General features: G+C 57.7%; 54 protein-coding genes and 1 pseudogene (1 of these 55 only partly in view). 32 read left to right on the forward strand and 23 right to left on the reverse strand.

Going from position 1 to position 57,671, the window contains the following annotated elements:
- The 4 genes from V6Z53_RS17795 to V6Z53_RS17810 all read right to left on the reverse strand — a co-directional run.
- Positions 1-1,144, reverse strand: partial view of an acyl-CoA dehydrogenase family protein gene (locus tag V6Z53_RS17795; protein ID WP_338580916.1) — the 5' portion only. It extends 53 nt beyond the left edge of the window; the window shows 1,144 of its 1,197 coding nt (coding positions 1-1,144); its start codon is at positions 1,142-1,144; its stop codon lies beyond the left edge, outside the window.
- Positions 1,145-1,217: 73 nt separating this feature from the next.
- Entirely contained in the window at positions 1,218-2,006 is a 789-nt protein-coding gene (locus V6Z53_RS17800) for an enoyl-CoA hydratase-related protein (RefSeq protein WP_338580917.1), read from the reverse strand.
- A 34-nt stretch (positions 2,007-2,040) separates the two neighbouring features.
- A complete protein-coding gene (locus V6Z53_RS17805) occupies positions 2,041-2,796 on the reverse strand; it encodes an SDR family NAD(P)-dependent oxidoreductase (protein WP_338580918.1) in 756 nt (251 codons plus the stop codon).
- 52 nt (positions 2,797-2,848) lie between these two features.
- Entirely contained in the window at positions 2,849-3,604 is a 756-nt protein-coding gene (locus V6Z53_RS17810) for an SDR family NAD(P)-dependent oxidoreductase (RefSeq protein ID WP_338580919.1), read from the reverse strand.
- 282 nt (positions 3,605-3,886) lie between these two features.
- On the opposite strand from V6Z53_RS17810, the gene V6Z53_RS17815 reads away from it, so the two are divergent.
- The 8 genes from V6Z53_RS17815 (at position 3,887) to V6Z53_RS17850 (ending at position 11,903) form a co-directional block, all read left to right on the forward strand.
- The gene (locus tag V6Z53_RS17815) at positions 3,887-5,074 is read left to right on the forward strand and encodes a lipid-transfer protein (protein ID WP_338580920.1); all 1,188 of its coding nucleotides are present in this window, start codon (positions 3,887-3,889) and stop codon (positions 5,072-5,074) included.
- A 58-nt stretch (positions 5,075-5,132) separates the two neighbouring features.
- Positions 5,133-5,570: a MaoC family dehydratase N-terminal domain-containing protein gene (locus V6Z53_RS17820; protein WP_338580921.1), complete on the forward strand. Its 438-nt coding sequence runs from the start codon at positions 5,133-5,135 to the stop codon at positions 5,568-5,570.
- Between the two features lie 11 nt (positions 5,571-5,581).
- A complete protein-coding gene (locus V6Z53_RS17825; protein ID WP_338580922.1) occupies positions 5,582-5,998 on the forward strand; it encodes a MaoC family dehydratase in 417 nt (138 codons plus the stop codon).
- Between the two features lie 32 nt (positions 5,999-6,030).
- Complete coding sequence (locus tag V6Z53_RS17830) at positions 6,031-6,861, forward strand: SDR family oxidoreductase (protein ID WP_338580923.1); 831 nt, start codon at positions 6,031-6,033, stop codon at positions 6,859-6,861.
- Positions 6,862-6,945: 84 nt separating this feature from the next.
- Entirely contained in the window at positions 6,946-8,091 is a 1,146-nt protein-coding gene (locus tag V6Z53_RS17835; protein ID WP_338580924.1) for an acyl-CoA dehydrogenase family protein, read from the forward strand.
- Positions 8,092-8,182: 91 nt separating this feature from the next.
- Entirely contained in the window at positions 8,183-8,776 is a 594-nt protein-coding gene (locus V6Z53_RS17840) for a DUF2889 domain-containing protein (RefSeq protein WP_338580925.1), read from the forward strand.
- 40 nt (positions 8,777-8,816) lie between these two features.
- On the forward strand, positions 8,817-10,385 hold the full coding sequence (locus V6Z53_RS17845) for a long-chain fatty acid--CoA ligase (protein ID WP_338580926.1): 1,569 nt from the start codon (positions 8,817-8,819) through the stop codon (positions 10,383-10,385).
- A 141-nt stretch (positions 10,386-10,526) separates the two neighbouring features.
- Positions 10,527-11,903, forward strand: coding sequence for a DUF1254 domain-containing protein (locus tag V6Z53_RS17850; protein ID WP_338580927.1), 1,377 nt, complete (start codon positions 10,527-10,529; stop codon positions 11,901-11,903).
- 62 nt (positions 11,904-11,965) lie between these two features.
- On the opposite strand, the gene V6Z53_RS17855 is transcribed toward V6Z53_RS17850, so the two are convergent.
- Positions 11,966-13,054, reverse strand: a complete 1,089-nt coding sequence (locus V6Z53_RS17855) for an acyl-CoA dehydrogenase family protein (protein ID WP_338580928.1) — start codon at positions 13,052-13,054, stop codon at positions 11,966-11,968.
- A 125-nt stretch (positions 13,055-13,179) separates the two neighbouring features.
- Here V6Z53_RS17855 and V6Z53_RS17860 point away from each other — a divergent pair, with 125 nt between their 5' ends.
- The gene (locus V6Z53_RS17860) at positions 13,180-15,861 is read left to right on the forward strand and encodes a LuxR C-terminal-related transcriptional regulator (protein WP_338580929.1); all 2,682 of its coding nucleotides are present in this window, start codon (positions 13,180-13,182) and stop codon (positions 15,859-15,861) included.
- A 114-nt stretch (positions 15,862-15,975) separates the two neighbouring features.
- Complete coding sequence (locus V6Z53_RS17865) at positions 15,976-16,836, forward strand: MBL fold metallo-hydrolase (protein WP_338586513.1); 861 nt, start codon at positions 15,976-15,978, stop codon at positions 16,834-16,836.
- 413 nt (positions 16,837-17,249) lie between these two features.
- Here the strand turns inward: V6Z53_RS17865 and V6Z53_RS17870 are convergent, their stop codons facing one another.
- On the reverse strand, positions 17,250-18,119 hold the full coding sequence (locus tag V6Z53_RS17870; RefSeq protein WP_338580930.1) for an SDR family oxidoreductase: 870 nt from the start codon (positions 18,117-18,119) through the stop codon (positions 17,250-17,252).
- A 113-nt stretch (positions 18,120-18,232) separates the two neighbouring features.
- On the opposite strand from V6Z53_RS17870, the gene V6Z53_RS17875 reads away from it, so the two are divergent.
- The gene (locus tag V6Z53_RS17875) at positions 18,233-19,153 is read left to right on the forward strand and encodes a LysR family transcriptional regulator (protein ID WP_338580931.1); all 921 of its coding nucleotides are present in this window, start codon (positions 18,233-18,235) and stop codon (positions 19,151-19,153) included.
- Positions 19,154-19,201: 48 nt separating this feature from the next.
- Here the strand turns inward: V6Z53_RS17875 and V6Z53_RS17880 are convergent.
- A pseudogene (locus V6Z53_RS17880) lies at positions 19,202-19,414 on the reverse strand (LuxR C-terminal-related transcriptional regulator); the annotation flags it as partial.
- A 101-nt stretch (positions 19,415-19,515) separates the two neighbouring features.
- The gene (locus V6Z53_RS17885) at positions 19,516-20,412 is read right to left on the reverse strand and encodes an AraC family transcriptional regulator (RefSeq protein WP_338580932.1); all 897 of its coding nucleotides are present in this window, start codon (positions 20,410-20,412) and stop codon (positions 19,516-19,518) included.
- 263 nt (positions 20,413-20,675) lie between these two features.
- Here V6Z53_RS17885 and rclC point away from each other — a divergent pair, with 263 nt between their 5' ends.
- The 9 genes from rclC (at position 20,676) to V6Z53_RS17930 (ending at position 30,327) form a co-directional block, all read left to right on the forward strand.
- Positions 20,676-21,185 carry a reactive chlorine resistance membrane protein RclC gene (rclC, locus tag V6Z53_RS17890; protein ID WP_338580933.1) on the forward strand — a complete coding sequence of 170 codons (510 nt, stop codon included), beginning with the start codon at positions 20,676-20,678 and terminating at the stop codon, positions 21,183-21,185.
- Positions 21,186-21,615: 430 nt separating this feature from the next.
- Positions 21,616-22,977, forward strand: coding sequence for a glutathione-disulfide reductase (gene gorA, locus V6Z53_RS17895; RefSeq protein WP_338580934.1), 1,362 nt, complete (start codon positions 21,616-21,618; stop codon positions 22,975-22,977).
- 93 nt (positions 22,978-23,070) lie between these two features.
- Positions 23,071-23,955 (forward strand): transcriptional regulator CynR, encoded by an 885-nt coding sequence (gene cynR, locus V6Z53_RS17900; protein ID WP_338580935.1) that lies wholly within the window; start codon positions 23,071-23,073, stop codon positions 23,953-23,955.
- A gap of 140 nt (positions 23,956-24,095) precedes the next feature.
- On the forward strand, positions 24,096-24,725 hold the full coding sequence (locus V6Z53_RS17905) for a glutathione S-transferase (protein ID WP_338580936.1): 630 nt from the start codon (positions 24,096-24,098) through the stop codon (positions 24,723-24,725).
- Positions 24,726-24,930: 205 nt separating this feature from the next.
- Positions 24,931-25,851 carry a LysR substrate-binding domain-containing protein gene (locus V6Z53_RS17910; RefSeq protein WP_338580937.1) on the forward strand — a complete coding sequence of 307 codons (921 nt, stop codon included), beginning with the start codon at positions 24,931-24,933 and terminating at the stop codon, positions 25,849-25,851.
- On the forward strand, positions 25,851-26,762 hold the full coding sequence (locus V6Z53_RS17915) for a LysR family transcriptional regulator (RefSeq protein ID WP_338580938.1): 912 nt from the start codon (positions 25,851-25,853) through the stop codon (positions 26,760-26,762). Before V6Z53_RS17910 ends, V6Z53_RS17915 begins: the two co-directional genes overlap by 1 nt.
- A gap of 173 nt (positions 26,763-26,935) precedes the next feature.
- Positions 26,936-27,544, forward strand: a complete 609-nt coding sequence (locus V6Z53_RS17920; RefSeq protein WP_338580939.1) for a DJ-1/PfpI family protein — start codon at positions 26,936-26,938, stop codon at positions 27,542-27,544.
- A gap of 44 nt (positions 27,545-27,588) precedes the next feature.
- On the forward strand, positions 27,589-28,134 hold the full coding sequence (locus tag V6Z53_RS17925) for a cysteine hydrolase family protein (protein WP_338580940.1): 546 nt from the start codon (positions 27,589-27,591) through the stop codon (positions 28,132-28,134).
- A gap of 120 nt (positions 28,135-28,254) precedes the next feature.
- A complete protein-coding gene (locus V6Z53_RS17930) occupies positions 28,255-30,327 on the forward strand; it encodes a pyridoxamine 5'-phosphate oxidase family protein (RefSeq protein ID WP_338580942.1) in 2,073 nt (690 codons plus the stop codon).
- Positions 30,328-30,464: 137 nt separating this feature from the next.
- Here the strand turns inward: V6Z53_RS17930 and V6Z53_RS17935 are convergent, their stop codons facing one another.
- The 3 genes from V6Z53_RS17935 to cynS all read right to left on the reverse strand — a co-directional run bounded on the left by V6Z53_RS17935 (position 30,465) and on the right by cynS (position 31,986).
- A complete protein-coding gene (locus V6Z53_RS17935; protein ID WP_110750121.1) occupies positions 30,465-31,127 on the reverse strand; it encodes a carbonic anhydrase in 663 nt (220 codons plus the stop codon).
- Positions 31,128-31,165: 38 nt separating this feature from the next.
- Positions 31,166-31,414, reverse strand: a complete 249-nt coding sequence (locus V6Z53_RS17940; protein WP_338580944.1) for a DUF2790 domain-containing protein — start codon at positions 31,412-31,414, stop codon at positions 31,166-31,168.
- A 104-nt stretch (positions 31,415-31,518) separates the two neighbouring features.
- Positions 31,519-31,986, reverse strand: coding sequence for a cyanase (gene cynS, locus V6Z53_RS17945; RefSeq protein WP_338580945.1), 468 nt, complete (start codon positions 31,984-31,986; stop codon positions 31,519-31,521).
- Between the two features lie 137 nt (positions 31,987-32,123).
- Between cynS and V6Z53_RS17950 the strand changes: the two genes are divergently transcribed.
- Positions 32,124-32,369: a hypothetical protein gene (locus V6Z53_RS17950; RefSeq protein WP_338580946.1), complete on the forward strand. Its 246-nt coding sequence runs from the start codon at positions 32,124-32,126 to the stop codon at positions 32,367-32,369.
- A 15-nt stretch (positions 32,370-32,384) separates the two neighbouring features.
- Here the strand turns inward: V6Z53_RS17950 and V6Z53_RS17955 are convergent, their stop codons facing one another.
- The 5 genes from V6Z53_RS17955 to V6Z53_RS17975 all read right to left on the reverse strand — a co-directional run bounded on the left by V6Z53_RS17955 (position 32,385) and on the right by V6Z53_RS17975 (position 37,384).
- A complete protein-coding gene (locus tag V6Z53_RS17955) occupies positions 32,385-33,332 on the reverse strand; it encodes a LysR family transcriptional regulator (RefSeq protein ID WP_338580947.1) in 948 nt (315 codons plus the stop codon).
- 363 nt (positions 33,333-33,695) lie between these two features.
- A complete protein-coding gene (locus V6Z53_RS17960; RefSeq protein ID WP_338580948.1) occupies positions 33,696-34,088 on the reverse strand; it encodes a response regulator in 393 nt (130 codons plus the stop codon).
- 114 nt (positions 34,089-34,202) lie between these two features.
- Positions 34,203-34,823 (reverse strand): response regulator transcription factor, encoded by a 621-nt coding sequence (locus V6Z53_RS17965; RefSeq protein ID WP_338586514.1) that lies wholly within the window; start codon positions 34,821-34,823, stop codon positions 34,203-34,205.
- Between the two features lie 17 nt (positions 34,824-34,840).
- The gene (locus V6Z53_RS17970; protein WP_338580950.1) at positions 34,841-36,676 is read right to left on the reverse strand and encodes an ATP-binding protein; all 1,836 of its coding nucleotides are present in this window, start codon (positions 36,674-36,676) and stop codon (positions 34,841-34,843) included.
- Between the two features lie 108 nt (positions 36,677-36,784).
- Positions 36,785-37,384 carry a lecithin retinol acyltransferase family protein gene (locus tag V6Z53_RS17975; protein WP_338580951.1) on the reverse strand — a complete coding sequence of 200 codons (600 nt, stop codon included), beginning with the start codon at positions 37,382-37,384 and terminating at the stop codon, positions 36,785-36,787.
- 420 nt (positions 37,385-37,804) lie between these two features.
- Here V6Z53_RS17975 and V6Z53_RS17980 point away from each other — a divergent pair, with 420 nt between their 5' ends.
- Positions 37,805-39,856, forward strand: a complete 2,052-nt coding sequence (locus tag V6Z53_RS17980) for a pyridoxamine 5'-phosphate oxidase family protein (protein ID WP_338580952.1) — start codon at positions 37,805-37,807, stop codon at positions 39,854-39,856.
- Between the two features lie 224 nt (positions 39,857-40,080).
- On the opposite strand, the gene ycaC is transcribed toward V6Z53_RS17980, so the two are convergent.
- The 5 genes from ycaC to V6Z53_RS18005 all read right to left on the reverse strand — a co-directional run bounded on the left by ycaC (position 40,081) and on the right by V6Z53_RS18005 (position 45,144).
- Positions 40,081-40,713 carry an isochorismate family cysteine hydrolase YcaC gene (ycaC, locus tag V6Z53_RS17985; protein ID WP_338580953.1) on the reverse strand — a complete coding sequence of 211 codons (633 nt, stop codon included), beginning with the start codon at positions 40,711-40,713 and terminating at the stop codon, positions 40,081-40,083.
- 312 nt (positions 40,714-41,025) lie between these two features.
- Positions 41,026-41,535: a cupin domain-containing protein gene (locus V6Z53_RS17990; protein ID WP_338580954.1), complete on the reverse strand. Its 510-nt coding sequence runs from the start codon at positions 41,533-41,535 to the stop codon at positions 41,026-41,028.
- A 192-nt stretch (positions 41,536-41,727) separates the two neighbouring features.
- A complete protein-coding gene (locus V6Z53_RS17995; protein ID WP_338580955.1) occupies positions 41,728-42,165 on the reverse strand; it encodes a VOC family protein in 438 nt (145 codons plus the stop codon).
- A 27-nt stretch (positions 42,166-42,192) separates the two neighbouring features.
- Entirely contained in the window at positions 42,193-43,653 is a 1,461-nt protein-coding gene (locus tag V6Z53_RS18000) for an MFS transporter (RefSeq protein ID WP_338580956.1), read from the reverse strand.
- Positions 43,654-43,737: 84 nt separating this feature from the next.
- Positions 43,738-45,144: a PLP-dependent aminotransferase family protein gene (locus V6Z53_RS18005; RefSeq protein ID WP_338580957.1), complete on the reverse strand. Its 1,407-nt coding sequence runs from the start codon at positions 45,142-45,144 to the stop codon at positions 43,738-43,740.
- A 114-nt stretch (positions 45,145-45,258) separates the two neighbouring features.
- On the opposite strand from V6Z53_RS18005, the gene V6Z53_RS18010 reads away from it, so the two are divergent.
- Positions 45,259-45,876, forward strand: a complete 618-nt coding sequence (locus tag V6Z53_RS18010) for a nitroreductase family protein (protein ID WP_338580958.1) — start codon at positions 45,259-45,261, stop codon at positions 45,874-45,876.
- Between the two features lie 34 nt (positions 45,877-45,910).
- Positions 45,911-46,456, forward strand: coding sequence for a peroxidase-related enzyme (locus V6Z53_RS18015; RefSeq protein WP_338580959.1), 546 nt, complete (start codon positions 45,911-45,913; stop codon positions 46,454-46,456).
- Between the two features lie 187 nt (positions 46,457-46,643).
- On the opposite strand, the gene V6Z53_RS18020 is transcribed toward V6Z53_RS18015, so the two are convergent.
- Entirely contained in the window at positions 46,644-47,459 is an 816-nt protein-coding gene (locus tag V6Z53_RS18020; RefSeq protein WP_338580960.1) for a transporter, read from the reverse strand.
- Between the two features lie 115 nt (positions 47,460-47,574).
- Positions 47,575-48,603, reverse strand: coding sequence for a GlxA family transcriptional regulator (locus V6Z53_RS18025; RefSeq protein WP_338580961.1), 1,029 nt, complete (start codon positions 48,601-48,603; stop codon positions 47,575-47,577).
- A gap of 116 nt (positions 48,604-48,719) precedes the next feature.
- On the opposite strand from V6Z53_RS18025, the gene V6Z53_RS18030 reads away from it, so the two are divergent.
- The 8 genes from V6Z53_RS18030 (at position 48,720) to V6Z53_RS18065 (ending at position 57,511) form a co-directional block, all read left to right on the forward strand.
- Positions 48,720-49,769, forward strand: coding sequence for an ABC transporter substrate-binding protein (locus V6Z53_RS18030; protein WP_338580962.1), 1,050 nt, complete (start codon positions 48,720-48,722; stop codon positions 49,767-49,769).
- A 15-nt stretch (positions 49,770-49,784) separates the two neighbouring features.
- The gene (locus V6Z53_RS18035) at positions 49,785-50,852 is read left to right on the forward strand and encodes an ABC transporter ATP-binding protein (protein ID WP_338580963.1); all 1,068 of its coding nucleotides are present in this window, start codon (positions 49,785-49,787) and stop codon (positions 50,850-50,852) included.
- A complete protein-coding gene (locus V6Z53_RS18040) occupies positions 50,849-51,691 on the forward strand; it encodes an ABC transporter permease (RefSeq protein ID WP_338580964.1) in 843 nt (280 codons plus the stop codon). Before V6Z53_RS18035 ends, V6Z53_RS18040 begins: the two co-directional genes overlap by 4 nt.
- Complete coding sequence (locus tag V6Z53_RS18045; protein ID WP_338580965.1) at positions 51,688-52,476, forward strand: ABC transporter permease; 789 nt, start codon at positions 51,688-51,690, stop codon at positions 52,474-52,476. The genes V6Z53_RS18040 and V6Z53_RS18045 overlap by 4 nt, the downstream gene beginning before the upstream one ends.
- A gap of 36 nt (positions 52,477-52,512) precedes the next feature.
- On the forward strand, positions 52,513-53,526 hold the full coding sequence (locus tag V6Z53_RS18050) for a proline racemase family protein (protein WP_338580966.1): 1,014 nt from the start codon (positions 52,513-52,515) through the stop codon (positions 53,524-53,526).
- 223 nt (positions 53,527-53,749) lie between these two features.
- Positions 53,750-55,174, forward strand: coding sequence for an FAD-linked oxidase C-terminal domain-containing protein (locus V6Z53_RS18055; protein WP_338580967.1), 1,425 nt, complete (start codon positions 53,750-53,752; stop codon positions 55,172-55,174).
- 22 nt (positions 55,175-55,196) lie between these two features.
- Positions 55,197-56,144 carry a LysR family transcriptional regulator gene (locus V6Z53_RS18060; protein WP_338580968.1) on the forward strand — a complete coding sequence of 316 codons (948 nt, stop codon included), beginning with the start codon at positions 55,197-55,199 and terminating at the stop codon, positions 56,142-56,144.
- Between the two features lie 47 nt (positions 56,145-56,191).
- Positions 56,192-57,511 carry an MFS transporter gene (locus V6Z53_RS18065; protein ID WP_338580970.1) on the forward strand — a complete coding sequence of 440 codons (1,320 nt, stop codon included), beginning with the start codon at positions 56,192-56,194 and terminating at the stop codon, positions 57,509-57,511.
- The last annotated feature ends 160 nt before the right edge of the window (positions 57,512-57,671 follow it).

The following is a 57,671-nucleotide window of genomic DNA, read 5'->3' on the forward strand; positions in this document are numbered from 1 at the left end:
CACCGAAAATCGACAGCTTGCGCAGGTTGAAATACTGACCCGACACCGTGGAGCTGTATTCGGTGTGGAGCAGATTGTCGGTAGTCACTTGTTCTTGTTCCGCATCCAGGAACGGCAGCGCGTAAGGGCCTACAGCCTTGCGCATCAGGTGGCTCAAGGACTGGCGAATTTCGGAGCCCTTGACCTTGAGAAACGAACTGGCTGCGCCGATACCGCCACCGTCACGGGCGGCGGCGAGCATGCGTAGCGTGCTCATTTCGGCGGCCACCAGTTGCATTTCCACTTCGGCAATTTGCGCACGGAACAGCGGGTCGTCGATTAACGCCCGGCGATTTCGCTGTTCTCGACCAGCAATGTGTTTGAGTTGGCGCAGTTGCGCCTTCGAGGTGCCGATGCCGGCGACGGTGGTACGTTCGTGAGTCAGCAGATACTTGGCGTAGGTCCAACCCTGGTTTTCTTCACCCACCAGGTTGGCCACCGGCACCCGCACGTCGTCGAAGAACACCTCGTTGACCTCATGGTCGCCGTCGAGGGTGATGATCGGCCGCACACTGATCCCCGGACTATTCATGTCAATCAGCAGGAAAGAGATGCCACGTTGTGCCTGGGCTTCGCTGTCGGTGCGCACCAGACAGAAGATCCAGTCGGCGAACTGCGCCTGGGTTGTCCATGTTTTCTGGCCGGTGACGATGTAGTGATCGCCGTCACGCACGGCACGGGTCTTCAGCGAGGCCAGGTCGGAACCTGCACCGGGTTCGGAGTAACCCTGGCACCACCAGTCGGTGCCATCGAGGATACGGGGCAAATAGTGGGCTTTTTGCTCTTCGGTGCCGAACTTGATGATGACTGGGCCCACCATCACCACCCCAAACGGTAGTACCGGCGGCGCACCGAACGCGGCGCACTCGTCTTCAAAAATGTGCTTCTGCACTTCGCTCCAGCCCGTGCCACCCAGCTCCACTGGCCACAGGGACGCATACCAGCCTCGCTCGTTAAGCGCAGCCATCCAGCTCACGTAATCGTGTTTGGTCAAGCGTTTGCCCAACCGTCCCTTGGCAGCGAGCTCCGGGGACAGCTTGTCATGCAGAAAAGCTCGCACTTCCTCACGGAAGGCCAGTTCGGCCGGCGTGTAATGGATGTCCATTGAAAGGTTCTCTAATGAGGAGAGGGTAGACGGCGCGCGGGGCAGATCTAATAGGCCTGCGCACCGGCTCGCATCAGGCGCCGCGGTAGACCGGGGAACGCTTCTCTTCGAAGGCCTTGATCGCCTCCTTGTGGTCGGCGCTGAAAAAGTTTTCCTTCTCCAGGGCCAGCGAGGTATCGAGGACCAGGTTCACGGTGTCGCGCAGGATCTTGTTGACGACGGCTTTGGTGGCCTGGATCGCCAGGCGCGGACCGTCAGCCATGCGTCGGGCCATCGCGGTGGCGCTGGCCAACGCTTCGCCATTGGCCACGACCTGATTGACCAAGCCAATGCGCTCGGCTTCGGTAGCGCTGAGTGTGTCGCCGGTAAACAGGTATTGTTTGGCACGGGTCGGGCCGACCAGCAGGGGCCAAATGGCACCACCGCCGTCACCGGCAGCAATGCCTACGCGTACATGAGGGTCGGAAATTTTCGCTGACTCGGCAACGAAAATCATGTCGCAGAACAATGCCAGGGTCGCTCCCAGACCGGCCGCGTGACCATTGACCGCCGCGATGATCGGCTGTGGCAGTTCAAGCATGTCGATGATGATCTTGCGTGCTTCACGGAACAGCTGATCGATGCCTTGCTGATTGATGTCGCGCATCCAGGCGAGGTCGCCGCCACCGCAAAAACCGCGACCTTCACCGGTCAGGACCACGGCATGCACACTGCGGTCGGCGGCGATGTCGGCGAACACCCGGGAAAGCTCTTCGTGCAGCGCACCGTTCACCGCGTTGAAGGCTTCAGGGCGATTCAAACGTACGGTCAAGACGCCGTTGTCTTTTTCGAAGGTAATGAAGTTGTACTGTTCGTAGTTCATAGGAGCTCCACTAAAAAATGTGCAACGGTCAGGCTTAAGCCGTGTAACCGCCGTCGACGACGAATTGTCCGCCGGTGGCATAGGAAGATCGGTCCGAGGCCAGCCAAAGCACCATTTGTGCTTGCTCGGACGGCTCGCCCAGACGGCGTTGGGGAATGGTCTTGAGCATCGCCGCCAGCGCATCGGGATCGAATTCGCTGCCGACACCGACGATCATCGGTGTCTCTACGAAACCGGGGCACAGCGCGTTGATCCGCACGCCGTACTTGCCGTATTCCAGGGCGGCGCTGCGGGTCAGGCCGATCACGCCATGCTTGGACGCCGAGTAGGCAGATGCGCCAGCGGTGCCTTGCAGACCCATGATCGAGGCGGTGTTGATGATCGAACCGCCGCGCGCTTTCATGGCGCGCAGTTCATGCACCATGCAGTTGAAAACCCCGGTCAGGTTCACATCCAGCACGTTGCGCCAGTGCTCCAGGCTTTGGTTTTCGATCAGCCCGGTGGAACCGCTGATGCCGGCATTGTTGAAGGCGATGTCGAGCTGGCCGTATCGGCCCAGCGTTACCTCGACCAGCGCGGCGCAATCTTCCTCGTGGCGCACATCGACCCGCTGGAAGAAGGCATCACCGTCGGCCTGGCGAATCTCGTCGACCACGGCTTGTCCTGCCGCGTCGTTCATGTCCGCCACCACGACCCGGGCACCCTCGCGGGCGAACAACAGGGCTGTGGCGCGGCCAATACCGGAAGAGCCGCCGGTGACGATAGCCACCTTGTTTTGCAGAAGCTTCATATCAATGACTTCCATTGCATGTGTGAAAAGGGAGGCAAGCGGGCATCACGGCTCAAGCCGATACACCGCCATCAACCACGAACTGCCCACCGGTGGCGTAGCACGACCGATCCGAGGCCAGCCATAGCGCCATCTCGGCCATTTCCTCCGGCGTGCCTTGGCGGCGCAAGGCAGAGCTTTTGACGCCCGCGTTGATCATTTTTTCGTTGAAACCGCTGTCCGGGCCGGCGGTCATGGGCGTCTCGATCAATCCGGGGCACAGGGCGTTGATGCGCACGCCGTACTTGCCGTATTCCAGAGCTGCGCTGCGGGTCAGGCCGATCACGCCATGCTTGGAGGCGCAATACGCCGCAGCCCCATAAGTGCCACTGATACCGGCGACCGAGGCGGTATTGATGATGGAACCGCCGCGGGCTTTCATCGCGCGCAGCTCGTGAACCATGCAGTTGAAGACGCCCGTCAGATTGACATCGAGCATGCGTTGCCAGAGCGCCAGGCCCTGATCCTCAGTCAAGGTCGGTGCGGCAAAGACGCCGGCGTTGTTGAGGGCGATGTCGAGTTGGCCATATCGCTGCAACGTCGAATCGACCAGCGCCGCACAATTTTCCTCACTGCGTACATCGAGCATTTGAAAGAACGCTTGCGCGCCTTCCTGCTCAATCAACCGCACCACCTCCAGGCCCGCGGATTCATTCATGTCCGCCACGACCACTTTGGCGCCCTGACGGGCGAAGAGCAGGGCAGTGGCCCGCCCGATGCCGGACGCTGCCCCGGTCACGATCGCGACTTTGCCTTGTAGAACCGTCATGAAAACTCCTCTGTGCGTTTTCCGTGCATGGCCAGAGAAGCTAAGGCAGCGGCGAATGATCGGACCCACTCTCGAAGAGTGGCGGGCAGGGAGGGGGCAAAACACCTAACAGTCAGGCAAGACACTGAACCAGTGGCGAGGGACCCACCCACCCCACCCACTCTTCGAGGGCGGGTCGTATCGCAAGCACGCTACGTATCTTGAAGGTGTGAGCCGGCCCAGCCGTCGCTTTGATCTCGTGAACCGGGTGTCACGAGGCATAACCACACAATGGAGAAGACGATGTCGCAGAAAGTGTATGTAGCCGGCGTAGGTATGATTCCGTTTCTGAAACCAGGTGCCAGCGGCTCCTACATCGAAATGGGCGCCGAGGCGACCCGCCTGGCCCTCAAGGATTCTGGTCTGGATTACCGGCTGGTGCAGCAAGCCTATGTCGGGTACGTCTACGGCGATTCCACCTCGGGTCAGTCGGCCCTCTATGAAGTGGGGATGACCGGTATCCCGGTGGTCAACGTCAACAACAACTGCTCGACCGGCTCCAGCGCTCTATACCTTGCACGTCAGGCCGTGGAAAGCGGTGCGGTGGAATGCGCTCTGGCCCTCGGCTTCGAGCAAATGCAACCCGGGGCGCTGAAAAACCAGTGGGAAGATCGCCCGGCCGCCATGGGCAAAAGCTCGGCAGTGGCGGACCTGCTGACCGCCGATGCCGAAGGCGTACCCATGGCGCTGAAGATGTTCGGTGGCGCCGGTCGTGAGCACATGCACAAATACGGCACACAAATGAGCACCTTCGCGGCCATCCGCACCAAGGCCAGCCGTCACGCGGCCAACAACCCGCTTGCGCTGTTCCGCAAGGTCGTGACTACCGAAGACGTGATGAACGATCAGGTCGTATGGCCCGGCGTGATGACCCGCCTGATGGCTTGCCCGCCAACCTGTGGAGCCGCGGCGGCAATCATCTGCACCGAGGCTTTCGCCCGCAAACACGGCCTGCGCACAGACGTGGTGATCCTCGCCCAGTCGATGACCACGGACATGCCAATCGCCTACGAGCCGCCATCGATGATCCAAATGGTCGGTTTCGACATGGCTCAGCGCGCCGCTCATGAAGTGTATGAGAAGGCTGGTGTAGGACCGCAGGACATCCGCGTCGCCGAAATGCACGACTGCTTCGCCCACAACGAACTGCTGACCTATGAATCGCTGGGTTTTTGCCCGGTCGGTGGCGCCGAGCGCTTCGTGCTTGATGGCGACAACACCTACGGCGGCCAGGTGGTCACCAACCCGTCCGGCGGTCTGCTCTCCAAGGGCCACCCGCTGGGGGCAACCGGCCTGGCGCAATGCTACGAACTGACCCATCAATTGCGTGGCACGGCTCAGGACCGCCAAGTCCAGGGTGTGCGTCATGCGTTGCAGCACAACCTCGGTCTCGGCGGCGCTTGCGTGGTCACGCTTTACGGCCGCGGCTGATCCACTGGACCCGCATCCAAGGGCGCGGGTCTGAGAACCCTGATAGGAGAGTTGTGAAATGGCAGACAAGAGTCTGATCGGCCGTTCGCTTGGCGTCACCAGCGCCGAAGTGGAAAAAGGCCGCCTGCGTTTCTTCGCAAAGGCGATTGGTGAAACCGACCCGGTATACACCGACGAAGCTGCGGCTCAGGCCGCTGGCTATAAATCCCTGCCGGTACCACCAACGTTCCTCCTGTGCCTGCAAGGCGAGGGGCGCGACCTGGTGGAAATGTTGGACATCTACGGCTTTGACCTGGGGCGCATCCTGCACGCCGAGCAATCGTTCGTGTACCACGCCAGCGCCGTTGCCGGTGACACGCTGACTTTCGATTCCCGCGTAGTCGATGTCTACGAAAAGAAGGGTGGCGCCCTGCAATTCGTGGTCAACGAAACCCGCGTGACCAATCAGGACGGCGTCCATATCGCCGATGTCCGCGGCACCCTCGTTCAACGTTGAGGAACCTACACATGAATATTCAATACAGCGATATCCAGGTGGGCGATGAACTGCCGGCGTTGAACCTGCCAGCCATCAACCGCACCACCCTGGCCCTTTATTGCGGCGCGTCGGGTGATCACAACCCGATCCATATCGACATCGACTTCGCCCGCAAGGCGCGCATGCCCGACGTGTTTGCCCACGGCATGTTGTCCGCCGCCTACCTGGGACGACTGCTGACCCAGTGGGTACCGCAGCAACAGGTGCGTTCGTTGTCGATGCGTTTTACCGGCATCACCCAGCTCGGCCACACGCCGGCCTGCACCGGCAAAGTCACCGAAAAGTTTGAAGAAAACGGCGAAAAACGTGTGCGCCTGACGATCCACTGCGCCAACCAGTACGGCGAGGACAAGCTCGTCGGCGAAGCCGTCGTAGCCTTGGCCTGAATCCTCCAACTCCCTATCCCTGGAAAACAATAATGAAAAAGCTCGAAGGCAAAGTTGCTCTGATCACCGGTTCCGGTCGTGGCATTGGTCGCAGTGTCGCTCTGCAACTGGCCGCCTATGGCGCCAAAGTCGTGGTCAATGACCTGGACGCCGCGCCCGCCGAAGAAGTGGTCGCTGAGATCCGCGCCGCCGGCGGCGAAGCCGTGGCCTGTGTCGGAAGTGTCACTGCCGCCGATTTCGCTGAGCGCTTTGTGCAGACCGCCGTTCAAAGTTTTGGCGGCATCGACATCATCGTTAACAACGCCGGCTACACCTGGGACAACGTGATCCAGAAGATGACCGATGAGCAGTGGTACGCGATTCTCGACTGCCACCTGACCGCACCATTTCGAATCCTGCGCGCCGCCCAACCAGTCATCAGCGCCCAGGCCAAGAAAGAAGTCGCCGAAGGTCGGGAGGTGTTCCGCAAGGTGGTCAACATTTCTTCCGTCGCCGCCGGTGGCAACGCCGGTCAGGCCAACTATTCCTCGGCCAAGGCCGGCATCCTCGGCATGACCAAGACCCTGGCACGCGAGTGGGGTCGCATGAAGGTGTGCGTCAATGCCGTGGCGTTCGGTTTCATCGACACGCGTCTGACCCAGGCACTGGCCGGCAACGAAAGCAAGACGGTCAACATCGAGGGCCGCGAGATCAAGGTCGGCGTACAACAGGCCATGGTCGACGGCGCCAGCCAGATGATCCCGCTGGGCCGTCCGGGCACGCCGGAAGAAGCCGCAGGTTCGGTGGTGATGCTGTGCCTGCCGGAAGCCAACTACGTATCCGGCCAAACCCTGGTCTGCGGCGGCGGTCATGGTGCCGTTTAAACGCTGACGTGAAATCCCGTCGCCTCGCCATTCAGCGCGGGGCGTTCGGGCCAGGACAACAATAAGAATTTTGAGGTATTCGCCATGCTGGATAACTACCGTTCCCCTTGGCTAGACGAAGACGTCGCGCCATTTGCCGACAGCGTTCGCCGTTTTGTCACCACCCAATTGGCACCCATGGAAGAAAAGTGGCGCGAGCAGCACCAGGCTGACCGCGCTTCATGGCTGGCGACGGGCGAAATGGGCATGATCCTGCCCGATATCGACGTTGAGTACGGCGGCTCGGGTGGTACACCGGCGCACCTGGCAGTGGTGGTCAGTGAACTGTTCTATGCCGGTGTATCCGGCATGGGCGTTGGCATCAACCACATCGTCGGGCACTACATCCTCGACGACGGCACCGAAGCGCAAAAGCAGCACTGGCTGCCAAAGATTGCCTCAGGTGAAGTGATCTGCTCCGTCGCCATGACCGAGCCAGGTACTGGTTCCGATTTGCAGGCTGTCCGTACCCGCGCGGTCAAGCAGGGCGACAAGTACGTGATCAACGGTGCCAAGACGTTCATCACCAACGGCCAGACCAGCGACATGGTGGCGGTTGTCGCCAAGACCGACATGTCCGCCGGCTCCAAGGGCATTTCGATTTTCCTGGTTGATACCAAACTTCCGGGCTTCCGTCGCGGCAAGTGCCTGGACAAGATCGGCCTGCAATCGTCGGATACTTCCGAGATGTTCTTTGACGATGTCGAAGTCCCGGCTGACTGCCTGCTGGGCGGTATCGAAGGGAAAGGCCTGTACACCCTGATGAAGCAACTGCCGTTCGAACGAGCACAGATCGCTATTGGCGCCGCCGCCACCATGGAACGCGCCCTCAAGCTGACCCTTGAGTACACCAAAGAGCGCCAGGTGTTCGGCAAGCCGGTACTGGATTTTCAGAACACCCGTTTCAGCCTGGCTGACGTCAAGGCCACCGTATTCGCTTCGCGCACGTTCTGTGATCACATCATCGCGCAATGGGTCAACGGCAAACTCGACTCGACACTGGCCTCAATGGGCAAGTTCTGGCTGACCGAGCGTCAGAGCGAAGTGCTCGATACCTGCCTGCAATTTTTCGGTGGCTACGGCTACATGAACGAATACCCGATTGCCCGGATGTGGGCAGATGCGCGCGTTGCCCGTATCTACGGCGGCGCCAACGAGATCCAGCGCGAGCTGGTGGGCCGTTCGCTTTAACGGGCTCTCTGTAGGAGCCGGCGCAAGCTGCTCCTACAAGCTGCTCCTATAGGGTATGCGGCCAGCCCCCATGTCTGTCGAGAAAAGCCTGATGAAGCAAATAGCATCGAACGAGTCGGCCCGAAAAGCGCTGCACACGCGACAAGTGATCTGTACCGGCTACCTGCGCAGCGATGGCTTGATCGATCTGGAAGGCCGCCTGCTGGACACCAAGCACCACGATCACGACGCTTACTACAAACTGATTCCAGCCGGCGCCCCAGTGCACCGGATGCACATTGTCTTGACCACCGATCTGCAATTCGTGATTCACAACGTTGAAGCGATCATGGACGACATCCCCACACCGTTCTGTCCTGAAATCGTTGCGGCCTACAAGAGCCTGATCGGCCTGAAGGTCGGCCCAGGCTTCAAGAAGCAGATGATTCAGCGCGTCGGTGGCGTCCAGGGGTGTACCCATCTCACCGAATTGCTCGGCCCGATGGCGACCACGTTATACCAAAGCACCGTGGACCTGCTGCGCGAAGCCGAGCGCGAGCGCGCCGCTCGTGACCCGGATTACGTCGCCCCCAAGCCCTGGTTCATTGGCACCTGCCATGCCCATAGCACCGACAGGGAAGAGGTGCGTAATCGCTGGCCCGACGCTGAGCCGGTACCGATACACCTGATTGCCGCTAACCGATAACCAAGCCATTGCCCAGAACAATAAGAAATGGGAGTTTCCGATGTACATCACTCAAGGTTTGCACCGTCACCTTCAACGCTGTCCGAACGCTACTGCCATTCGTTATCAGGGGCGGGGTATCACCTACGCCGAGTTTGGCGATCGCGTTGCGCGCCTGGCCGGTGCGCTCAAGGGCCTGGGCGTAACCAGCGGGGATCGCGTGGCGATGCTGTCGCTCAATTCCCTGCGCTACATCGAGTACTACCAGGCGGTGCCCTGGGCCGATGCGGTGCTCAACCCGGTCAATACCCGTTGGAGTGTGACGGAAATCATCTACTCGCTTGACGATTCGGGTACGACGGTGCTGATCGTCGACGACAACTTTCTGGCCCATGCGAGCAAGATCATCGAAACAGCAAAAACCCTACGGGTGGTGATCTATGCGGGTGACGGTGAAACACCGACCGGCATGCTTAATTACGAAGCGTTGATTGCCGAGTACGCGCCAGTCGAGGACGCACGTCGCGGCGGCGATGAGCTGCTGGGTATCTTTTATACCGGTGGCACCACCGGTTTTCCGAAAGGTGTGATGCTCAGCCACACGAACGTCTGCGTTTCATCGATGGCCATCGTTATGTCTGGCTCCTGCCGTCCACACGAACGTTTCCTGCATGCGATGCCGATGTTCCATCTGGCTGACTTTGCGGCCATGACCGCACTGTTCATCAGCGGCGGTACCCACGTCGTCCTGCCTTCTTTCCTGCCACAGACCGTGCTGGAAACCATTGCCACCGAGCGAGTCAGCGAAATCCTGCTGGCACCGACCATGATCCAGATGCTGCTGGACTGGCGGACCAACATTCCGGACACCACGAGCCTTGACCTGTCGTCACTGCAAACCCTGGGCTACGGCGCATCACCCATCACACCAGTTTTGCTGGATCGTGCCCGTGATACGTTCCCCAGCGCCGGATTCCGCCAGGGTTACGGCATGACAGAACTGGCGCCCATCGCCACCTTGCTGTTACCCGAGTATCACAGCGCAGAACACCACCAAAGCGGCAAAATGCACTCGGCCGGGCAGCCGGCGGCGTGCGTGGAAGTGCGCATCGTCGATACCGAAGACCGGGAAGTGCCGCGTGGCACCGTCGGGGAGATAGCCGTACGCGGGGCGAACGTCATGCTCGGTTACTGGAACAAACCTGAAGCCACCGCTGAAGTATTGCGCAATGGCTGGATGCACACCGGTGACGGCGGCTACATGGATGACGATGGATTCGTCCATGTGTGCGACCGCCTCAAGGACATGATCGTCAGCGGCGGCGAAAACATCTATTCCGCCGAAGTGGAGACCGCCATCGCCAGTCACCCGGCCGTGGCCCAAGTCGCGGTGATAGGCATTCCCTGCGACAAGTGGGGCGAGACAGTCCACGCGGTAATCATCCGCAAATCCGGCACTACCGTCACCGACGAGCAAGTGGTTAGTCACTGCCGTGATCGCATTGCCGGCTACAAGTGCCCGCGCAGCGTGGAGTTTCGCGACAGCTTGCCGGTCTCCAGCATCGGCAAGGTGCTCAAGACCGACCTGCGCGCGCCGTTCTGGGAAGGCCGCAAACGCGGCGTGGCTTGAGGCACGGCGAAACAATAAGAACAACACGTTGAGGACTGACAAATCATGCAATCTCACTGCGCAAAGACGGGGTCGCGTGGCCGTAAGACGCTGCTCGCCGCCTGCTTGATCTGCCTTGGATTAGGGCTGGGACTGACTGGCGTGCCGCTGCCGTCATTCAGCCAGACCCAGTCACTTTCAAGCCCTGAAAACCTGCACAACCGCATGCTCGAACGTCGCGCTGTTGAAGCGGCGGTCTGGGGCATGCCACTGGTCAACTTCGATGCCATGCGCCAAGCCTATTTCCGCGATGCCGGCGCGCGCTACAACGATGTCATGTACTGGTCGCGACCTTCGGACTGGAAGAACCAGACCACCACACCCAACCATTCCACCATTTACGTAATGACCTTCGTCAACCTGAAGGACGGCCCTGTGGTGCTGGATATTCCGGCAACCACCACGGCTGGCCTCTATGGCGCGGTACTCGATGCGTGGACCATTCCATTGCTCAATGTTGGCAGTCGCGGCCAGGATCAGGGCAAAGGCGGGCGCTACCTGATGCTGCCACCGGGTTATAAAGGTGAAGTGCCGGCCGGTTTCATTCCTATCCAAAGCAGCACCTACAACAACTACACCTTGTTGAGGGTCATCACTCAAACCACCAGCACTCAGGACTTGGCGAATGGCGTCGACTACCTGAAAACCTTGAAAGTTTACCCACTTGAGCAGGCGCAGACACCGGCCTCCAACCGCTACATAGACGTGGCCGACAAAGTCTTTGAAGCCATCGCCCGCTATGACGCCAGCTTCTACGACTCATTGGCGCGGATGGTCAGCGAAGAACCGGTGCAGGATCGTGACATGAGCATGATGGGGCAATTGAATGCGCTGGGCATTGGTAAAGGTCTGGACTTCAAGGCCGACGCCCAGCGTCAGAAACTTCTCGACGCGGCCATCGGTGAAGCACACGCTTACATGATGGACGGCTACGCCCGATCGGGTATCGAGGTTTGGGAAGGACGACGTAAATGGCGCTCACTGGCCGGGCCAAAGCAGGCGATTGGCACCAAACTGACGTTCATCGAGCCGGGGCAGGGTGTCTATCTGGACGAGCGGGCTTTTGCCTGGTTTGCCATGTTCGGCCCCATCGTGCCGCCGGGGCCACAGGTGTACATGAAAAGCTACGAAACCGGCAAAGGCGAGCCCCTTGATGGCAGCCAGAGCTACCGCTTGACCATCCCGGCCAACGCGCCGGCACGGGATTTCTGGGCGCTCGATGTGTACGACGCGCGTACTGCCGGGTTCATCCGCGAGGCGAGGGTAGTCGGGCTTGACTCCTACAACCAGCAGATGAAGAAGAACCCCGATGGCAGCGTCGATCTGTACTTCGGGCCGAAACCGCCGACCGGGCATGAAGCCAACTGGATCAGCACTCAGGCTGGCCAGCCGTTCTTCACCATGTTCCGGATCTATGGACCGCAACAGCCGATGGTCGACCGCAGTTGGGTGTTGAGTGACATCGAAAAACTCGATTGAGAAACCCTGATGGAACCGCGCGGTTCAGGTGCAGGCCTGGCCGCGCGTTGCCATATTCAGAGTCAGGGCAACTCGCCGATCAGGCCTTCGGCGATTCGTTGCGCATCCTCGGCAATACTCTCGCTGAGAAGAGCCAGCGGTCCGCCGTTGTGTGGCCAATTCGGGTTGTTGTTCTGAGGGACGTTGCTGCTGTCGATCCGGCTGATACGCCGTTCGATACGTTGCGCGATCTCGGCCGTCAACAACCGTGCGCGGCTGGCGATATTGCCATCCAGGCGATCGGCATCGAGTTGCGCAAAACCCAACCCGCACATCAGTCGGGCAGCATCCAGTTGGGTGGCGAGTTCGGCGAACTGCATGGCCACGAGGTGCTGGGCGGCAATCGGGCGACCGAACTGCGTGTTGTGGCTGGCCCGGGACATCGATGCATCGAGCAACGCCTGACCACGGGCCAATTGGATCACCGCTTCATGCAATTTGAATGTATCCAGCACATGGCGTGTCATCAGCGAGGCAGGGGCTGCATCGCCGAGCCAGCGCTGTGTCGGGAGTCGGGCCTGAGTGATCTGCAGGCACATGTGCTTCTCACCTTCAACATCGTGGTAATGACGGATCTCGAAGCGGTCTTCCGAGCGATCCAGCAATATCCATGAGGAAGACTTCGAGTGTTCGCGAACCGCACAAATGAGCAAGTCGGTCTGCAGGCTTGCGCTGACGTTGTCGCATCTGCCGTCAATGAGCCACTCGTCGCCTTTGCGTCGACCGTGCAGTGCACTGGTCGGGCCGTTCCGGGTGATTCCGACAAGTCTGCGGCCAGCGATCAACTCGGGGAGATAGCGCTCAGCCAGCGCCGGATGCTGCATCACCAGCGTCGTTGCGAGCGTATTGAGCAATACCTGACAGGCAAGTTCGACACTGCCTGCTGCCAACTCTTCGAACAGTCTGCCCTGGGTCACCCAGTCGACGCCGTGACCTCCGAGGGACCTGGTCACCACCATGCCAGGCAAGCCGAACTCGGCGACCGCCTGAGTGAGTTCCAGCAGCTGATCGCGCGGTGCTGCGGCGTGGCGCAATAGACTGGCGACGGGTGCAATTTCACGCTGCACAAAGGTGCGCATGCTGTCGATTGAAAGCCTTTGGGCATCTGTCATCGGTGGACATACCATCTCAAGTTCACTCATAGTCCGGATGCTTCCAAGTTAATGCATTGCCGATGATTTCCGCCCACCCCGCTGGAGTGGTGTCACCTTCATCGCCCTCGCTCGAGTTTTGCCTGATGAAACCCAACACCCTGCTTGTCAGCACCAAATTCGCTCCGCCGCGCCTCTCCAGCCAAGCTGTATTGCGTGAGGAACTGATGGCGCGTCTGAACGATGCGCGCCATAAAAAACTAATGGTCATCACCGGCAGCGCCGGGTTTGGAAAGACCACGTTGATGGCGCAATGGCGAATGGAATTGGTCAAGGAGGGGGCACGCGTTGCCTGGCTTTCGCTGATTTCCGAGGATGCATCGAGGACGACGTTCTGCGCCGGGTTGATCGGTACCCTGCAAAAAATCGGACTGGTTCTGGAGGACGACCTGTGGCTGATAAGCGACGCGGGTAAGACTGGTTGGCAGCAGGCGATGTGCGCAGCCCTGGTCAATACGCTCGACCGGGATGGGGCCGAGCAATACCTGATGATCGACGATTTTCACCACATCACCGATCCCGCGATCCTGGCGCTGATACAGGCGCTGGTCGACGCGGCCCCAGGGAATTTGCACATTGTCTTGGCATCACGGGTGGCGACGCCGCTATTGCTCGGTCGCCTGCGGGCAATGGGCGAGCTTTGCGAGATTGACGGCACTGAACTGTCGTTCGCCTTTCGCGAGTCCTTCAGTTTTCTCAAGAATCATCTGGATGCCAATATCGATCTAGACGCCGCACATTCGATTCACGACTTGACCAACGGATGGCCGATCGGCCTGCAACTGGTGTCGATCTCGATGAAGGCCAAGCCTGGCAAGTCGCCGAAACCCGGCAGACAGTTGCTCAACAGCGCGAGTCTTGGTGCGTATCTTTCCGAGGACGTCATTGGCGATCTACCCGATGAGTTGTTCCAGTTCATGCAGAAAATATCGATTTTGCGTCGTTTCAGTTCTCCCTTGGCCGCCTATGTCACGGAAAACGAGCATGCCCCGCAGCTGATTGCATCCATTGAAGCACGTAACCTGTTTTTGCTGCCGGTGGACATGGAAGATCGTTTTGAGTGGTATCGGCTGCATCCAATGTTCGCTGAGTTCCTCAACCAGCGCCTGGAGCAGGGCGGGATCGACGTCAGTGGGCTGCACCTGCGTGCTGCTCAATGGTTCGCCAATGAGGAGCTCTTTACCGAAGCTGTTCGACACGCGGTGCTCAGCGGTGATTTTCAGACGGTAGTGGAGATCCTTGAACGGGCCATTCCTACTCTGGCCAATCTCAGTCATCTTGGCGTCTTCATGCGCTGGATCGAGAGCGTGCCGACAGAGCTTCTCGCCCAGCATCCGCGATTGATGCTGATGGGGGCCTGGAGTGCGGTGATGGTCGGCCATCTGGACACGGCCAGGCATTGGAAAGACATCCTGACGTCGAGCCACCCGACACCAACCCAGGCGTTGCAAATCAAATTGTTGCAGGCGTTGATCGCAGAGATGGACGAGGACGTGGAAAACGGCCTGGTCTATCTGAACGAGATTGGCGACGCGCCATTGGGTCATGCTTTTTTCGAGTACTTCCGCTGGGGGCTGACCGTGGCCGCGCTTGCCACCCTCGGGCAGTATGCTCAGGCGCGAAGCCGATTCAACACATTGGCTGACCACCACATGCTCAGCAATACAAGCGAGGTGGCGCTGGTCAACCGCAGCACCTTGGGTGTCGTCGCGCTGTACGAAGGCAACGTGCTGGAAGCCGAACGCGTCTGTTCGAGCGTCCTTGCAGACGCGGAAACCCATCATGGGCGTCGTTCGATAAGTGCGACCAGTACGGCGGCGATTCTGGCTGAGTTGTGGTACGAACTTGACCGCATCGACGACGCCCGAGAAACCCTCGCCAACCGCCTGGACATGCTGCATTTTTCTGCGCCTGAATACATGTACTGCGCCGCCCGTACTTATGCACGGCTGCAGTTCCTGCAGGAAGGCGTAAGGAGTGCGCTCGACTATGTCGCAAAAAAAGAAAGCCATTTCCGCGCGCTGGGGTTGAACCATGGCGTTGCCGTCATGCTTGCCGAGCAGGTCAATCTGGTGCTGAAAGCCGGTGACTGGCGACATGGCGAATCGTTACAGGCAACCCTCGACGATCTGGCTTTGCAACCACAGCAATCCCAATCTTGCCATAGCGCAATCGTTGCCACGGCCGCATTGTCGCGGGCTCGCCTGGCGTTGGCCAAGCAGGAGCCGGCAGCAGCGCTGCTGGCGATCGAAGCGGTGCATGAAATCGCTACCCGGCTCAACAGGGGTGCGCTGTTGGTCAAAGCCGATCTCCTCAAGGCAATTGCACTGGATCGACTCGGGCATGACGATGCCGCCCGAGACCGTCTGAAAACAGCGCTTGCCTCAGGTTACCGATTGGGCCTTTTGCGCAGCTTTCTCGATGAGGGAGAGACATTACGTGGCTTGCTGGCTGGGCTGGACTGTCAGTCCGTGGAGACGCTTGCGCAGTATCAACAGCAACTGCTGGCCCGCATGAAGCAGACTACGTCATTGATCAGTGACAAGACGGCGCCGCCGTTGACGGGCTCTCACGATGACACCGAGCCGTTGACCAAGCGCGAGCAGGAGATTCTCACGCTGTTGGAGCAATCCATGTCCAATAAGCACATCGCACTGGCACTCAACATCAGCGTACAAACCGTCAAATGGAACTTGAAGAACATGTTCATCAAACTCGGCGTGTCGAGTCGTTACGAAGCCATCATCGTTGCGCGCAAGCGCGGATGACGCCCCCCCTCCAGTGGGGTGGGTCGCAACCCTGAATCAATGCATTAACGTGCGCTCCTTTGCATGCCTTGCGATGTTGTGAGGCACCCGCATACACAGGGGTTGAACATTGTGATTCGTAGCATTTCCACACTGGCAGGCCCGCGTCGGAAACTGGACGGGGGAATTCTGTTCGGGCATACACCTCGTTTGAAATGGTCGCAGTGGATGAAGCCCGATCTGGACAATCAGGTGGACATCGCTTCCCGAGCCTTACTGGTGCAACAGCCGGGGATGAACATCCTCGTGTTGTCTGGTGCTGACGCGCTATTGGCTCCGCCACCACGCACCTGCCGCTGCCAGCCACGGGTGATGGGACTGTTGGACAACCTGGCGCAACACGGTTTGTGTGAAGACGATATTGACGCGGTGGTGTTGACTCATCTGCATGCGCCACTTTCCGAAGAGCTGCTCGAGCGCGTAAGGGAAGGGGAGATGCCCCGATTATTGTTCCCGAAAGCGCGGTACCTGACTGGCGAACGTCACTGGGCTCGCGCACGCAATCCCCACCCCCGTGACCGCGACTTGTTTCTCTCGCCATTGATGCATCGTCTGGAAAAAAGCGGGCGTCTGGTCCTGATCAACCGTAGCGCCTGCGAACTGCTCGGCGAGGGTTGGCACTTTGATTTCAGTGATGGTTTTACGCCGGGGCAACTGTTGCCGGAAATCCAGCTACAGGGTGGCCCGGTGGTGTTCGTCGGCAATCTGATCCCGGGAACGCACTGGTTGAGCCTGACTATCAACAGCGCCTACGACCGCAATCCCGAATGCGTCATAGGCGACAAGGAACGCTTGCTTGACCACCTGGTGGAAAAAGCAGGAAGACTGGTCTTTTCCCTGGATCCGGATGTGGCCATGGTCAAAGTCATGCGTGACCGGCAGTCACGTTACATTCCATACGACCTTTACACGTCGTTGAGTCGGTTTGACACCTGAGTGTCGAGCACCGCGTCAGGGTAGAGAGCGCGTACTAGGGAATCGAAACCAAGCCTGATACGCAGTGGTTCACGATGTTTCGTTTCTAGGTCCGGATAAGGGCGTGTTCGATAAAAGTTGGACGATGACCGATATCGAGATGGTCAAATGATAGACCGACTGGAACCGACCAAGGAAAAGTAACAACACTGACAGTTGGAGTGCAGAGGGCCTACGTAGACCTGACCCCGCCTCCGATAGCGGGTATAGGGAAAGGACTGACAATCTGAGCTCCCAGTCGCAAGCGAACTCTCACCTGTGAGCTTCGACTAGGTTTTTGGTTGCGCGTTGGTGAAATGCCCGCCTCAACTCAGCGCCGCCAACAAACGAGGAGCGGCATGTTCCTCGCACCGAAGGGGAAAATAAACGAATACTTAAAGCGAGAAAGCCACCCGTAAAATGCCCTCAAGATCTTTCGGCTTGCGCCCCAGCAGTTTTTCAAGCGTGCGACTGCTCTGGTCGAAAGCGCCTTTATCGATAGCATTGCCCCAGCCGCTGAGGAATTTCGCGACCGCGGTTGGCCAGCCGTCAGCCTCTCGAGCGGCGATGAATGCCTGAACGGAAATTGGTTGGTAAGCAACCGGCTTGCCCGTCAGTCGAGTCAACCCGTCTGCGATGTCCTGAAACGACCAGGTCTGTCCCGCATTTAGCAGGCAAGTGCGATTTTCATAGCCTGTTTGGGTTAACAGTGCGGCACCGGCTTCTGCCAGTTCGGTATAAGTGGCGAAGCTGGCTCGACCTTGCCCTGTTGGGGCGCTGAAGCCTTCTTTTGCCGCATTGGCACCGATGAGGAAGGGCAAATCGTTAGCGTATAGCGGATGTTGAATAATTGTGTACGTGAGGCCCGACTTCTCAAGCAATCGCTCGGTAGCTATATCACTCTCCGTCACGCCCTCGATAGGTGCCAGCTCATCGTTGATCCGTTGAATACTGGTGTAAACCACATGGCGAACACCCGCGCGGCCGGCTGCAATGATCACGTTTTTATGCTGGGCAAGACGATCACTGAACGCTACGGCTGACACCAAATAGATTTTTTCTACGCCTTCGAACGCTGCCACCAGCGAATCGTAGTCGGTGTAATCCGCTCGGCGCACTTCTATACCTAATGCAGCCAGAGGCTCCGCCTTTTCAATATCACGTGCCATTGCCACAACATCTGATGCCGGGATTTTTTGTATCAGTGAACGCAAGACAGCATTGCCCAATCTGCCTGTCGCGCCGGTAACGAGAATTTTTGCCATGATGCTTTGCTTTCCAATCTTGAACCAGGAGGAAGCCCATCATGACCAAAGCATCAAGGATTAATTAGTCTTCAATCGGTAGAATCAGCTTCAACCAAAAGTTGGAGATGATCGTGGAAACCCTGGGTAATCTTGAGTCCTTCGTCCGTGCCGCAGAAGCCAGCAGCTTTTCCGAAGCCGCACGACGCATGGGCATTTCAGCTGCCGCCGTCAGTAAAAATGTGGCGCGACTTGAAGCGAATCTGGGTACGCGGTTGTTCCACCGCAGCACGCGCAGTCTCACCCTCACCGAGGCGGGAGAGTTGTTTTACCAAGAGGTCGCGCAAGGCCTGGAAACCATCCAGGGGGCCATCAACCAGATTGGCGAAACTCGCGAAGTACCCGCAGGGCGACTGCGGGTCAATTTGGCACCGTCTTTGGCTTACGATTATGTATTGCCATTGCTCAAGACCTTCAAACAGCGTTATCCCGCTGTGGTGCCGGATTGGCACCTGGAAATCCGACGCGTGGATTTGATAGGTGAAGGTTTTGATGTCGCTATCGGCGGCGGCATGGAATTGTCACCGGGCGTTGTGGCGCGCGAACTGGCCAAACTTCATCTCGTGGCTGTCGCTGCTCCATCATGGCTTGAAGGCAAACCGCTACCCGCTACGCCCAGCGATTTGCAGGGGGCCGATGGCATCGTAATGCGTTCGACCAACTCAGGGCGTTTGCTGAACTGGACACTTCGTGATTCCGGGGAAGGGCGGTACGACCTGAATCTAAAACCAGCAGCCATCATGAACGACCCAGAAGCGCTGTGTAGTTGCGCTGTGATGGGGTTAGGTGTCGCGCTACTACCCTTGGATCGCGCCTGGCCTCGCTTGCAAAGCGGTGAGCTGGTTCGATTGTTACCCGACGGGTACGTGGATCTGGGCGTGGTCTCGATTTACTACTCTTCAAAAAAGTCCTTGCCGGCGAAAACACGGGTGTTCGTCGATTTTCTGTTAGAGCATTTTCAAGAATCGCTCTGCCAACACTTCCGTGCCGATTGACACATCGGTGGGCACCAGTCCTGAAGGATGTTCTCAAACCATAAGTGGTTATTCGGAATACTTCGTGAAGATCAGGTCCGTTGCAGGGGGCATCTTCGTATCGCAAGCGAAGCAACCATTGATGATCTTTTCACTGGGATTGGGCTTGCCGTTTTCAAACTGCCCGTAACCTAAGCATTCAGCCATTCGGACCAGATCAGCAAATGATTTCGCCTGCATTTTTTTCATCGCGTTACCACGGTGAATCTTGACAGTAACTTTGCAAGTTTGGAAAGCGTAGCAGTTCAAACGACAGGGCAGTGCCGAGCATGCTCACAAGCAGACGAATCACGTCAAAAAGTCTAGTTGGCGAAATGGATACGCTAAATCTCGCGACGCAGTTTCCCCGGCGCTTCCCCGTAAAACGCCTTGAATTTCTTGCTGAAAGCCGACTGCGACTGGTAACCGACCTGCACGGCAATATCGCTCAACCCTAGATGGGAGTGGCTCAGCAGATTGAACGCCAATTCCATCCGGACCTGAGTCAACAGCACCCAGGGCGATGCACCCGCCACTCGTGCGAAGGCGCGCAGAAAAGTTGCCCGGGACATGCTTGCCATTTCCGCCAGCCCTTCAACGGTCCACTCGAATGCAGGGTCGGCCAACATCGCCTGCCACGCGCGTCCGAGGCGTTTATCGCTGAGCAAAGCGAGTGAACCGGTGGTCTGGCCATCGCTTGCCAGGTGCGCTCGCAGGATCAAGGTGAACAGCGCCTGGGATAGCGCGTCGAGCATGAATCTGGAGCAGACCTGGTCACCATCCGCTTCGCCACGCAGCATCTCCACCAGCGCAGGCAACGGCCCACTGGCCGTGGGCGGGATGACCAGATACTCGGGCAGCGCGGCAAACAGCAGTGACGTGCGATTGAAGTGAAACCCGCCACAGAGCATGTCGAAATCGCGACTGGTCCCGCCAATTCGATGCATCGGTACGACACCACCTTCGCTAACGCTCGGCACGGTCGGCGCTACGGTTTTGCCTGGGCTGTGCATGACATGCGGCGCGCCTCGCGCAAGCAGCAGAATGTCCCCGGCCTTCATGGGAACGCGCTGGCCATCGGGAAAGTCTACCCGGCACTCTCCGGCCAGCACGATGTGATAGGGCGCCCGGCCCAAGGCTTCCTGCGCATGCTCGCGTGCCCAATCCCCCTCGAATTGGCAGCGCAAATCCAGACTGCCGCGAACATTGGCCAAACTGATGAGTTTATCGATTGAGTTCATTTTGAGTTTTTCGCAATAAAAGCTGAGCCGATTGAGCAAATCCGAATCGCGCCACTGGAGAAAACAGAGTGTGTCGAAACAGTACACTCAACCTGTTCACGTTGAGACGATCAAGCAACAACTTGAGCATGACGAACAAAAGCACCGTTCGCCAAACCCGCAGACTGGCTCCACATTCAATGTTCTGGAGAAGTCTCTTGCTCACCTCATTTGCAACCTGGTTACGGTTCCTCAGCAAAGTGGATACCTTTGGCGCTTCGCTTATGCGACTGGCAATCGGCATCGTGTTCCTGTGGATTGGTGCACTCAAATTCGTCCCCTACGAGGCCGACAGCATCACACCGTTTGTCGCCAACAGCCCCTTCATGTCGTTCTTCTACGAGCACCCGCAAGAGTACAAGGTTCACCTGACACATGAAGGCGAACTGAACGCGGACAAGCGCGCCTGGCAGACAGCCAATAACACCTACGGGTTCTCGACCGGGCTGGGCATTGTCGAACTCCTGATTGGTTTATTGGTGCTGTCCAATCCGATCTCACGACGCACCGGCTTACTCGGTGGTGCATTGGCCTTCGGTACGCCATTGGTGACGTTGAGCTTTCTGATCACCACGCCAGAGGCCTGGGTCGGTGCCCTGGGCGACGCTCAGAACGGTTTTCCCTATCTGTCCGGTGGCGGTCGCCTGGTGCTTAAAGACGTATTGATGCTGGCAGGTTCGCTGACTGTGATGGCCGACTCCGCTCGTCATCTGCTGCGGGAAAGTCGTGCATGAGCCATCAACGCCTCGCTGGATTGTTTCACCCAGCACAATTAAGCCATGACATCCCTGCCGGTTCTCTAATTGCCCATAGATGGTGAGACTGAACGCAGAAGGCATTGACCCATTTCGGGCTAATGCAGAGTCCATCCAGGGAGTCCCCACATGATTGATGTTGCTCATTCCTGCGACGGTAACCCTTGGTTGGAGACTCCAGCCATGGCCCATAGCGAATACGAAGGTAGTTTTTTGTTGCCCCAACTGATGGGTGCACTGGCTAGCGAGTCCAGAGCGGCTCCTGTCACGCACAGATCCAATGCGCATCAGAACAAGGTTTCGGTCTCGAAACGATGCGCCCCGATTTTGCGCGCATTTAAACTTCGTTTTTCTCCCCTTTAACGATGGTTGGCCACACCTGTGTTGTGCGACCTTGCAGAGAATTGAGATGACCTACGACTTTGATTTATTTGTGATTGGTGCAGGCTCCGGCGGTGTCCGTGCTGCGCGTTTTGCCGCAGGATTCGGCGCGAAAGTGGCTGTTGCCGAAAGCCGCTACCTCGGTGGTACTTGCGTGAATGTCGGTTGCGTGCCAAAAAAACTGCTGGTCTACGGCTCGCATTTTGCCGACGACTTCGAACAGGCCGAGGGCTTTGGCTGGACGGCCGGCAAGGCGCAATTCGACTGGGAAAAATTGATCTCCAACAAGAACCGCGAGATCGAACGGCTCAACGGGATTTACCGCAAATTGCTGATCAACAGCGGCGTGACCTTGCTCGAAGGTCATGCACGGCTGACCGATGCGCATCACGTTGAAATCAACGGCCAACGTTACAGCGCAGAACGCATTCTGATTGCCACCGGTGGCTGGCCACAGATTCCGGATATTCCAGGTCGTGAGCACGCGATCACTTCGAATGAAGCATTCTTTCTGAAACAACTGCCCAAGCGGGTATTGGTGGTTGGCGGTGGTTACATCGCCGTCGAATTTGCCGGTATTTTCAATGGCCTGGGTGCCGACACCAGCCTGCTGTATCGCGGTGATCTGTTCCTGCGCGGGTTTGATAAATCAGTTCGTACGCACCTTGTGGAAGAACTGACAAAACGCGGTCTGCAATTGCAGTTCAACACCGATATCGTGCAGATCGACAAACAGGCGGACGGCAGTCTGCTGGCGACGCTCAACGACGGTCGTCAACTGGAGACCGACAGCATTTTCTACGCCACTGGCCGCCGCCCCATGCTCGACAATCTGGGCCTGGAAAACACCCGCGTCGCACTCAATGACAAGGGCTTCATCGACGTCAACGACAACTTCGAAACCCGCGAGCCATCGATTCTGGCATTGGGTGATGTGATTGGCCGGGTGCAACTGACTCCGGTCGCCACAGCTGAAGGCATGGCCGTCGCGCGTCGCCTGTTCAAACCTGAAGAATATCGCCCAGTGGATTACCGACACATTCCCACCGCGGTGTTCAGCCAACCCAACATCGGCACCGTTGGACTGACGGAAGAACAGGCACTGGAGCATGGCCACAAAGTCGTGGTTTTCGAGAGCCGATTCAAACCGATGAAACTGACCCTCACGCAGTCGTCCGAGCAGACGCTGATGAAGCTGGTGGTGGATGCTGCGACGGATCGAGTACTGGGCGCGCACATGGTCGGCCCCGACGCCGGAGACATCATTCAAGGGCTGGCCATCGCGCTGAAAGCGGGGGCCACCAAGCGCCTGTTCGATGAAACCATCGGTGTGCACCCAACCTCGGCAGAAGAATTCGTGACGCTGCGTACGCCTGTCACCGGCAGATAACGGCAGACGGCCAATCTTCTTCCGTTGGTTCGATAGCCTCCAGGATCGATATACAATGCAGCGCATAAGCAGTGCCTATAGAGGAGAGTTCTTATGCTGCTACGACACTTGCGATATTTGTTGGCAGTCGCCGATAACGCCGGCTTCACCCGCGCAGCCGAGGCGCTGCATGTTTCCCAGCCCACCTTGTCGCAACAGATCCGGCAGCTGGAAGATACGCTTGGTGTTGTGCTGTTCGACCGCACGTCACGCACGGTCAAACCGACTGATGCGGGGCAGGCCTACATCGAATGTGCCCGTCGTGTATTGGTGGAGTTGGAGGCTGGCAAGCGCGCACTGCACGATGTGAAGGATCTGTCGCGCGGCACCTTGCGCCTGGCCATGACACCGACGTTCATGGCGTACCTCGTGGGACCGCTGATGCGCGACTACATGGCTCTCTATCCCAATATCCATCTGGAGATCTTTGAACTCTCCATGGCCGATATCGAAACCGGCCTGGCGGAGGACTCACTGGATATCGCCATTGCGTTTGATGAGGTGCGAAACCCGGATATCGAAACAATCCCGGCTTTTGTTGAAACCCTGGGGCTGGTGGTGGGGCGCGATCACCCGTTATACGACTGGAAGAAACCCTTGACCGCCGAGCAGGTCGCGCAACTGAACTTCGCGTTGCTGACTCCCGACTTCGCCACCCGCGTCTGCATTGACGAGTACTTCGCCAAGACGCAGATCACCCCCAACGTGGTGATCGAGGTCAACTCGGTCAACACTTTGCTGGAAGTCATGCGGCACACGGCGGTTGCCACTATTCTTCCGGAACCCATCGCTACCCAGGACCGCGCCCTGCGCAGGATCGCGCTGCTGGACAAGGGGCCACAGCGCGGAGCCGCCTTGTTGCGGCGCAAAAACAACTATCACAGCGCGGCGTCAGTCGCCTTTATGGACTTGATGCTGGGTGAATCGGTGCGTCAGTAGCCTCTGCAAAAAGAATGATCATTACACGCCATGAAATGCTGGATTGTAATTGCTGGTCATTCCGCTGTTTATGAGAGGAGGGGAAGATGACTCCATCGACGCGATCACCGGGTCGAACACATAAACAGTCGGAGTACGTCATGTCCCAGCAAGCGATCAAACTTTATCGTCACCCGTTGTCTGGTCACTCTCATCGGGTTGAACTGATGCTGTCCCTGCTCGGCCTGCCGACGGAACTGGTCTTTGTGGACTTGATGAAGGGCGCACACAAAACCCCCGAGTTCCTGGCGATCAACAGTTTTGGACAAGTCCCGGTGATCGATGACAACGGCACCGTACTGGCCGACTCCAACGGCATCGTGGTTTACCTGGCCGCCAAATATGGCAACGGCCAATGGCTGCCGACCGATCCGGTAACGCAGGGCAAGGTTCAACGCTGGTTGTCGGTGGCCGCCGGTCAAATCAGTTCGGGCCCTGCCAGCGCGCGATTGATCACCGTGTTTGGTGCCGGTTATGACGCCGAAGAAACGATCAAACGTTCTCATGCCCTGCTTAAAGTCATGGAAGAAGAGCTGGGTCAAAGCAAATTCCTGGCCGGCGACAAGCCGACCGTCGCCGATGTTGCCGCCTACACGTACGTGTCCCACGCACCAGAAGGTAACGTGGCGCTGACTGACTACCCGAATGTCCGTGCCTGGTTGAGCAGCATCGAAGCGTTGCCGAACTTCGTTGGCATGCAACGTACCGCTGTAGGCCTACAGGAGGCTTGATTCGATCCTGAAGGAGCTTGCCGGGAGAATACTTGCGGCAAGCTCCTTTTCATTGGCTGCGCAGATCTCTCAGGATTGCTTTGCGTACATGCAGCCAGCCCGACGGCGCGTGCGAAAGTCGCTTTGGCCGACGATACTGGCAACCAGGTCTTGCCACGCAAGCGGCCAGACTTCTCGCTGTCCTCTCATCAAGACAGGGTCGCCTATGGATCGTTTTCAAGAAATGCAGATATTCATGGCAGTAGCCGAGGAAGAAGGCTTTGCCGCGGCCGCCCGCCGGTTGAACATCTCTCCCCCCAGCGTGACCCGTGCCATCGCCGCGATGGAAGAGCGCATCGGCACACAGCTCCTTTCCCGAACCACTCGTAGCCTGCATCTCACCGAAGCCGGTCAACGCTACCTTGAAGATTGTCGGCGTATCCTCAGTGATATCGACGAGGCGGAGGAGGCGGCGGCAGGCAGTTACTCGATACCGTGCGGGCATTTGACCGTGACCGCATCGGTGCTGTTTGGCGAGTTGTTCATCGCGCCGCTGCTGGCCGACTACGTGGATCAGTTTCCTTCGGTGCACCTCAATGCCTTGCTGGTGGATCGTGTGGTGAATATGGCTGACGAGGGTATCGATGTGGCCATACGCATCGGCCATTTGCATGAGACCAATCAGCACGCCATCAAAGTCGGCGAAGTACGTCAGGTGATCTGCGGTACGCCCGATTATTTCGAGCGCAACGGCAGGCCGCGTCATCCTGGTGAACTCAGTACCGCCAACATCGTCATGTCTTCGGCCAGCCATTTGCTGAGCGACTGGCAATTCGTCAACGACGGCAACGCACTGAGCTTTCGGTTCGAACCGCGATTGGTGGTCACCGCCAATCAGGCCGCGATCAATATCGCCAGCCTGGGCTGGGGCGTCACGCGTGTATTGTCCTACCAAGTGGCCAACCAGGTGGCGGCTGGCGAACTGGAATTGGTGCTGGAAGACTTCGAACCGCCTGCGCTGCCCATTCAAGTGGTCTACCTCAAGAGCACCCGAATCCCGGCGAAGGTTCATACCTTCGTGGATTTTCTCGCGGATCGACTCGGCAAGGATTCGGCGCTCAAGGCTGTGGTGAAGGGTTCCAGCTGATGGATCGCTACCATGAAATGCTGATGTTCGAAGCATTATCGGAGCGACCCAGCCTGGCTGCTGCGGCACGTCGTTTGAACGTGTCAGGACCCACGGTCGTTCGCGCCATTGCACGGCTGGAGGAACGTCTTGGCGTGCCACTGTTACTTCGCAGTACCCGCGGCGTGTCGCTGACTGAGGCCGGCGCCGGCTTCATGGCCGATTGTTCACGCATTCTCAAGGCCATCGAAGACGCAGAGGCTTCGGCCAAGGGCTTGCACGTTCAGGCCCAAGGCAATCTCACGGTATTGATGCCTTTGCTGTTCAGCCGCTATGTCATGAACCCGATGCTATCGAGTTATACGAACCTGTATCCCGAAGTAAGAGTCTTCGCGCAATACCATGATCGTTTTCCGAACATGAATGAGGAGGGAATCGACGTAGCTGTGCTCATCGGTAATCTGCCCAGCTCTTCATTGATCGCACGACAAGTGGGCCACGTGCGGTCGATGGTGTGCAGCAGCCCGGCCTATCTGGCCACTCACGGTGAGCCCGGCGTACCGGAAGATTTGAGACATCATCGGTTGGTCGCCACGCATGCTTATCGAGACAAGGTCCAATGGGACTTTCACCAGGACGGTGAATTGAACCCTATAAAAGCCCGGTCACGGATAAGTTGCGCGACGGTGCAGGCGGCCATCGATGCTACTGCTCATGGTGCCGGCATTACCCGCTGCCCGAGCTATCCGTTGTACGAGTATTTGAACAGTGGACGATTGCGCCGTGTATTGCAGCCCTATGAGTTACCGGCGCTGCCGGTGCATGTGGTGTACCGCGAAGGGCGCAAGGCCTCGATGCGGGTACGCAGTTTCGTCGACCACATCGTCGAGGGCCTGCGCGAACATCCGGCCATGCAGCCGGATGCTGATTGAGCGCGCGCAGCGCTCGCACCTTGCACTGATACAGATACCTATCGGGCATTTCAGTGAGCGAAATAGTGGATTGTGTTTTGTGGTCATTCTTTGTATGGCGGTTAAGGCGGAGCATAAGCACACACTCTTCCATGCTGAACAGCAGAGGTTCATGACCGATGAAACGCGTGCTTATGTTACTGGCCAACGGCGTAGAGCCCTTGGAAATGGCCGCTTTTACCGATGTGCTTGGCTGGGCCAACCTGCTGGGGGATCACCCTGTGGAGCTGGTCAACGCCGGCCTTCGCACAAAGATCGTGACCACCTTCGGTCTTATGCTCAATCCAAGTTTTTTATTGAGCGATCTGGACGTGGGCAGCTTCGATGCCTTGGCACTGCCAGGTGGTTTTGAACCGGCGGGTTTTTACGAGGAAGCCCTGAGCGAACCCTTTCTGGCGACCATCCGGCATTTCGTCGAAGCCGGCAAACCCGTTGCCAGCGTATGCGTGTCTTCCGTGTGCCTGGGCGTGGCCGGCGTGCTGCGTAACAGGAACGCCACGACCTACCACCAGGAAGGCGGCAAGCGCAAAAACCAACTGTTGGAAACCGGTGCACGCTTTGTCGATCGCCCGGTGGTTGTCGATGACCAGATCATCACTTCAAGCGGGCCAGGCACTGCCACCGAAGTTGCCTTCGCGCTGCTCGAAAAAATAACCAGCGTCGAAAATGCCGCTTTTATTCGCAAGAAGATGCGCTTCGCCACCCCCGACCGTGATTGGTACGAAACGCCGCAAGTGCCCTGAAATGATCCACCCACTCCGAGTCGACTCTTTACCAAGGTAACCGTATGACTAACACAGCACTCATCGTCGTTGATATTCAGAATGACTATTTTTCCGGCGGCAAATGGGAACTCAACGCGACTGACTCGGCCGCTGACAATGCGGCTCGTGTCATTGGAGCAGCACGTGAGCGGGGTGACGTGGTCATCCATATCCGTCACGAGACTTTAGCGCCTGATGCACCGTTTTTTGTCCCAGGCTCCGACGGCGCGCAATTGCACGAGAAGGTGCGCAATCTTGGGGACGAGTTGGTCATCGTCAAACACTTCATGAACCCGTACCGCGAAACGCAATTGCTCGAAGTGCTTGAGCACAACGAGATTGAACGGGTCACCGTGGTCGGCAACATGAGCCACATGTGCATCGATGCGGTCACCCGCGCGTCTGACGATTTCGGGTTTGAGACGACCGTTATTCACGATGCCTGTACGACCCACGATCTGGAATTCAACAACGTCAAGGTTCCCGCGCCTCTGGTGCATGCGGCGTTCATGGCTGCCTTGAAGTTCGGGTACGCCGAAGTGCTGAGCACTAACGAGTACGTGGCCTAGGCAACGCACAGAGTTGATGATCCCCGGCAACTGCGAATTAGCCCCCGCTGCCGGGGATTCAACCATTCCCCGCCGGGCGGCGGGTGAAGGGCACCTGTTCACGAATGCGTAGAGGTGATCATGAATCAATCCGACGCACCAGAAGCATCCCCTTGGCATGCGGGTGAGCGAGAACTGCAGGAAAGCGTCGGCGTCGCCGATCAGATGGAGATATTCGGACGCAAGGTAGTACGCGACTACATGCCTGATCAGCATCGATTGTTTTACAACCAGTTGCCTTACCTCGTGGTGGGCGCGGTCGATGAACAAGGGAGGCCTTGGGCCACGTTGATCGAAGGCCCGCCGGGCTTCATCCATTCACCCGATCCGCGAGTGCTGCAGCTCGACCGCCTGCCCGCCGAGGGTGATCCGGTCAGGACGGCCCTTAAGCAGGGCGCTGCCGTGGGACTGCTCGGCATTGACCTGAAGACCCGAAGGCGCAATCGAATGAACGGCAACATCAGCACCGCCTCGTCAGGCGGTTTTGCCGTTTCTGTGGTGCACGCTTTCGGCAACTGCCCGCAGTACATTCAGTTGCGAGGCGTTGAACCGGTCAGCCTTGGCCAAGCCTCATCAAATGTCCCGGCCGAATGTCTCAGCGAACTCGATGAAGCCGCCAAGGCGACCATCAGCAAGGCCGATACCTTTTTCATCGCCAGCTACGTCGACCTGGATGGCGATGCCTCCCGACGCTCGGTGGACGTTTCGCACCGAGGGGGCAATTCAGGTTTCGTCAGGATCGAAGGCAACGTGCTGACGATTCCCGATTTCGCTGGCAACCTGCACTTCAACACCTTGGGTAATTTCCTGCTCAACCCGCGCGCGGGGCTGGCGTTCATCGATTTTGAAACAGGCGACATGCTGCAAGTCAGCGGGCGTACCGAGATCATTCTCGAAGGGCCGCAGATTGCTGCCTTTCAGGGGGCTGAGCGGCTCTGGACGCTGACCGTGGAACAGGTAGTTCGACGTCAGGCGGTGTTGGCCCTGCGTTGGCGGTTTGAAGGTTTCTCGCCTAACAGCCTGATGACGGGCAGTTGGGAGCAGGCTGAAGGCCGATTGCAAGCCGATAGTCTGCGCGATCAATGGCGACCGCTGAGGGTGACGCGGATCGTTGACGAGAGCAGCACCATTCGCTCCTTCTACTTTGAACCGGCCGATGGCGCGGGCATACCGCGGTTCGAGGCTGGCCAACATCTGCCGGTGCGTTTTTGCCTTGCGCAAGGACAGGCGCCCCTGGTCAGGACCTACAGCCTGTCGAGCGCACCGTCGGACAGTTTTTTCCGCATCAGCGTCAAGCGTGACGGACTTATCTCATCCCATCTGCATGACCGCGTTCAGGTCGGGGATCTGGTTGAAGCCCGTGCCCCGCAAGGGCGCTTCACGGTGCAAGCCGATGAGTATCGACCATTGGTTTTACTGGCCGCAGGCGTGGGTGTGACCCCGCTGCTGTCGATGCTGCGTGAAGTGATTTATGAAGGCGAACGAATTCGTCGCACTCGTCCCACCTGGTTCATTCAAAGTGCGCGCAGCCTGGGGGAGCTCGGGTTTCGCGATGAGCTCTACGAACTGGCGACCCGTGCCAAGGATAAAATTCGTGCACTTCGTCTGCTCAGTCAGCCGGAAACGCATGCTCGCGTTGGTGAGGATTTTGAGGTGGCGGGGCGTGTGGATGTCGAACTGCTCAAGGCATTGCTGCCCCTGGACGATTATGACTTTTACCTGTGTGGCCCTGGTGCTTTTACCCAGGCGCTGTACGACGGCCTGCGTCAGTTGCGTATTGGCGATGATCGTATTCACGCGGAGACTTTCGGTCCTTCGACCCTGGTGCGCCAACGGGATCATTTAACTCCGGCGGTCGAGCAGATACCCGCGGCAGGCAGCCCGGTCAAAGTGCTGTTTTCGGCGTCGGCGAAGGAAGCTCGGTGGGAGCCGGGTGGCGGGAGTCTACTGGAACTGGCCGAGAGCCGTGGCCTGAACCCGGACTTCAGTTGCCGGGGCGGATCGTGCGGTACATGCCGGACCCGGTTGGTCAGTGGCCAAGTGCATTATCTGAACCTGCCGGCTGAGATGCCGGCCGAAGGGGAGGTACTGATTTGCTGTGCGGTGCCAGCGCAAGCCAAGGAGGGCGACGCCCCCCTGGTGCTGGATTTGTGAGTTGGCGTCATCGGTACTCAACCCGCCATGCGCGGGTTGAGTACCTGGTCGATGGCATTACGGCAGTAAGGGCAGGTCGTGGTGCTGTACATCGTGACTTCCAGCATGTTGAGTACTCCTGAAAACGAGAGGCTGATTCAGGCAACAGCTTTGGCTGGACGGGCATGAACGGCAACGGTGTTCGGATGCTTGACCAGAGACTTGAAGGTCTTGTTGTCGGCGTCCAAAGCGTCGATTGAACCGGTGCCGATGTCGTAGACCCAGCCATGCAGATTGACCAGACCTTTTTCCTGAGCCAGGCGCACGCTCGGATGGGTCTGAATATTGGCCAGTTGGGCGATGACGTTTTCACGCACCATCGAACTGACTTTGGCGGCTTCACTCGCGTGAGGACGCGACTCATTGATGACTTTCGCCGACTCGGCATGTTGCAACCAGCCGGCGACCGCAGGCAGGTGATCCATGCACTTGCACTTGGCGACAGCGGTCATGGCACCACAATCGGAATGGCCGCAGATCACGATATCGGTCACGCCCAGTACGGCGACAGCGTATTCCACAGTGGCGGACACACCACCGGAATGTGGGCTGTAGGACGGCACGATGTTGCCGGCGTTACGGATCACGAACAGTTCGCCAGGCTCTTGCTGCGTCAGCAGTTCCGGTACAACACGGCTGTCGGAACAGGTGATGAACAAGGTGCCCGGATGTTGTGTGGTGGCCAGGTGTTTGAACAGGTCAGTGCGTTGTGGGAATGCTTCTTTCTGGAACTTCAAGAAACCTTCGATGAGCGCTTTCATGGTGTGTACCTTCAATAAGAGTTGTGTTTGGGTAACGATTAGTTGGTGCAGCCGCTGCCGATCACGCTGTATTCCAGGATGTGGGTTTCCCCGTGTGAATCGCGGTAAGTCATTTGAACCGGCGTCGGGCCACAGACATCCGCCGTCGGAGTGATATGGATGACTTTGGCGATATCCAGATGCATGCCATACGCATATGGAACGGCCTCAGGGGCGACTACAGCTTGCTGTGCGTAGGCAGACAGCGAAGCCGTCAGGGACAGGGCGAGAAACAGAATTTTTTTCATGACGAATCCTCCATTCAAATGTGGTGATTGATCGAAAAGGGTTAAGAAATTTTTTGAAGCAGGCCCGCAAGGCTGCGGGCCGATTTACAGGTCCGGTTGCATCCTTAGAAAGGACGCAGTGGCAGGAACTTGCCGTCGAGGGTGATTACTGCACGGTGACCGCCTTCCGGGTCTTCGACTTTCTTCATGTCGAGCTTGAAGTTGATCGCGCTGATGATGCCGTCGCCGAACTGCTCGTGAACCAGGGCTTTCAAGGTGGTGCCGTAGATCTGGATCATTTCGTAGAAGCGGTAGATGGTCGGATCCGTTGGAACACCCGACAGGCTGCCGCGCAGCGGGATGATTTGCAGGCGGGCGACCGAGTCGGCGTCCAGGTCCAGTTTTTCGCCGATCACTTTGGCAGCGGCTTCAGGCAGCGGATGCTGGCCGAGCAGGGCGGCAGTGACATAAGCCAGACCGAGGCCGGTGCCTTGGGTGACGTCTTCGAAAGACAGATTCTTGCGGGCCTTGGCGTCGAGGATTTTCGCGGTCAGCTCGAGGCTGGTGTCGTTGTAAGCGTGGGACTGTTGCATGGTGTCTCTCCTATCGGGCTTGCTTGGTGAGTGTTGCTTGGGTGTGAAGCAATCTTCTGCCGTTTGCTCGATAGCGTCCAAGATCGATAAACAATCCTTCGCATAAGTCCTGCCTATAGATGCCTGTTGGAGAGTTCATGAAAGTTGCAAACTTAGAAGCGAAGCTATTGATCCCCAACGGCTACCCGGTCTGGATTGGCGTGACGGAGGTATGCATCGGAGGGGAGGGCACGGCCATGCGTTTTGTCTTGCCCTTGGACGGGCATAACCTGCCATTGCTGCATCGTCAGGAAACGAAACTGGTAGTGGCGCTTGAGGGGCAACTGGATATTCGCGCCGGTCGACAGCGCATTGCGTTGCTTGAAGAGGGGGAAGTGAGGTGATCGCCTCGATCTATTTCAAGCCGCTTCTCTGTTGGCATTTATTTCGAGCAATGTTGCGCTTTTTTCGCTCAGGTAATGACTGAAGCGCGAGCGAAGCCAGCGTTCGCCCGGATCGTTGTCCAGCGTGGCGCTCCATGACATGGATAGATCAAGGGACGGGAGATTCATCGGAACGGGGTCCGCGCGTAAACCACCTTGCCGCGTCATGGCCTTCGCGACGTAATCGGGTACGACGGCCAACATTTGCGTGCCCTCAAGCAGTGTTTTAAGTGCGCTGTATTGTGGAACAGCCAGGAGTACCTGGCGCTGCCGCCCCAGAGATCCCAGCGCTCGGTCAATGTAATCGGACGCTTCACCGTTGACCGAAATAGAGACGTGTGGACGATCGCAGTACTCGTTGAGGTCCAGGGCACCGGCCATGTTGTCGGCGCTCAAAACAGTAGGACGAATGCTGCGCAGGAATTTGCGTTTAGCATTGGCGGGGAGTTCGCGGCAATGGCAAACGCCCAGTGACACCTCGCCTGTCGACAGCTGATTGGCCAGCAATGAGTGGTCGGTACGACGCACGACAAAACCGACTTGAGGCGCTTCAATACGCAGTTGGCGCAGCAGGTCAGGCAGCAACGAATATTCAACATCATCCGAAAGACCAATCCTGAAAACGCTGGTACTGGTCAGGGGATCGAATTCACTCATGTTGCTCAGCGCTGCCGCCATGGTGTCGAGGGCAGGGGTCAAGGCGAGTTGTATATTGAATGCTCTGCTCGTTGGCTCCATGGTTCTGCCCATGCGAATGAACAGCGGGTCATCGAAAAACTGACGCAGCCGACTCAGGGAGGCACTGATCGCCGATTGGCAGAGAAACAATTTCTCACCGGCGCGGGTAAGATTTCGTTCGTGCATCAGCGTTTCGAAAACGATCAAAAGACTGAAGTCGATTTTGCGCAGATCGTTTCTGTTCATCGTCATCACCAAAAGGGTTGCGGCCCGTCATTGTGCTTCAGCGCGCAAAGAGCGATGTTCAAAGGGCATCTGACTCGTTGCCTGTGAGCCTCTAAGCGGACGGTAATAATCAAGTCAATTAAACGGCTTTGGAGGCCTGTGTTAATTGAAATGCCGCTTTCGTTGGCTTGGATGTATGGTGAATGATGATGACTTGATTAGCACTTCTACGTAGGTTTCAATCGTCTAAGGTATAAGTGGTAGGGGCTAATACTTGAGTATAAGGGGGGGGGTTAATTGCGTAGGTCGGGTGAGTGAGCCGGAAAAGAAACAATCAATATTTTGCAGTTAACTAGCGAGGTTTAACAAAGTGCATCGCGATTGTCAGTTTGCGATAAAACCTGCCTCTCTATCCCTCAGGATTTGCTCAATACAATCAATCATCAGTTGTCCGTCGAATGGTTTGCTGAGAAAACAGATCGCTCCCGCGGATTTTGCACGTTTGCGAACCGACTCCTCCGGGTATGCGGTGATGAAGATAATGGGGATGTCGTGCCCTTTACTGAGGAGTTCAGATTGCAGATCCAAGCCCGTCATGCCCGGCATTTGAACGTCCGAGATCAGGCAGTCCGTGCCGTAGTTTTTGGCGCAGGCGAGAAAATCTTCGGCACAGGAAAAAAGACTGGGTTCACAGCCCATGGAACGCACCAGACTACTGAGTGCGATTCGGCCAGATTCGTCATCGTCGACGATGGAGATCACAGGGACTTTGTTCACTGCGCGGATCCTGGGCGCAACATCAATGGATTCGAAACAGCTGAAAAGCTATCGCGCCAATTCCACTCTATTTGCCAATAACCCTAAAAGAAATCATACACACGTATGTGTTGCTCAGCGTTTTGGTCCGATCCCCAGGTTTTGTGCCATGCGAACCAAGTCTGCAAACGACTTTGCGCGCATTTTCTTCATCACATGGCCGCGATGGATTTTGACGGTGATTTCACTCAGATTCAGTTCTCCCGCAATCTGTTTATTCATCAGGCCCTTGGCTGCGTGGACCATGACCTCTCGCTCACGGGCCGTCAGCGATTGGTAACAGGCATGCATTTGCGCGTCCTGCTGGTCGATTTCCCGGCGCTTGGCATCCTTGTGGTGAGCAGCGGCGACCGCATCCAGCAAATCCTGATCGCGGAACGGTTTGACCAGAAAATCCACGGCCCCGGCTTTCATCGCCTTGACTGACATGGCGATGTCCCCATGGCCCGAGATGAAGATGATGGGCAATGCGATCTTCGACTCCACCAACTGATGTTGGAACTCCAGGCCACTGGCGCCCTGGAGCCGAACATCGAGCACCAGACAGCTGGGCGCATCGGGATCGGGCAGTTTTAGAAACTCTGCGGGCGAGGCAAACGTCTGCACTTGGAGTCCCACCGAACGAAAGAGACTACTGAGCGCTTCGCGCATGGGGGCCTCGTCGTCAATCACGAAGACGACAGGGCTCTTATCCATGGAAGAAATATCTTCGTTCACGCAGGCTCCTCATTGCTGTCGGGGAAGGACAAGTGGAATGCCGCGCCTTTACCGTCTTCACTTGTCGCCCAGATGCGGCCGCCATGGGCGTCAATGATCGATCGACAAATGGATAACCCCATGCCCATTCCGTCGGGCTTGGTTGTGTAGAAAGCGTTGAAGAGTCTGGGCATGCTTTGTGGCGAAATACCGGGGCCGTTGTCTTTGACATCCACGCACAGTTCGCCCGCATCAGAACGCCTGAGGCACACATGGAGCGTGCGAGGGTTACCTTTGGTATTGGACATCGCCTGCACACCATTCATGATCAGATTGATGATGACCTGCTGGAGTTGGACGCGGTCACCCATGATCTCGGCTGCCTCAATATCGTATTGATGGTCTAGCACAATTTTGTTCCGTCTGACCTCCCTGTCGACCAGCGCCAATGACTCTTCAATGACCTCCATGAGATCAACGGGGACGCTCTGAGGATCGGTCTTGCGTGACATTGCCCGGATACGTCGAATCACTTCGCTCGCACGATGGGTCTCGCTCATCATCCGCTCCATCGCACTGCGCACCTCATCGATGTTTGGATTATCGCGATTCAACCAGCGCAAACCGGCAGTGCCATTGGTGGTCACGGCGGCCAATGGCTGGTTGACTTCATGTGCTATCGATGCCGCCAGTTCACCCAATGTGGTGATCCGGGTCACGTGAGCCAGTTCAGTCTGCGAGCGATGGAGCGCTTCCTCAGACATCTTTGCATCAGTGACATCCATCAGCGCCCCGATGTATTCAAAATTCCCGGCAGCGTCCTGGACGGGATGAGCCAGCATTTGCACGTGCTTGATCCGCCCGTCAGCCATCAACAAGCGATACTCCACCTTGATGTGGGGCTCTTTCTGGTAGGCGTGCTTGATCGACACTTTGACCAGGTCCAGATCATCGGGATGGGTTTTTTTCAGGACGCTGGACAGCAGCGGTTCCTCGTCGTCGCCGAACTCGAATATTCGCCGAGCCTCGTCGGACCAGTACATCTCGCCGCCAGGGATCTTCAGACCAATGCTCCCGGTCTGACTCAGCCATTGAGCACCGGCCAGAAACGCTTCGCTGCGTCGCAGGGCATTGATAGCCTTTTTTTGCTCGGTGATATCGTTGTGAGTGGCCAAAATCGCTTTTGGTTGATTGCTCTCGTCCCGTGACAGTGAGCAGCGACTTATAACCGTCACGGGGGTTCCGTCACGTCGGTGTTCCACAACTTCGCCTTCCCATCGGCCGGTTTCAATCAGCGAGGCCATGATTTGTTCCCAGGTGAGCATCAGTTGAGGCCGCAGGAGCTTTCGAAAATCCTGACCGATAGCTTGTGCTTTGGACCAGCCATACAAGGCTTCGGCGCCCGGGCTCCAGGTAGTGATGATGCCGTTCATGTCTCGAACGATGATTGCGTCATGGGTTTGCGCAAGCATCCGCACCTGCTCTTGCAACTCGTCATTGGCTGCTTTGTTTTTCAGTGCCAGTAAAGTGGTGATACCGATCGCGGACAGGCTGACCAGACAACGGGCGAACGCGGAGCCGTTGAAGTCGCTGCCATGGGAAATAAAGAAAGCGGCCAACGTTAATCCAAAGCAGGAGAGCGAAACGCGAATTACACCTTTGCGGGAAAACAGGTTCACCGACATCAGAATCACGGCGACATAGAGCACCGCTATGGCGATATGGATGGAAGTGAGCGTGTCGATGATGAAGATCGCGCCTGCCAGCGTGGCGGCGCCAAATCTCTGGAGTTGCGTATGAGCAGCAGGGGCGGGGCTATCTACAGCTACCGTCGGTTCAATTGAGATTTTCATATCAATCAATAGGCCTGCTGGGAGTGCAATTCATCACGGGTGATTGCAGTGAACACCCCTGGCGAAATTGCAGCAAGCTAAACCCATACCGAATAGCGACGACGGAGACTAAGCGATCAAACCTGTCTTCGACGAGAAGAGCATGCGCACCAGGCGCAAAGGGCGATGCAGATACTCGGCAACTTGTGCGCTGTAGCTATTGCCGTTAATGCACCAGTTGCAAAAATGTTCGCAGTTGTTTGACAGGATTTTGTACTCTGATTCTCCGACTCTCGACATGGCCCGTACAATGATTTCGTCGCTGGAAAAAGCGCATTGTTCCTGATGTACCCAGATGGAACTGCCATTACCGAAGCGATCCAGGTCAGTGACTTCGATCGGGCCGGCTTGCAGCGATGCACTCAATCCAGAGTAATGAGCTACCTTGCCATCGCCAAGGTAGATGCCGTGATGGACATAGAACTTGCGCGGACTTACCAGGTGCGATCCAGCACTCAGTCGATCAGAATCGCGGACCATCAAGACTGCTTGCTTTGAGGTTGCTTCCCATGGTGTTGGCGCATCATTAGCGTTGCAGGTAGGGGATCCGTTCTCGAAAAACGGGTCACTCATGTTTGATTCACATTCCATGTTGACGACTGCCGAGTTCAAAAAGATCGAACCCAGGGAGGATGCAATGCCAATTGTTTTCATCAATAGCGTGTTCATGATGAAGTCCTCTGGAACCGTTGAAATTAGAGTATCTTTCCAGAGAGAAATAAGCAGTCGTGCATAGGTTTGCAGCCAATAGTCACTTTATATGTGTGACTCATACTTCAGTATTATTCGGAGCGCAGGTCCAGTTCTATCCGAATGAAGATTCAGCCGAGAGCGTTCCTGCCTGACACGCGATTTTTTATGGACGTTGCTTATTGTTCATGATCAATCAAACGCCAATTACTAACGCCTGCGTGCGATGCCTGCGACTGTTTCAGTTTCTGAAACGCTGGATTGCCATTTTTGCACATTCCACCAAGGTTGCCTCGGGGCGAAGATGAGCGCTCACGACTCTTGCCCCGCAGGGGAGAAGAGCCCTAAATCGTAGCCGCTGGCGCGATATGTATCGCAATAAGTGCTAGGAGACAACGAATGGATGAAGTCTCGAAACCGCAACCTTCGCCTTGGCATGAGGGCGAGTTGACCTTGCAACGCACAGTCGGTGCGGTGGACATGATGGTGGGTGTCGGCCAGCGGCAAATGTCCCGGGCGTGGATGCCGGACCAGCATCGCGAGTTTTATGCCCAATTGCCTTTTGTTGTATTGGGGGCTGTGGATCGGCAAGGTGATGTATGGGCAACGATTCGTGCTGGGCGACCTGGATTCATGAATTCGCCCGCACCGGAAATATTACGTATCAACCTGCAGCAGCAGCCGAACGATCCTGCCCAAAATGGCATGAAGCAGGGCGATGCCATTGGTATGTTGGGCATTGAGCTGCATACACGCCGACGCAATCGTATGAATGGCAACGTGCTGCGTCAGCTGGATGATGGTATCGAAATTTCCGTGACTCAGGCTTACGGTAATTGTCCGCGCTACATCAATCTACGCCAGTACGCATTTGTCGACGAGACAAGTGACACAGTGCTTGCCTTGACGACGGCAGACTTAAAGGTACGCCGCATGATCACCACGGCCGACTCGTTCTATGTCGCGACCTACGTCGTGCGTGATGATCAGAACCAGGTTGATGCATCCCATCGGGGCGGTAAGTCCGGCTTTGTACGAATGGAAGAGGATGAGACGCTAACCATTCCGGACTTCTCCGGGAATCTGTTTTTCAACACCTTGGGTAACATCTTGCTGACCCCCCGTGCGGGACTGTTGTTCATCGACTTCCAGACGGGTGATCTGCTGCAAATGAGCGGTTCGGCTAAGGTTCTGCTGGACGACCCCGAAATTGCGGCGTTTCAGGGCGCCGAACGACTATGGCGTTTCAAGCCTCAGCACATTGTTTATCGCCAAGGGGCCATCCCGTTGCGCTGGGTGGACGAAACCGAGGGTGTATCGCCCAACTCATTGATGACTGGCAGTTGGGCGCAAGCCACCGAGCGACTGCATGCCGAAGCCCTGCGCAACCATTGGAGGACAATGCGAGTTGCCCGAGTTGTGGATGAGAGCCGCAACATCCGGTCTTTCTATCTGCAAGCGAATGACGGCGCCGGCCTGCCCAGGTTTGAACCAGGTCAGCACTTACCCGTGCGAGTGTTGTTGGAAGGCCAGCAGACACCGTCGATTCGTACCTACAGCGTGTCCAGCTCACCGTCCGATGACTTCTTGCGCATCAGCGTCAAGCGTGACGGGTCGGTGTCTTCGCACCTGCATGATCGGATCCGGGTCGATGACTGGATTGAAGCACGGGCTCCCCAAGGAGATTTCACGGTTCAAGCCTCCGAGCGGCGTCCATTGGTACTGCTGGGGGCCGGCGTTGGCATTACGCCTTTATTGTCGATGCTGCGTGAAGTGGTTTATCAAGGTAAGCGCGTCAATCGTATGCGTCCGACATGGGTAGTACAAAGCAGTCGTTCGGTAGACGATCTGGCTTTTCGTGAGGAAATTGATGAACTGTCGACCCGGGCGGGGGACAAGATACGGATTCTACGTGTTGTCAGCCAACCCCCCATCGACGGCGCAAGTGAAAGTTTTGATGTACCGGGCAGAATCGATGTCGAGCTGCTCAAGACATTGCTCCCCCTCAATGACTACGACTACTACCTGTGCGGTCCTGGGAGTTTTACTCAGGCGTTGTATGACGGACTGCGCAAGATGCGTATTCCCGATGATCGCATTCACGCTGAAACCTTCGGACCATCAACGCTCGTTCGTGACATAGAAGTCAGTGTGCCCGCGGCGCAGCAGGTACCCATGGCCAATGAAGCCGTGAAGGTCCTGTTCGCGAAGTCTGGCAAGGAAGCACGATGGGAACCGGGGGCAGGCACGTTGCTCGAGCTGGCAGAAGCACGTGGACTCAATCCCGAGTTCAGTTGCCGCGGCGGCTCCTGCGGTACGTGTAAAACACGACTTGGCAGGGGACTGGTCCATTACCTGAATATGCCAGCGCAACGATTGGCAGGCGACGAAGTGCTGATCTGTTGCGCAGTACCGGCGCAGGGCAGCGAGACACTAGTGCTGGACATTTGAGTCGTTACTGGACGTGAAGAATCTGACGGACGAAGATTATGAGGAGGGCGCATTCGGCAACGTTTACGTCTATCCAGGGGCGCCGAGAATGGTGCAGGCTGTCCGGCGACAGGCTGCATGGGGAAGGGCGAGAGGGCCCTTTTTTGTGAGCGTGATTTACAGCAATTCCATATGAATCCCATGCCTAAAGCCCGCAAAAGCGGGCCTCGGGTTTCAAACCTGACTTACGATTGGCGTGCAGCCAACGCCGAGTAGCTGTTCATCAAGTTGCGATAGTTCGGAATGCGCTGGGACAAGAGATTGCCCAAGCCTTCGATGTCGTTGCGCCAGTCGCGCTGTAGCTCACAGGCCACCGAGAACCAGTTCATCATTTGAGCACCGGCCTGCGTCATGCGGTTCCAGGATGCCTGTTGCACTGTAGTGTTGAACGTACCGGAAGAGTCGGTCACCACAAAAACGTCAAATCCTTCTGCCAGTGCCGACAGGGTCGGGAACGCTACACAGACGTCAGTGACGACACCGGCAATGATCAATTGCTTGCGACCGGTGGCCTTGATTGCCTTGACGAAATCTTCGTTGTCCCAAGCATTGATCTGACCAGGTCGAGCGATGTAAGGCGCGTCAGGAAACATCTCTTTCAGCTCCGGCACCAATGGTCCGTTCGGGCCTTGCTCGAAGCTGGTGGTGAGGATGGTCGGCAGCTCGAAGAATTTGGCAACGTCAGCAAGTGCCAACACATTGTTCTTGAATTCGTTGGGCGTGAAATCCTGAACCAGGGAAATCAGACCGGTTTGGTGATCGACCAACAGCACTACAGCGTCGTCTTTGTTCAAGCGGTTGTAGGTAGCGTTGCTCATGATGAAATCCTTTTGAGGTGGGTGAATGTTGTCGTTCAACATGGGCTCAGATTAAGGATCGATGGAGGGGAGAAAAAGACGGTGGAAACGGTTTCACTGTCAACTGACGGGGGACAATGAGCGGTTTTTTTTCTTTGGAGGTTAGGGGGTATGGTTTAAAGCATGAATGAACAGCGTCGATTGGGTTGATTGTCCATTAGCAGAGTTCCGCTCTGACACATGATTTAACATAATATACATTACACGTAACAACGTATTTCCATATCAGCCTCGTTGCACGCAGAACTGAGGACTGGAATTCACGTCAGCTCCTCAATCATCCGTCAGCGCTTCAATCAAATGCGAATGCTCAGGAAATTCCTCGCTGAGCTTCTGTCGATCACCCATTTCCATATCCGCAAAATCAAACCCTGGCGAAACCGCTTCGCTGATCAAACCGAATCCCGACGAACCTTCCAATAGTCGTGACGCTTTCCAGATTCCGCCCGGTACGTGCAACTGCAAACTTTGGCCGGCCATCACGTCATTGCCCATCACCACGGTTTTCAATGTGCCGTCCGGATAAATGAGGCAGTACTCAATCGCGTCACCCAAATGGTAGTAATGCACGATGTCTGATTGGTTGAGATGGAAATGACCTACAGGCGAATCCTTGGTCAGCAGGTAATAAATAGACGTCATCCGATGGCGCGGACCACCTGCAGTCATGAGCAGGTTCTGATCGTCTGACTGGAACGTTCTGCGGTAAAAACCGCCTTCTTCGTGAGGTTCCAGTTCTAACGCGGAGATCAGGTATTGAGCGGTTGCAGGGCCTTTAAACACGACCTTCTCCTTGTAATGCGCATTTCGACGACAATAACCGCACGTTTGATGCATTTAGTTGCATAACTCGACTAAACATCTATTTAGTCGATTTAACTTTCAAACGTCCAGATCCTTGATTCATAGACGCAATACCTGCAGACCCCTGCCCCAATGGTCAGACGCCTTCCATAGCTCCTCATCAGAAGCGAGCTACCCGAGTTCCTGCGCAAGCCCGATGAGAATGCCTTCCGGCCCTCGAATGTAGCAAAGCCGGTACGTGTCTTCGTACTGGACCACGCTGCCGACAAGTTCCGCGCCGCGTTTTTGGAGCCTGGCGAGCGTGTCGTCGATGTCCTCGACAGTGAACATGACGCGAAGGTAACCCAGTGCGTTCACCGGGGCCCTGCGGTGATCGGCGATCACCGGTGGCGCGAGGAATCGGGATAATTCGAGCCGGCTGTGCCCGTCCGGCGTACGCATCATCGCGATCTCGACGCGCATCTCGCGCAATCCAGTGACCCTATCGGCCCAGTCTCCTTCGATTGGCGCACGCCCCTCGAGCGCGAGGCCAAGTTCGGTAAAAAACTCAATGGCGGCATCGAGGTCTTCTACAACGATGCCGATGTTGTCCATACGCTTGACGGTCATGATGTCTCCTTGGCTAGTAATAGCCCTTCAATCCTGAGCCTGCGACAAAGGTCTGGCCACCTGCTCCAACGCTTGACGCTCGGCAGCCACTCCCCAAACCGCTTGTACCACCGCTGCCACACACATCAGTGCAGCGCCTATCAGATATCCCGTCAACAGACTGCTGCGCTGCTGCGTCTGGATCAGCTGGCCAAACAGCGTCGGCCCGATGATGCCGCCCAGGCCAGTGCCAAACGCGTAGAACACCGCGATGGCCAAGGCGCGGATTTCCAGTGGGAAGGTTTCTGCCACGGTCAGGTAGGCCGAGCTGGCCGCTGCCGAAGCGAAAAAGAAGATCACCATCCACGCCACGGCTTGCTGGGTGACATCCAGCAAGCTCTGCTCGAAGGCATAGCCACTGATTGCCAACAAAATCCCGGATATCGCGTAGGTGAAGCTGATCATCACGCGCCGTCCGATCACGTCAAAAAGGCGCCCCAGCAGCAACGGCCCGCAGAAATTGCCCAATGCCAAAGGTAATACGTACCAACCGACGAGCTCGGCAGGCACCTGGTAAAAATCGGTAAGCACCAGCGCATAAGTGAAGAAGATTGCATTGTAGAAGAAGGCCTGTGCGGCCATCAGGGTCATGCCAACCAGCGCTCGGCGGCGGAATCTGATAAACAGGGTATGGAAGATTTCCGCCAGCGGCGTATGGTCACGCGCGTGCAGGCGCAATGGTTTGCTGGTCACGGCCGGCAGTTCATGGCCTTGTTCGCGCAGACTCGCTTCGATACCTTCGACGATGCGCCGTGCCTCATCGTGCCGGCCGTGGATCAGCAGCCAGCGCGGGCTTTCCGGCAACCACAAACGCATCACCAGAATCACCAGGCCCAGCGCCGCACCCATGCCAAAGCACAGGCGCCAGCCCATGTCGCCGCCGACCACGTGCGGGTCCAGCAGGATGATGGCCCCTCCGGCGCCAAGCGCTGCGCCTAACCAGAATGTGCCATTGATGGTCAGGTCGACCCAGCCGCGATAGCGTGCCGGGGTGAACTCCTGGATGGTCGAATTGATCGCCGTGTATTCACCGCCGATGCCCATGCCCGTCAGGAAACGGAACAGCAGGAAGCTTTCCAGATTGAAGGAAAACGCCGTGGCCGCCGTGGCGCCTACATACAGCCATAACGTAATGAAGAACAGCTTGCGCCGCCCCAGGCGATCGGTCAGCCAGCCGAACAGCAAGGCACCGATCACTGCGCCGGCGATATAGATGCCACCGGCCAAGCCAATGTCGAAGTTGCTCATGCGCAAATCAGGACTGTTTTTCAGTGCGCCGGACACCGAACCGGCCAGGGTCACTTCAAGGCCATCGAGCAACCAGGTGATGCCCAGCGCGATCACGAGAAGCGTGTGAAAGCGCCCCCACGGCAAACGGTCCAGACGTGCTGGAAGAGTGGTTTCGAATATCGCGCCGGGCTCGCGGCCGTACAGCTGTTGGTGGGTCATCGCCACCTCATTGTCTTGCGCAGTGCCTTGAGTGTTAGGAGTTGGCCCGTGGATGGGGAGTTCAAAATTCCCTCGAACTGCGCATTAGCAATGTCGCCCGATGATCTCGAACAATCGCCGGCACGATTCAGCGAGGTGAGGTTCAGGCGCTGTGGCAACCCCGAGCAAAAGACCAGACGAGCTCCCGGTCGGCGTCGCGAACCAAGCGGACAAAGGCGATGGCGCCATGCCGTAGGTCATCGCCTCGCGAACGATCTGCACGTCGGGCGCGCCGTCGGGAAGTTTTAGAAGTACTGCCAGCCCCGCCCTCACCCACTCCGCATCACGCATTCGCAACTGCTCGCATAGCGCGTCACGCTGGGCCGAATAGAGTCGTTTGAGCCGACGGACACGCCGGATGTAGTGACCATCGCGCATGAATTGCGCCATGGCGAGTTGGATGACGGGTGAAGGCGCCGGGGCAAGTGTGGTCGCTACCTCGGCGAACGCTCTAACCAGTTCGGCTGGCGCTACGACAAATCCAAGTCGCAGTCCCGGGCTGACGGTCTTGCTGAAAGAACCTACATGGATAACCCGTTTACCTTCGTCCAGAGACGCCAAGGCAGGCGCCGCCCTGCCCTCCAGTTGCAGCTCGCTGAGGTAGTCATCTTCGATGATCCAGGCGTCGTTCGCGACCGCCCATTCGAGCAGTTGAAGCCGTCGCCTCAAAGACAGGGTCGAGCCCAGGGGCGCTTGTTGACCGGGCGTCACGACGGCTAATGCAGCGTCCGCGGCGCTCTCGATAGCGTGGTCTACGTTGAGGCCTTCGGTGTCTACCGGGACCGGAATGATATTCAAACGAGCGAGTTCCAACCCCTTGCGGGTCAGAAAAAATCCTGGGTCTTCCATCCAGACCTTCTTGCCGTCCAGACCTAATACGCGCAGGGCAAGCCCCAAGCCGGCGCCGTATCCCGACGTGATGAACACCTGCTCCGGGAGGCAATGGAGGTTTCTGGAGATGGAAAGATAGCCGGCAATCTCCCGGCGCATCTCCAATTCCCCTCGAGGATCGGGATAGATCAATGACGAGAACGATCCCGCCTTCAACAGATTGGACGAGCGCGCGCGTGCGAAAAGCTTTTCCAGTCCTTCAAACGCGGGTATGCCGTTCTGAAAGATCGCAGGCCCAGTGTTCACCCGCTCATAGGCGCTCATGAAAGCACCGGGCTCCGGCGGTCCCGGTTGAGCCGCCACTGCACGGAGGCGCGGCGCCACACGTGTGCCCTTTGCTCCGAATGTTTCAATCATTTGCGCGTCGGCTAACCGTTCATACGCCACTTGAACCGTACCGCGCGCCACACCCAGGTGCGCAGCGAGGTCCTGCCACGAAGGCAATCGCGTGCCCGGCGTCAGCAGGCCTGACTCGATTGCCCTGCTGATACTCATACGAATCTGTTCTGACAGAGACAGCCTGGCTATCCGGTCGAGCTGAATCTGCAGGTCTGGATTCATGGTCTTGGTACACACAAAAGTGGGTGGTCTTGGTTCTTTTATTCGTACCATCATCGGTACAAGATTTAAAGACCAAGACGGAGCTACTAACCCCCCTCAACCATAGGAACCATCATGACCAATGCCGTCATCGAATGTATCGTCAGTCGCAGCGCCGCCAAGTACTACGACCCAGCCGCCACTTTGAGCGACGACCAAATCCGTGAGTTGGTGCAAATCGGCACCACCGCGCCAACCTCCTTCCATATACAGAACTGGCGCTTCATCGCAGTACGCACGCCAGAAGCCAAAGCCCGGCTGAGCCCGATCGCCTGGAATCAGCCGCCAATCACCGAAGCAGCCGTTACCTTCATCATCTGCGGCCAACTGGCCGACTCCAGCGTCATACCGGCACGCCTTGCACCGCTGGTTGAAGCAGGCGTCATGCCGGCATCGATGGTGCCGGATTGGGAGCTGCCTGCACGCGACTTGTATCTGGAGCACCCGCAACGCCAGCGTGACGAGGCTGTACGCACGGCCACCTTCGGTGCGTCGGCGATCATCTATGCCGCCCGCTCGCTCGGCCTGGGTTCGACGCCAATGATCGGTTTCGACGCCGAGGCGGTGGCTCGCGAGTTTGGACTGGCCGAAAACGAAGTGCCGGTCATGCTGCTGTCCATAGGCGCGGAGCGTCCAGGAAACTGGGCCCAGAAGCCGCGTCGCCCGCTGACGGATGTGTTGGATCTCGTTTGATTTTTGATAAACCCAGTAACTGACGGAGACTACTATGCCTAGAAGTGCAGTTCTAAAGCCTGAACACGTACCGGCCGACTCCAAAGCAACGCTCGATGCGTTCACCAAGAACATCGGGTTCACGCCCAACATGATGATGACTTTCGCGCAGAGCCCGATCGCGTTCAATTCGTGGGCTACTTTGCTCGGCTCTTTGAGCAAAGCGCTCGACGTAAAAACGCGTGACAGCATCGGCCTTGCCGTCTCTGAAGCGAATGGCTGCAACTACTGCCTGACGGTTCACAGCTTTACAGCAGAACATATGGCCAAGCTGCCCGCCGATGACATCATTCTCGCCCGCAAGGGCCTGGCCACCGACCCGAAGCGCAACGCCGCCCTTCAGTTCGCGCACAAAGTCATCGAGACTCGTGGCAAGGTCAGTGATGCCGATCTGAAAGCCGTCCGCGATGCGGGCTACACGGATGCGAATGTCATGGAGATCATCGCGTTGGTGGCCATGTATTCCCTGACGAACTTTTTCAATAACGTGTTCGATCCCGAGAAGGACTTCCCTGCGGTTACGCCGGCTGGCTCGATCTGAGTTTCATCCGCTCGAATCGACCCTCTCCCAAGTGGTACCAATTGATTCAAGCTTTACCGCAAAGCCTGGATGCCCCTGGAAATCGTGCAGGGAAAGCGTCCAGGCTTTTTTTCGGAAGCGTACTTTTCCGCACCATGCCGTACGTGCCGCCTATAGCGTTAGCGTTCAGCATGCGCGGCTAACTATTTCATTTGGGAAATAACAATGTGAACGCTACCCGAAACCCCCAGCCTTGCGCTCCATCTTCCGGGCTATCGGCCCAGTAACGTGGCCCGGCTTGCACAGTCATGGGTTGACCGCCCACTTTGAACAACTGGGTGACAAACAGATTGATCGGCACCGACCATTCCCGACTTTGCCAATCGTAGGTGGACTCGGTATTGATACCTAAGGTGGTATAGGTATGGGTGGTGTAGCTGAAGAAGGGTTGCATAAACGTCTGGTTGATCTTGTCCTTGTCATCCGGCGGGCTGTTATCCAACGACCAGATATGGTTGGCAAGAATGCCGCGGGTCCAGCCGTCATGTTGCTTGAGCGCCACCACTGTAGGCCCCAACCCCCATTGTTCGCTGCTCAACAGGTCGTCGCTGCCGGTGGGAACCAATATCGCAGGGCCTGCTCCCCAGATCCAACCGCTGGCGGTTTGCTGTTTGGGTGAAAAAAAGAAGCTTTGAGTGACGTCTCCCACACCTGATTTATCGGCAATCCCGCCGGGAACCAGGCCATGCTGATCGATGACGGGCAGGATGGTGCGAGAAATCAGATTCCACTCCTCGTTGAGACTGAACGGCAGCACCGGCTGAATGTTGGTAACGCTTTGATAGCCCTCACCGCTGGGGCCGAGTTTCTGATTCCAATTGTATTGAATCGGCAAACTGTATAGCGCGGCGATCGGGTTCAGGGATTGTTTGGCCAACTCCGCCTGGCTATCGGCAGCGATGCCAGGTTCAGGCCTGAACAGAGCCAAGGCAAAAACAGGAGCAAGCTGAATGCCTTTGTTCATCGTCAGCTCCTTCCGAGATTGAAATGGCAGGGCTTTGGCTAAGCCTTGGCGCTATAGAGCTTAGATCAGGTTTTTTGTCCCGTTAGCAAATGACTGTAAATGCCTGCTGCCTCCTTCATACCCTCGCCTCACTCTGATACTGCCGCGGACACATATTGAATCGAGCTCGAAACTCGCGGGAAAAATGCGCGCCGTCGGAGAAACCGCAGTCCATGGCAATTTGCGTGATGCTGCTGTGGCTGTTCAGCAAAAGCCAGGCGCCATATTCAACCCTTAACGAGCGCTGGAACTCCATGGGAGAAAGCCCCAGCGACTGCTGGAATGCCCGCGTCAGTTGGCGCCTCCCGAGCCCTACATAACGCGCGATGGCATCCAGGGTCGGCAGGCTGTCCATTCGCTGTTCGATGTAGTGCGCAGCCTGACGCACCCGTTCGTCCTTGATGTCCTCCAGGTTCGCGTAGAAATGCGCCTGAGGCTGCCGCCCCTGACGTATCCCTTGCAACATCATATGCCGCACCGCCTGCTGGGCTTTTTCCCGGCCGCAATGCCGGGCTACCAGATACAAGCCCAGATCAATAGCCGCAGTCGAACCGGCACAGGTGATCAGATCGCCCTCGTCAATGAACAGATGATCGACCGCTGCCGGGGTCTTGGGAAACCGTGCGCGAAACGCATCCAGCACATTCCAGTGCACGCACACCGAACGACTCCCCACCACGCCCGCCTGCGCCAGCGCGAAAGTCCCGGTGCAGATACCCAGTAACCGCGTGCGACTCTTCGCGGCGCGCTGCAACCAATCACGCAGATTGTTGGGCATGTGCGTATTGAGGTAATCGTTGCCGCCGCAGATCGCTATGTAGTCGAACTCTTCCACGTCCTGCGCCAAGCCGCCGGAAACCTCCAGCGTAATGCCCGCACTGGAGGTTCGCGGCAGTCCGTCAACGCTCATCACCCGCCATGCCGTGTGGATCTGCCGACTGCCGCCACCCAGGTCGGCGGACAGGCGCAACACATCAATCAAACCGGAAAACGCAGCGAGTGTGAATTGATCCAGCAGGACCAGTCCCACGGACAGTTGTGGACGGCTGGCCACCTCGGGTCCGAGGGAGTCAGGCAGATGGCAATCTCGAGGTATCTGAGTCATTTTTGGCATGACCTAACTATTCAACTTTAAGACCCCGAAGTGCAAGCGCTCGAATCAACGATACGAGCAAGATGCACGCAAGGGGAACAGCACAACAACGCCCCAGAGGACACACGATGAAACTGAAGACAGGCAAGAAAATCACCGCTGCTCTTTTAGTTACCGGCTGCATCTCCTCATCAGCCGCCATGGCTGACCCGCAAAAACTGACCGTTGCGTTGTACGGCGGTAACTGGGGTGATGCGTTCCTCAAATGTGTTGCAGAACCTTTCACACAAGCGACGGGGATTGCCGTTGCAGCGGAGGTCGGCACCTCGACCGTCACCCTGGCCAAGCTCCAGCAACAAAAATCCGGCCCGACGATTGATGTGGCCTGGATGGACGGCGGCATCAGCGAGTTGGCCTACGCCGCAGGCGTCGTCGGAGACCTTGATCCGGCGAACATCCCCAACCTGAAAAACGTACAGGACAAAGCGATCTATACCGATGCCGGCCATACATTCGCCGTCAGCAGCGGCTTCTACTCCCTCGGCCTGACCTACAACACCAAGGAAATCAAAGAGGCGCCCACCAGTTGGAAAGACCTGTGGAAGCCTGAGTACGCCGGCGCGATTGCCCTGCCCTCGCCCGCCAACTCTTCCGGCGTGCCTTTCGTGTTTTTCATGGCCGATGTCTGGGGCATAGACCGGGCAAATCTGGATCAGGTCTACACCAAGCTCGGTGCGTTGGACACCGCACTTTTCTTCGACAGTTCCGGTGCCGCCACCAATGCCTTTCAGAGTGGCGAAGCAATTATCGGCGCGCATTTCAACGTCGGCGCCTGGGACCTGATCGACAAGGGCGCACCCATTGCGTTCACCATTCCCAAGGAAGGTGTCTGGGCCACCGACGCTCGCCTGCACCTGATCAAGGGCGCAAAAAACAGCAAGGCCGGCGAACAGTTCATCAACACCGCATTGACGAAAGAAGCCGCGTCCTGCCTCGCCGGCAAGTTGTATCTGGGCCCGGCGGTGAAAGGTGTCGAGGTCACTGAAGACGTCGCCCGCAAATTGCCATGGGGCGTGAACGGTTCGATCGACAACCTGCGTTTGTTCGACTGGAGTCAGATCAACGCGCAACGCGCCAGCGTCACCAATGACTGGAACCGCAAAGTCACCGCCAACTAGCTCAAGAGGTCTGCAATGTCAGTTTTATTGAGCATCGACAGTGTCTGCAAAAGCTTCGGGCCGTTCCAGGCGCTGGACAATATTCACCTGGACATCGAGCAGGGCGAATTCATCGTCCTGCTCGGCCCCAGCGGCTGCGGCAAGACTACCTTGCTACGCTCGATCGCCGGTTTCATGCAACCCGATTCGGGCAGCATTGCGATCGATGGCCAGGATGTGAGTCGTCTGCCGCCGTACCGTCGGCCACTCAATACGGTGTTCCAGAATTACGCGCTGTTTCCGCACATGACCGTACTGGAAAACGTTGCCTACGGTCCGCGCCGCCAAGGCATCAACCGCACTGATGCGAAGCTCAAGGCTCGCGAGGCATTGGCGATGGTCGGACTGGAAGCGTTGGAAGACCGTTTCCCCCGTGGCATGTCCGGTGGACAACAACAGCGCGTGGCCCTGGCTCGCGCCATCGTCAATCAACCGAAGCTGCTGTTGCTGGATGAACCGCTCTCGGCGCTGGATATGAAATTGCGCAAGCGCATGCAGCTTGAACTCAAGCATCTGCAGGCCAAGCTGGGGATCGCGTTCATCTTTGTGACCCACGATCAGGAAGAAGCGATGACCATCGCCGACCGAATCGTGGTGATGAATGCCGGGCGCATCGAACAGGTCGGGACCAGCACCGAAATCTACAGCGCGCCCGCTTCGCGTTTCGTCGCAGACTTCATCGGCGAGGCCAACCTGATCAGCTATCAGGCTAACGATAGCGGCGAGATCAGTTTGGCGATCCGGCATAAACCCATACAGCACACCGCAAAAAACCTGTTACCACGCGGTGTGGCCGTGCTGCGTCCCGAGCATTTACAGGTGCTTGATGCATCGGCGCCGCAAACCTCTGGCTGCCATGAAATCCACGGCACCGTGACCGATATCGTCAGCGTCGGCAGCCATACCCTGGTCCACTCGCTGATCGATGGACAGACTATCGTGGCGCGCACAATGGGGCTGCCCAGCGCCGACCTTCACACCGGCAGTGCCGTGCGCCTGGGCTTCAATCCCGCGCATTTGCACCTGATCGGAGAGTCGGTATGAAACGCACGGCGCTCGTACCGTGGCTGATGCTCTTCGCCGCCCTGGCTTTTTTTACGGCGTTCTTTCTTGCGCCTTTCGCCGTGGTGATTTTCGCCAGCCTGACCAAGGGAGCGGAACATACTTTCACGCTGGAGCACTACATCCGCGTGCTGGGCGACCAGTACCACTGGGATGTGATTCTCGTGACTTTCCGCATAGCCGCGCTGACCACATTGATCTCGCTACTGCTTGGGTATCCGCTGGCCTGGTATCTGGTGCGCGTCGTGAAGTGGCGTGCCTGGCGCCGAGCCTGCGTGATTCTGCTGGTGGTGCCGATGTTCACCAGCAACATTGTCCGCTCGTTCGGCTGGATGGTCTTGCTGGGGCGCAAAGGCCTGGTCAACCAGAGCCTTATGGATACCGGCCTGATCGATGCTCCGGTACGTTTCCTGGGAACCGAACTCGGCATCCTGATCGGCATGGTGTACATCCTGCTGCCGTTCATTGTCCTCGCGGCCGGCAATGCCCTGGCACAAGTCGACCCGGCCTACGAGCAGGCGTCCGATGACCTTGGCGCCAGCCCCCGCGCGACGTTTTTTCATGTGGTGCTGCCATTGACCATGCCGGGGATCATTTCCGGCTCGATCATGGTGTTCACCCTGGCAGCGAGCGCCTATGTCACCCCGGCCCTGCTTTCGGGTGGACGAATCTCCGTGCTCTCGATGCTGATTTTCCAGCAATACAGCTCGGTCTTTGACTTCAACTACGGCGGAGCGCTGAGCGTCGTGCTGCTGATCTTTACCCTGGTAATGGTCGGGCTGGCGGGACGTGTCGGGAGCATTCGGGGGAGCAACCAATGATCACGCAAATTCTGGTCAGGCTCGTGGCCTGGGCCGTGCTGGGCTACATGCTGCTGCCGCTGGTGGTGATCCTTGGCGTCTCCGTGACCGCCACGTCTTTCCTGGCTTTCCCGCCTCAAGGCTGGACGCTGGACTGGTACGCGAAAATGCTCAGCGATCCAAGCTACGTGGCGTCGTTCGCTACCAGCACGGTCCTGGCGCTGGCCGCCACCTTTGTCGCTGTGCTGCTCAGCGTACCCGCCGCCCTGGCGATGGCGCGCTACGACTTCCCCGGCAAAGGCACGATCCTCGCGGCCCTGACCTCACCGCTGGTATTTCCACACATCGTGCTGGGTGCGGCGCTGCTGCAGTTCGGAGGCTACCTCGGATTGACCCGCAGCTTCCTGGCCTTGCTGATTGGCCACACCATCATCATCTCGCCCTTCGTGCTGCGGTCGGTGCTGTCGATGCTGACACCCGAGCAACGAGCGCTGGAAGAAGCCTCAAGTGATCTGGGCGGTACGCCTTGGGCGACATTCTTTCTGGTGGTGTTGCCGCAAATTCGCCCAGGGCTCGTAACCGGGTCGATCTTTGCCTTCATCTCGTCGTGGATCAACGTCGAACTGTCGATCTTCAACACCACGCCAGACCTCAACACCATACCGGTGAAGCTCTTCAACTACGTGCAATACACCGTCGACCCGACCATTGCCGCCGCCTCCGGCGCCACCATCATCGTCGTCGTGGTCGCCGTGATCATTCTGGATCTGTGTATCGGTCTCGATCTTTTGTCAGAACGCAAATAACCCCCCTCATACATCCCGTAAGCCAGGAGTTCAGTCATGCGCATGCAAGACACGTTCGATGTCATCTATACCCATACCGAAGGCGAACCACTGTGCATCGTCCACAGCGGTATTCCCTACCCTGCCGGTTCCAGCATTCTGGCCAAGCGCAACTTTCTTGAGCAGAACTATGACTGGCTGCGCAAGGCGTTGATGCAGGAGCCGCGTGGCCACAAGGATATGTTCGGCGTATTCCTCACCCCGCCCTCAAGCAGCGAATTCGATGCCGGGCTGATCTACATGGACGGCAGCGTGTACTCGCACATGTGTGGCCACGGCACCATCGCCGTGAGCATGGCGATGGTCGCCCTGGGCCTGGTGCCGCGCGGCAAGGATGGCATCACCAAGATCCGCTTTGAAACCACTGCCGGCCTGGTCGTAGCCGAGGTGGCTTCCGAAGGCGATACCGTTCTCTGGACCCGATTCGAGAACGTGCCGGCCTACGTTGCGGCTCAAGACATCCCCATCCATCTTCCCGGCTATGGCGACCTCAAGGCTGACCTGGTCTGGGGCGGCAACTACTTCGGCATCATCGATCTGTCCCACTGCGACTTGCGCATCAGCCCGGACAACGGCAGCGAACTGTCGCGCCTCGGCCTGCTCGCCCGTGACCAGATCAATCAGCAGATGAAGATCCAGCACCCTACCGAGGCGCATATCAACGACCTCAACTTCATCACGTTCTGGCATCCGGCGACCATCGAAGGTGCGTTCTACAAGAACGTCCATGTCTTCAGCGCGGGTCAACTTGACCGCTCCCCAGGTGGCACTGGCACCAGCGCGATGATGGCGATGTTCGAGGCCCGAGGAAAACTGGGCCTGAACCAACCCATTCTGTCCGAAGGACTGCTGGGCAGCGGCACGTTCGAAGGCTGCCTCTTGGGCGAAGTCGACCTCAACGGCACGCGCGCAGTGCGGCCGACCGTCAAGGGCACCGCCAGCATCCTCGGCACGTCGCGCTGGACGATCGAACGCAATGATCCGGTCGGTGCGGGCTTTGTCATCAACTGAGTCAACAGAGCGGATATACCTTATGAACTGCAAACGCCCGAGCCCGTCTCGGGCGTTTTGCGTCAACACGCCCGTCATATGCCCCGGCGATAGCCCCATCTCTATTCTGCACAACCACAAGCCAAACCATGCGGCTAAGATATAGCCACTCCACCCACCCGTATCGGGATGCGTCGTACCTGAACGTCGCCCGGCACGAAAAAAAACAACAGGAGATCCCTGCATGCAAGGCCCGGCGATCCATACCTTCGATTTCAAAACGCTGCCATCAGCGCTGCTTGATGAACTCACTGCGCTGCTAGGTGACAGATTCAGTTGTTCGTCGAGTGTTCGTGAGCACCACGGCTGTGACATATCTGCCCTCGATCCGATGCCGCCACAAGCAGTGGCCTTCGTGAACAGCCTTGCAGAGATCGTCAGTGTGCAGAAGGTCTGCCACGACCATCGCGTGCCGATCATTCCGTACGGCAGCGGCAGTTCGCTGGAAGGTTGGCTGCATGCGGTACATGGCGGCATCTGCATCGACGTCTCGGGCATGAATCAAATCCTCGAAGTGCGGGTCGACGACATGGACGTCACCGTACAACCGGGCGTGACGCGCAAGCAGTTGAATGCCGCCTTGCACGGGACAGGCCTGTTCTTCCCTATCGATCCGGGGGCTGACGCCTCGTTGGGCGGCATGGCGGCCACTCGCGCTTCGGGCACCAACGCAGTGCGCTACGGAACGATGCGCGAAAATGTCCTGGCGATGAAAGCTGTCCTTGCGGATGGCCGTGTGCTGCAGACCGGTGGCCGGGCCCGCAAATCGTCGGCTGGCTATGACCTGACGCACCTGTTGGTGGGCTCCGGCGGAACCTTGGCGACCATCGCCGAGCTGACGGTGAAACTGCATCCGATCCCGGAAGCCATTTCCGCGGCAGTGTGCAATTTCCCTAGCGTTGATCACGCGGTGCGCACGGTTATTCAGGCCATCCAGTTGGGCATTCCAATGGCGCGCGTCGAGCTGATCGATGCGTTGACGGTTCGCGCGCTGAACGCCTACAGCAAGACTTCGCTGCAAGAAGTCCCCTGCCTGTTCTTTGAGCTGCATGGCTCCGAATCCAGCGTCAAGGAGCAAGTGGAAACGCTGCGCATGCTTGCCGACGACCAGGGTGGGCAGGACTTCGAATGGGCGCTGCATCCTGAAGATCGCACCCGACTGTGGCAGGCACGGCACGATGCTTATTTTGCGGCACTGGCACTGCGCCCCGGTTGCCGCTCGGTGACCACCGATGCGGTCGTACCGATCTCGCGACTGGCCGAGTGCATCGAGGCGACTGCCGTCGATCTGCTGGAACACGATTTGCTCGCTCCCATTTTCGGCCACGTTGGCGATGGCAACTTTCATGCGGTGATCCTGATCGACCCGGATGATCCGGATCAAGTCGAGCGGGCCGACTCCGTCGCGCACCGACTGGCCGAACGCGCTATCGCCATGAACGGTTCATGCACAGGAGAACACGGTGTCGGCCTGACCAAACAATCATTCCTGCCAGCGGAATTCGGCCAGAACGCGGTGGACACCATGGCGGCCATCAAGGCCGCGCTGGACCCGCAACAATTAATGAATCCCGGGAAGATCTTTTCCCGTGGTACACCGGCCGCGTAAACCGGGTTGCAGGAGGTTCGCTATGGAATTCCGTCAACTCAAATACTTTGTCGCCGTTGCCGATGCAGGCAGCCTGTCAGCGGCTGCCCGCAAAGTGCTGATTGCTCAATCGGCGTTAAGCAAGCAGATGAGTGCTCTTGAGGCCGAGTTGGGTGTGACGCTGTTCCATCGCGGCAACAGCGGCATCTCCATCAATGAAGCAGGCCAGGTGTTTTACGAGTACGCCTTGGGCATCCTAAAGCAAATGCGCGATGCCAAGGCAGCGGTTCTGCCGGGGCATGGTGTGTTGACGGGTTCTATCGTGGTGGCGTTGCCACAGAGCGTGTCGCCGATCGTTGCTCTGCCGCTGTTGCAGGCTGTAGGCCGGACCTACCCTCAGGTGGAGTTGCAACTGAACGAAGAGTTGACCGGCAATCTGGTCGACCAGTTGATCCGGGGCAGCGTCGATATCGCGCTGTTCACGCCAACGGGATTGCCGGCGGAAGTGAGCTTCACGCCACTGATCGAAGAAGACCTCTATCTGATACATCGCGCCAATGACCCGGAGGCGCCGTTGCCCGGCGAGGTGACGTTGAGCCAAGGCGTGGCGCGCCCGCTGGTCTTTCCCAGCAAGGCCCACAGTCACAGCACCCGTGCCATCGTCGACCAGGCGCTGGAACAGCAAAAGCGCTCGCCAGCCGCAGTGGCCATGGAAGTCAACTCGGTCTACATCCTCAAAAGCGCCGTCGAGGCTGGCATCGGACCGACGATCATGCCGCTCAACCTGGTGGTGCGCGAGGTCGCCGAAGGTCGTCTGGTGGCCCACCCGTTTGCGGCGCCCGGTGTGTTTCGCACACTGGGTATCTGCACCTGCGGGACGCGACCGGCCAGCAACTTGCGTACCTTGATCGCGCAGTTGATCACCCAGGTCGTGCACGACATGTGCCGTTCAGGCGAATGGCCTTCCACACGGTTACTGCCGCCCCCCTGAATACCCGTTTCATCTTCGCTTCGACAACAACAATAAAGAGGCTAACCATGAACCAACCTCCACTCCCAACGGGCGTGATGCCTGACCACGCCTTGAAATCGGCCTACCGAAAGACGGCCTGGCGAATTATTCCGCTACTGATCGCCTGTTATCTGGTGGCTTATCTGGATCGGGTCAATGTCGGTTTCGCCAAGTTACAGATGCTCGACGACTTGAAATTCAGTGAAGCCGTTTATGGCTTGGGCGCGGGTATTTTCTTCCTCGGTTATCTGATTTTCGAAATTCCCAGCAACATCGCCCTGCACCGCTTCGGCGCTCGTCGCTGGATTGCCCGGATCATGGTCAGCTGGGGTTTTCTGTCGGCGGCAATGATGTTCATCGAGACGCCGTTGGCCTTCTATGCGTTGAGGCTGCTGATCGGTATCGCCGAGGCGGGATTCTTTCCCGGCATTATCTTCTACCTCACCACCTGGTTCCCCAGCCATCGCCGCGGGGTGATGACTGCGATGTTCATCATGGCCCTGCCCGTCTCCAGCATGTTCGGCGCGGTTATCTCCGGTCTGATCCTGCAGCACTTCAACGGCGTCGCCGGTTATGCGGGATGGCAATGGCTGTTTGTCATTGAGGGGCTGCCAGCAGTGGCGTTGGGGGCTGCGGTGTTCTTCCTGCTGCGCGACAGAATCGCTGATGCTCACTGGCTGACGCCTGAAGAGCGCCAGGGCATGCAGGCCGCCATCGACCGTGAGGCGTCGCAAAAACAGAGCCATCGCCTGCGCGACGGTTTGCTCAACCCGCAGATCTGGCTGCTCGGCGCCGTGTACTTCTGCCTGGTGCTGGGCCAATACGTGATCAGCTTCTGGTTGCCCACCATCATCCGCAACAGCGGCGTGCAACAACCGGCGGTGATCGGTGTACTGAGTGCCATTCCCTATGCGGCAGCCGCTATCGCAATGGTCCTGGTGGGGCGCAGTTCGGATCGGCATGGAGAGTACCGGTGGCATTTGGCGATTTGCGCCGGCATTGGCGCGCTGGGTATCGCCTTCGGCACTTACTTCGGGGACAACCTGTTACTGGGCATGATCGGCCTGACCATAGGCACGGCCGCGATGGTCAGCAGCCTGCCGGTTTTCTGGGGCATGCCCAGCGCCGTGGTCGGCGGTGCCGCCGCAGCGACTGGCGTGGCGTTGATCAATTCATTAGGCAACATTGCCGGCTTCTTCAGCACGATTGTGGTGGGTTGGCTGACCCAAGTAACCGGCACCACCCACGCAGCCATGTACATCATGGCTGCGATATTGGTCGTCGGTGGCGGGCTCGGCCTGCTGGTGTACCGCCTGCGCCCTACCCCTGCCGCCCAGGCAGCTTGATGCACTGACACCGTAACCAGCTGAGTCCCGGCAACGCCCTGATGAAACTTACAGGGCGCGGCTGAACTCGCCTGGAAAAAACCTGCGTGGCTAAAAAACAACAATAAAAACAACAGGAGCAAATAACAGTGACGAAAGTCTTCCCGGTAAAACCGGCATT

The sequence above is a fragment of the Pseudomonas sp. MAG733B genome (assembly GCF_036884845.1).
GTDB lineage: Bacteria > Pseudomonadota > Gammaproteobacteria > Pseudomonadales > Pseudomonadaceae > Aquipseudomonas.

Bases quoted from the DNA above. Each gene is read 5' to 3' on its own strand.
- V6Z53_RS17800 (WP_338580917.1), bottom strand. From the start codon at position 2,006: ATGAACTACGAACAGTACAACTTCATTACCTTCGAAAAAGACAACGGC.
- V6Z53_RS17805 (WP_338580918.1), bottom strand. From the start codon at position 2,796: ATGAAGCTTCTGCAAAACAAGGTGGCTATCGTCACCGGCGGCTCTTCC.
- V6Z53_RS17810 (WP_338580919.1), bottom strand. From the start codon at position 3,604: ATGACGGTTCTACAAGGCAAAGTCGCGATCGTGACCGGGGCAGCGTCC.
- V6Z53_RS17815 (WP_338580920.1), top strand. From the start codon at position 3,887: ATGTCGCAGAAAGTGTATGTAGCCGGCGTAGGTATGATTCCGTTTCTG.
- V6Z53_RS17820 (WP_338580921.1), top strand. From the start codon at position 5,133: ATGGCAGACAAGAGTCTGATCGGCCGTTCGCTTGGCGTCACCAGCGCC.
- V6Z53_RS17825 (WP_338580922.1), top strand. From the start codon at position 5,582: ATGAATATTCAATACAGCGATATCCAGGTGGGCGATGAACTGCCGGCG.
- V6Z53_RS17830 (WP_338580923.1), top strand. From the start codon at position 6,031: ATGAAAAAGCTCGAAGGCAAAGTTGCTCTGATCACCGGTTCCGGTCGT.
- V6Z53_RS17835 (WP_338580924.1), top strand. From the start codon at position 6,946: ATGCTGGATAACTACCGTTCCCCTTGGCTAGACGAAGACGTCGCGCCA.
- V6Z53_RS17840 (WP_338580925.1), top strand. From the start codon at position 8,183: ATGAAGCAAATAGCATCGAACGAGTCGGCCCGAAAAGCGCTGCACACG.
- V6Z53_RS17845 (WP_338580926.1), top strand. From the start codon at position 8,817: ATGTACATCACTCAAGGTTTGCACCGTCACCTTCAACGCTGTCCGAAC.
- V6Z53_RS17855 (WP_338580928.1), bottom strand. From the start codon at position 13,054: ATGACAGATGCCCAAAGGCTTTCAATCGACAGCATGCGCACCTTTGTG.
- V6Z53_RS17860 (WP_338580929.1), top strand. From the start codon at position 13,180: ATGAAACCCAACACCCTGCTTGTCAGCACCAAATTCGCTCCGCCGCGC.
- V6Z53_RS17870 (WP_338580930.1), bottom strand. From the start codon at position 18,119: ATGGCAAAAATTCTCGTTACCGGCGCGACAGGCAGATTGGGCAATGCT.
- V6Z53_RS17885 (WP_338580932.1), bottom strand. From the start codon at position 20,412: ATGAACTCAATCGATAAACTCATCAGTTTGGCCAATGTTCGCGGCAGT.
- rclC (WP_338580933.1), top strand. From the start codon at position 20,676: ATGCGACTGGCAATCGGCATCGTGTTCCTGTGGATTGGTGCACTCAAA.
- gorA (WP_338580934.1), top strand. From the start codon at position 21,616: ATGACCTACGACTTTGATTTATTTGTGATTGGTGCAGGCTCCGGCGGT.
- cynR (WP_338580935.1), top strand. From the start codon at position 23,071: ATGCTGCTACGACACTTGCGATATTTGTTGGCAGTCGCCGATAACGCC.
- V6Z53_RS17905 (WP_338580936.1), top strand. From the start codon at position 24,096: ATGTCCCAGCAAGCGATCAAACTTTATCGTCACCCGTTGTCTGGTCAC.
- V6Z53_RS17910 (WP_338580937.1), top strand. From the start codon at position 24,931: ATGGATCGTTTTCAAGAAATGCAGATATTCATGGCAGTAGCCGAGGAA.
- V6Z53_RS17915 (WP_338580938.1), top strand. From the start codon at position 25,851: ATGGATCGCTACCATGAAATGCTGATGTTCGAAGCATTATCGGAGCGA.
- V6Z53_RS17920 (WP_338580939.1), top strand. From the start codon at position 26,936: ATGTTACTGGCCAACGGCGTAGAGCCCTTGGAAATGGCCGCTTTTACC.
- V6Z53_RS17925 (WP_338580940.1), top strand. From the start codon at position 27,589: ATGACTAACACAGCACTCATCGTCGTTGATATTCAGAATGACTATTTT.
- V6Z53_RS17930 (WP_338580942.1), top strand. From the start codon at position 28,255: ATGAATCAATCCGACGCACCAGAAGCATCCCCTTGGCATGCGGGTGAG.
- V6Z53_RS17935 (WP_110750121.1), bottom strand. From the start codon at position 31,127: ATGAAAGCGCTCATCGAAGGTTTCTTGAAGTTCCAGAAAGAAGCATTC.
- V6Z53_RS17940 (WP_338580944.1), bottom strand. From the start codon at position 31,414: ATGAAAAAAATTCTGTTTCTCGCCCTGTCCCTGACGGCTTCGCTGTCT.
- cynS (WP_338580945.1), bottom strand. From the start codon at position 31,986: ATGCAACAGTCCCACGCTTACAACGACACCAGCCTCGAGCTGACCGCG.
- V6Z53_RS17950 (WP_338580946.1), top strand. From the start codon at position 32,124: ATGAAAGTTGCAAACTTAGAAGCGAAGCTATTGATCCCCAACGGCTAC.
- V6Z53_RS17955 (WP_338580947.1), bottom strand. From the start codon at position 33,332: ATGAACAGAAACGATCTGCGCAAAATCGACTTCAGTCTTTTGATCGTT.
- V6Z53_RS17965 (WP_338586514.1), bottom strand. From the start codon at position 34,823: ATGGATAAGAGCCCTGTCGTCTTCGTGATTGACGACGAGGCCCCCATG.
- V6Z53_RS17970 (WP_338580950.1), bottom strand. From the start codon at position 36,676: ATGAAAATCTCAATTGAACCGACGGTAGCTGTAGATAGCCCCGCCCCT.
- V6Z53_RS17975 (WP_338580951.1), bottom strand. From the start codon at position 37,384: ATGAACACGCTATTGATGAAAACAATTGGCATTGCATCCTCCCTGGGT.
- V6Z53_RS17980 (WP_338580952.1), top strand. From the start codon at position 37,805: ATGGATGAAGTCTCGAAACCGCAACCTTCGCCTTGGCATGAGGGCGAG.
- ycaC (WP_338580953.1), bottom strand. From the start codon at position 40,713: ATGAGCAACGCTACCTACAACCGCTTGAACAAAGACGACGCTGTAGTG.
- V6Z53_RS17995 (WP_338580955.1), bottom strand. From the start codon at position 42,165: ATGACCGTCAAGCGTATGGACAACATCGGCATCGTTGTAGAAGACCTC.
- V6Z53_RS18000 (WP_338580956.1), bottom strand. From the start codon at position 43,653: ATGACCCACCAACAGCTGTACGGCCGCGAGCCCGGCGCGATATTCGAA.
- V6Z53_RS18005 (WP_338580957.1), bottom strand. From the start codon at position 45,144: ATGAATCCAGACCTGCAGATTCAGCTCGACCGGATAGCCAGGCTGTCT.
- V6Z53_RS18010 (WP_338580958.1), top strand. From the start codon at position 45,259: ATGACCAATGCCGTCATCGAATGTATCGTCAGTCGCAGCGCCGCCAAG.
- V6Z53_RS18015 (WP_338580959.1), top strand. From the start codon at position 45,911: ATGCCTAGAAGTGCAGTTCTAAAGCCTGAACACGTACCGGCCGACTCC.
- V6Z53_RS18020 (WP_338580960.1), bottom strand. From the start codon at position 47,459: ATGAACAAAGGCATTCAGCTTGCTCCTGTTTTTGCCTTGGCTCTGTTC.
- V6Z53_RS18025 (WP_338580961.1), bottom strand. From the start codon at position 48,603: ATGACTCAGATACCTCGAGATTGCCATCTGCCTGACTCCCTCGGACCC.
- V6Z53_RS18030 (WP_338580962.1), top strand. From the start codon at position 48,720: ATGAAACTGAAGACAGGCAAGAAAATCACCGCTGCTCTTTTAGTTACC.
- V6Z53_RS18035 (WP_338580963.1), top strand. From the start codon at position 49,785: ATGTCAGTTTTATTGAGCATCGACAGTGTCTGCAAAAGCTTCGGGCCG.
- V6Z53_RS18040 (WP_338580964.1), top strand. From the start codon at position 50,849: ATGAAACGCACGGCGCTCGTACCGTGGCTGATGCTCTTCGCCGCCCTG.
- V6Z53_RS18045 (WP_338580965.1), top strand. From the start codon at position 51,688: ATGATCACGCAAATTCTGGTCAGGCTCGTGGCCTGGGCCGTGCTGGGC.
- V6Z53_RS18050 (WP_338580966.1), top strand. From the start codon at position 52,513: ATGCGCATGCAAGACACGTTCGATGTCATCTATACCCATACCGAAGGC.
- V6Z53_RS18055 (WP_338580967.1), top strand. From the start codon at position 53,750: ATGCAAGGCCCGGCGATCCATACCTTCGATTTCAAAACGCTGCCATCA.
- V6Z53_RS18060 (WP_338580968.1), top strand. From the start codon at position 55,197: ATGGAATTCCGTCAACTCAAATACTTTGTCGCCGTTGCCGATGCAGGC.
- V6Z53_RS18065 (WP_338580970.1), top strand. From the start codon at position 56,192: ATGAACCAACCTCCACTCCCAACGGGCGTGATGCCTGACCACGCCTTG.